General features: G+C 70.7%; 32 protein-coding genes. 24 read left to right on the forward strand and 8 right to left on the reverse strand.

Annotated features, from left to right (window positions below):
- Positions 1-18 precede the first annotated feature (18 nt).
- Entirely contained in the window at positions 19-768 is a 750-nt protein-coding gene (locus tag LV75_RS33645) for an alpha/beta fold hydrolase (protein WP_253891582.1), read from the forward strand.
- On the opposite strand, the gene LV75_RS33650 is transcribed toward LV75_RS33645, so the two are convergent.
- Positions 765-1,733 (reverse strand): pirin family protein, encoded by a 969-nt coding sequence (locus tag LV75_RS33650; protein WP_253891583.1) that lies wholly within the window; start codon positions 1,731-1,733, stop codon positions 765-767. The genes LV75_RS33645 and LV75_RS33650 overlap by 4 nt on opposite strands.
- A 164-nt stretch (positions 1,734-1,897) precedes the next feature.
- Here LV75_RS33650 and recQ point away from each other — a divergent pair, with 164 nt between their 5' ends.
- A complete protein-coding gene (gene recQ, locus LV75_RS33655) occupies positions 1,898-3,700 on the forward strand; it encodes a DNA helicase RecQ (protein WP_372504297.1) in 1,803 nt (600 codons plus the stop codon).
- Positions 3,701-3,816: 116 nt separating this feature from the next.
- Positions 3,817-5,418: a methyl-accepting chemotaxis protein gene (locus LV75_RS33660; protein ID WP_253891585.1), complete on the forward strand. Its 1,602-nt coding sequence runs from the start codon at positions 3,817-3,819 to the stop codon at positions 5,416-5,418.
- 211 nt (positions 5,419-5,629) lie between these two features.
- On the opposite strand, the gene LV75_RS33665 is transcribed toward LV75_RS33660, so the two are convergent.
- The 3 genes from LV75_RS33665 to LV75_RS33675 form a co-directional block, all read right to left on the reverse strand.
- Complete coding sequence (locus LV75_RS33665) at positions 5,630-6,550, reverse strand: mechanosensitive ion channel family protein (protein ID WP_253891586.1); 921 nt, start codon at positions 6,548-6,550, stop codon at positions 5,630-5,632.
- 1,232 nt (positions 6,551-7,782) lie between these two features.
- Positions 7,783-9,375: a phytoene desaturase family protein gene (locus LV75_RS33670; RefSeq protein ID WP_253891587.1), complete on the reverse strand. Its 1,593-nt coding sequence runs from the start codon at positions 9,373-9,375 to the stop codon at positions 7,783-7,785.
- 72 nt (positions 9,376-9,447) lie between these two features.
- Entirely contained in the window at positions 9,448-9,768 is a 321-nt protein-coding gene (locus LV75_RS33675; RefSeq protein ID WP_253891588.1) for a DUF6221 family protein, read from the reverse strand.
- Positions 9,769-9,976: 208 nt separating this feature from the next.
- Between LV75_RS33675 and LV75_RS33680 the strand changes: the two genes are divergently transcribed.
- From LV75_RS33680 to LV75_RS33745, 14 genes are all read left to right on the forward strand, one after another.
- Positions 9,977-10,831 carry an STAS domain-containing protein gene (locus LV75_RS33680; RefSeq protein ID WP_253891589.1) on the forward strand — a complete coding sequence of 285 codons (855 nt, stop codon included), beginning with the start codon at positions 9,977-9,979 and terminating at the stop codon, positions 10,829-10,831.
- On the forward strand, positions 10,828-11,205 hold the full coding sequence (locus LV75_RS33685; RefSeq protein WP_308211086.1) for an STAS domain-containing protein: 378 nt from the start codon (positions 10,828-10,830) through the stop codon (positions 11,203-11,205). Before LV75_RS33680 ends, LV75_RS33685 begins: the two co-directional genes overlap by 4 nt.
- The gene (locus LV75_RS33690) at positions 11,202-11,606 is read left to right on the forward strand and encodes an anti-sigma regulatory factor (RefSeq protein WP_253891590.1); all 405 of its coding nucleotides are present in this window, start codon (positions 11,202-11,204) and stop codon (positions 11,604-11,606) included. The genes LV75_RS33685 and LV75_RS33690 overlap by 4 nt, the downstream gene beginning before the upstream one ends.
- Positions 11,594-12,634: an ATP-binding protein gene (locus LV75_RS33695; protein ID WP_253891591.1), complete on the forward strand. Its 1,041-nt coding sequence runs from the start codon at positions 11,594-11,596 to the stop codon at positions 12,632-12,634. The genes LV75_RS33690 and LV75_RS33695 overlap by 13 nt, the downstream gene beginning before the upstream one ends.
- Positions 12,631-14,343 carry an ATP-binding protein gene (locus LV75_RS33700; RefSeq protein WP_253891592.1) on the forward strand — a complete coding sequence of 571 codons (1,713 nt, stop codon included), beginning with the start codon at positions 12,631-12,633 and terminating at the stop codon, positions 14,341-14,343. The genes LV75_RS33695 and LV75_RS33700 overlap by 4 nt, the downstream gene beginning before the upstream one ends.
- Positions 14,340-15,890: a SpoIIE family protein phosphatase gene (locus LV75_RS35745; protein WP_253891593.1), complete on the forward strand. Its 1,551-nt coding sequence runs from the start codon at positions 14,340-14,342 to the stop codon at positions 15,888-15,890. Before LV75_RS33700 ends, LV75_RS35745 begins: the two co-directional genes overlap by 4 nt.
- Positions 15,891-16,448: 558 nt before the next feature.
- Positions 16,449-17,645 carry a prenyltransferase/squalene oxidase repeat-containing protein gene (locus tag LV75_RS33710; protein ID WP_253891594.1) on the forward strand — a complete coding sequence of 399 codons (1,197 nt, stop codon included), beginning with the start codon at positions 16,449-16,451 and terminating at the stop codon, positions 17,643-17,645.
- Between the two features lie 8 nt (positions 17,646-17,653).
- A complete protein-coding gene (locus LV75_RS33715; protein ID WP_253891595.1) occupies positions 17,654-18,100 on the forward strand; it encodes an SCO2322-related protein in 447 nt (148 codons plus the stop codon).
- Positions 18,058-18,903, forward strand: coding sequence for an SCO2322-related protein (locus LV75_RS36025; protein ID WP_504923905.1), 846 nt, complete (start codon positions 18,058-18,060; stop codon positions 18,901-18,903). Before LV75_RS33715 ends, LV75_RS36025 begins: the two co-directional genes overlap by 43 nt.
- Positions 18,903-19,964 (forward strand): CbiQ family ECF transporter T component, encoded by a 1,062-nt coding sequence (locus LV75_RS33725; protein ID WP_253891597.1) that lies wholly within the window; start codon positions 18,903-18,905, stop codon positions 19,962-19,964. Before LV75_RS36025 ends, LV75_RS33725 begins: the two co-directional genes overlap by 1 nt.
- Entirely contained in the window at positions 19,961-21,562 is a 1,602-nt protein-coding gene (locus tag LV75_RS33730; protein WP_253891598.1) for an ABC transporter ATP-binding protein, read from the forward strand. Before LV75_RS33725 ends, LV75_RS33730 begins: the two co-directional genes overlap by 4 nt.
- On the forward strand, positions 21,559-22,347 hold the full coding sequence (locus LV75_RS33735; RefSeq protein WP_253891599.1) for an ECF transporter S component: 789 nt from the start codon (positions 21,559-21,561) through the stop codon (positions 22,345-22,347). Before LV75_RS33730 ends, LV75_RS33735 begins: the two co-directional genes overlap by 4 nt.
- Positions 22,344-23,357: a prenyltransferase/squalene oxidase repeat-containing protein gene (locus LV75_RS33740; protein ID WP_253891600.1), complete on the forward strand. Its 1,014-nt coding sequence runs from the start codon at positions 22,344-22,346 to the stop codon at positions 23,355-23,357. The genes LV75_RS33735 and LV75_RS33740 overlap by 4 nt, the downstream gene beginning before the upstream one ends.
- A gap of 129 nt (positions 23,358-23,486) precedes the next feature.
- A complete protein-coding gene (locus tag LV75_RS33745; protein ID WP_253891601.1) occupies positions 23,487-24,431 on the forward strand; it encodes a helix-turn-helix domain-containing protein in 945 nt (314 codons plus the stop codon).
- A 55-nt stretch (positions 24,432-24,486) separates the two neighbouring features.
- Here the strand turns inward: LV75_RS33745 and LV75_RS33750 are convergent, their stop codons facing one another.
- Positions 24,487-25,473 carry a M64 family metallopeptidase gene (locus LV75_RS33750; RefSeq protein ID WP_253891602.1) on the reverse strand — a complete coding sequence of 329 codons (987 nt, stop codon included), beginning with the start codon at positions 25,471-25,473 and terminating at the stop codon, positions 24,487-24,489.
- Between the two features lie 160 nt (positions 25,474-25,633).
- Between LV75_RS33750 and LV75_RS33755 the strand changes: the two genes are divergently transcribed.
- Positions 25,634-26,587, forward strand: a complete 954-nt coding sequence (locus LV75_RS33755; protein ID WP_253891603.1) for a LysR family transcriptional regulator — start codon at positions 25,634-25,636, stop codon at positions 26,585-26,587.
- Here LV75_RS33755 and cobF read toward each other — a convergent pair.
- Positions 26,576-27,355 carry a precorrin-6A synthase (deacetylating) gene (gene cobF, locus LV75_RS33760; protein ID WP_253891604.1) on the reverse strand — a complete coding sequence of 260 codons (780 nt, stop codon included), beginning with the start codon at positions 27,353-27,355 and terminating at the stop codon, positions 26,576-26,578. The genes LV75_RS33755 and cobF overlap by 12 nt on opposite strands.
- Positions 27,356-27,413: 58 nt before the next feature.
- Between cobF and cobU the strand changes: the two genes are divergently transcribed.
- Both cobU and cobS read left to right on the forward strand, forming a co-directional pair.
- A complete protein-coding gene (cobU, locus tag LV75_RS33765; protein ID WP_253891605.1) occupies positions 27,414-27,956 on the forward strand; it encodes a bifunctional adenosylcobinamide kinase/adenosylcobinamide-phosphate guanylyltransferase in 543 nt (180 codons plus the stop codon).
- Entirely contained in the window at positions 27,956-28,723 is a 768-nt protein-coding gene (gene cobS, locus LV75_RS33770; protein WP_253891606.1) for an adenosylcobinamide-GDP ribazoletransferase, read from the forward strand. Before cobU ends, cobS begins: the two co-directional genes overlap by 1 nt.
- Here cobS and LV75_RS33775 read toward each other — a convergent pair whose 3' ends face one another.
- Entirely contained in the window at positions 28,724-29,542 is an 819-nt protein-coding gene (locus tag LV75_RS33775; RefSeq protein ID WP_253891607.1) for an NAD(P)H-binding protein, read from the reverse strand.
- 789 nt (positions 29,543-30,331) lie between these two features.
- Between LV75_RS33775 and LV75_RS33780 the strand changes: the two genes are divergently transcribed.
- The 3 genes from LV75_RS33780 to LV75_RS33790 all read left to right on the forward strand — a co-directional run bounded on the left by LV75_RS33780 (position 30,332) and on the right by LV75_RS33790 (position 52,481).
- On the forward strand, positions 30,332-49,150 hold the full coding sequence (locus tag LV75_RS33780; RefSeq protein ID WP_253891608.1) for a DUF11 domain-containing protein: 18,819 nt from the start codon (positions 30,332-30,334) through the stop codon (positions 49,148-49,150).
- Positions 49,151-49,222: 72 nt separating this feature from the next.
- Positions 49,223-49,609, forward strand: a complete 387-nt coding sequence (locus tag LV75_RS33785; RefSeq protein WP_253891609.1) for a response regulator transcription factor — start codon at positions 49,223-49,225, stop codon at positions 49,607-49,609.
- Positions 49,610-49,619: 10 nt separating this feature from the next.
- A complete protein-coding gene (locus LV75_RS33790) occupies positions 49,620-52,481 on the forward strand; it encodes a hybrid sensor histidine kinase/response regulator (RefSeq protein ID WP_253891610.1) in 2,862 nt (953 codons plus the stop codon).
- A gap of 182 nt (positions 52,482-52,663) precedes the next feature.
- Here LV75_RS33790 and LV75_RS33795 read toward each other — a convergent pair whose 3' ends face one another.
- Positions 52,664-53,308, reverse strand: coding sequence for a response regulator transcription factor (locus LV75_RS33795; protein WP_253891611.1), 645 nt, complete (start codon positions 53,306-53,308; stop codon positions 52,664-52,666).
- A gap of 243 nt (positions 53,309-53,551) precedes the next feature.
- Here LV75_RS33795 and LV75_RS33800 point away from each other — a divergent pair, with 243 nt between their 5' ends.
- Positions 53,552-54,238: a CpaE/TadZ family protein gene (locus tag LV75_RS33800; protein ID WP_253891612.1), complete on the forward strand. Its 687-nt coding sequence runs from the start codon at positions 53,552-53,554 to the stop codon at positions 54,236-54,238.
- The last annotated feature ends 558 nt before the right edge of the window (positions 54,239-54,796 follow it).

A 54,796-nucleotide genomic window follows, 5' to 3' on the forward strand; every position in this document is an offset into this window, starting at 1 on the left:
GGGGTGAAGGGGTGTGCTGTGCCGCAGTTGCGCGTCGGACCGGACGTCGACCTGTACTACGAGGATGTCGGAGCGGGACCGCCGGTGGTCCTGGTGCCGGGCTGGCCGCTGACCCTGGACTCCTGGGAGTGCCAGGTCGGCGCGTTCGCCGAGGCGGGCCACCGGGTGGTCGGCTACGACCGGCGCGGGTTCGGCCGCTCGACCCGCGCCTGGACCGGCTACGACGCGGCGACCCTGGTCGCGGACCTCGCGGGGCTGATCGAGCACCTGGACCTGCGGTCGGCCGTGCTGGTCGGATTCTCCTCCGGCGCGGTCGAGGCCACCGGTTACCTCGCCACGCGTGGAACGGACCGGGTGCGCGGGCTGGTGCTGGGCGGCCCGCTAGCGGGCGCGGTCGAACTGGGCCGAGACCTCCAGGCAGCGGGTAGATGGCACCGGGTCGCCATGCTCGACGACGTCCTAACGCGGTTCTTCAGCGTCAACGGCGAGATCGTCCTGGATGAGGCAACACGAAGCCACCTCCTCCACTCGGCGGCAGGCTCATCAGCGCGCGGCACCCTCGCCGCGATCGACGCATGGGCGGATCCGACCGTCGACTTGGCGGTTCCTGATGTGCCCGCTCTTGTCGTAGTCGGCGACAGCGACGCGGTAGCGCCAACGCGCCAGATCAGCGCGCCCACGGTCACCATCCCCAGCGGCCCCCACGCCGCGCACGTGACACACCCTCAGCAATGGAACGAGGCCGTGCTGGCTTTCCTTGCCAGCTAAGGGTTACGCCGGGGCTTGATGGTGACAGGAGGCAAGGGCGGCGCAGGTAACCTCGCCGGGCTCCCGGTATAGCCCTCTACGCGGCCGAACTGCTCCGACTCGCTCTGCCACGCGTCCCGATAGGCGACGATCTCCTCGTGGGAGCGGGCCACGAAGTTCCACCACATCAGAATCGGCTCACCGAACGGCGGCCCACCCAGCAGCAAGACTCGGGAAGGCTCATCACCGAGGTTGGTCAGTTCCAACTGCGTCCGCCCCACCCCGAGGTAGCCGAGGTCGGCGAGCCCAAGCGGGGATCCCCCCACACAGATGCGCCCGGTATCAAGCAGAACACCGTGCTCAAAGGTCGGATCAACCTCTAGCGTCACCCTGGAATGCGGCTCCACCACTAGTTCCGCGCCAAGCAACGGCGTGAACGTGACTACGGGAGATTTGCTACCCGCTAGCGCCCCAAGGAACACCCGCGCGACCGCACCCTCTAGCTCTACCGGCTCCGGCGCGTAGTGCTCGAACGCACGCGGGGCGTGCCGGTGCTCGTCCGGTAGCGCTACCCACAGCTGCACGCCGTGCAGGATCTCGGTGGCCGCCGTGGAGACCTCCGAGTGGCAGATCCCCGCGCCGCCGGTCATCAAGTTGACCTCGCCGGGTCGGACCAACCCATGCGTGCCGAGGCTGTCGCGGTGCTCTATCTCCCCGGAGAACAACCAGCTCACCGTCTGCAACCCGGTGTGCGGGTGCGGCGCGACGTCCATCCCACCGGCTTCGGCGACCCGGTCCGGGCCGTAGTGGTCGACGAAGCACCACGCGCCGATCAGGGACCGGTGTCGCTGCGGCAGGGTGCGCCGGACCCGCATCGCGCGCGGACCGCCCAGCGGGACCTCCCGCGCGGTCAGCACCTCGACCCCGGGACCGGCCGGATCCGGCCTGCACGACAGCGTCGCGGGCGCCGCCTCGGTGTTGCTCATCGGCTCCGGCTCCAGGTCGACGTCATGGCGCCAGGGTAGTTGTGCACAGGCCGCCCGCACCGAGCCGCGGCGAAATCCGTCGAGCCCGTACTATCGCAGCCGTGTCCGGTGCCCCGCTCGAAACCAGCCCCGAGCCCGTCCCGAGTTCGGCCACGCGCGACGCGGTGACCGAGGTGCTGCGCCGGGTGTTCGGCTACGACTCCTTCCGCGGCGAGCAGGAGGACATCATCACCCACGTCGCCGACGGCGGCGACGCGCTGGTGCTGATGCCGACCGGCGGCGGCAAGTCGCTGTGCTACCAGATCCCGGCGCTGGTGCGGCCCGGTGTCGGTGTGGTCGTCTCGCCGCTGATCGCGCTCATGCAGGACCAGGTGGACGCGCTGCGCAACCTGGGCGTGCGGGCCGGGTTCCTCAACTCGACCCAGGACTCGAACAGCCGCCGCGAGGTGGAGACGGCCTTCCTCGACGGCGAGCTCGACCTGCTGTACCTGGCCCCGGAGCGGTTGCGGCTGGACTCCACGGTCCACCTGCTGGACCGGGGCAAGGTCGCCCTGTTCGCCATCGACGAGGCGCACTGCGTGTCCCAGTGGGGCCACGACTTCCGGCCGGACTACCTGGGCCTGTCCGAACTGCACGAGCGGTGGCCGGACGTGCCGCGCATCGCGCTGACCGCGACCGCCACCAAGGCGACGCACACCGAGATCGCGCAGCGGCTGAACCTGGGCGGGGCCAAGCACTTCGTCGCCAGCTTCGACCGGCCCAACATCCAGTACCGGATCGTGCCCAAGGCCAGCCCCACCAAGCAGCTGCTCGACCTGATCCGCACCGAGCACGCGGGCGAGACCGGGATCGTCTACTGCCTCTCGCGCGCGACGGTGGAGAAGACCGCGCAGTTCCTGTGCGACAACGGGATCGCCGCCGTGCCCTACCACGCGGGGCTGGACGCGCGCACCCGGACGACCAACCAGTCGCGGTTCCTGCGCGAGGACGGGCTGATCGTCGTGGCCACCATCGCTTTCGGCATGGGCATCGACAAGCCCGACGTGCGCTTCGTGGCCCACCTCGACCTACCCAAGTCCGTCGAGGGCTACTACCAGGAGACCGGCCGCGCGGGCCGCGATGGCCAGCCGTCCACCGCCTGGCTCGCCTACGGCCTCACCGACGTGATCTCGCAACGCAAGCTGATCGAGAACTCCGAGGGCGACACCGCGCACCGCCGCAAGCTCAACCTGCACCTCGACGCGATGCTCGCGCTGTGCGAGACGGTCGAGTGCAGGCGGGTGCAGCTGCTCAACTACTTCGGCCAGACCGGCGAGGCGTGCGGCAACTGCGACACCTGCATCACCCCGCCGGAGTCGTGGGACGGCACCGTCGCCGCGCAGAAGCTGCTGTCCACGGTGTACCGGCTGGACAAGGAGCGCAACCAGCACTTCGGCGCCGGTCAGGTGGTCGACATCCTGCTCGGCAAGCAAACCGAGAAGGTCACCCAGCACCGGCATGACCAACTGTCGGTGTACGGCAAGGGAACCGAGCTGAAGGAAGGCGCCTGGCGCGGGGTCGTCCGGCAGTTGCTGGCGCAGGGCCTGCTGGACGTTGGCGGCGAGTACGGCACCCTGTCGCTGACCGGTGGCAGCGACGAGGTCCTGTTCAAGGGCCGCAAGGTGATGATGCGGCGCGAACCAGAGAAGGTTGCCCGCGCCTCTTACTCCCGCCCGTCGAAGGCGCCCGCGGTGGAGATGTCGCCCGAGGCGGCGCCGGTGTTCGAGGCACTGCGCGCGTGGCGAGGGGCTTCGGCGAAGGAACAAGGTGTCCCTGCCTACGTCATCTTCCACGACGCGACACTGCGCCAGATCGCGGCTATAAGGCCGCGACAGTTGTCCGACCTGGAAGGCATTACCGGTATCGGCGAGACCAAGCTCGAAAGGTATGGGCAGCAGATCCTCGACACCTTGGCAGACCTGCCCTAGGCAGGGCTACCGCCGCAACCGAACCGCACCCCGACCGCTACCGCCAACACCGCCACTCAGGTCTGCCTGGCCCCGGCCGATAACTCGCCAGGAAGCAACCAACGAAGGGTCGGCTGATGGCGGCAGGGCGGCGTGGCGGTGTGCTGGGACGGTTCGACAATCTCCCAGTCGCCGCGAAGATCTTCAGTGCGGTGGCGGTGGTCATGGTGGCCTTCGTGACCGTCGTAGGCATCAGCCTGAACGGGTCGGGGCAACTCACCGACGGTGCGCGCGCGGTGTACGACCGCGGTGTGCACGCCACGCAGACCCTGGCCAAGGTGCGGGCGGACATCCTCACCGACCGCAACTTCATGCTCAACTACTACATGTCCGACGCCGAGTGGCGGCCGAAGAACAAGGAGTCGATGCAGGCGCTCGACGCGCAGATCGCGGCCTCCTTCAAGACCTACGCGGGCGAGACCGCCGACCCCGCGACCCTCACCGCCCTCCAGAACACCTGGAAGTCCTACCTCAGTGTCCGCGACCAGGAGATCCTGCCCGCCGCCGACACCAACAACCTGGACGCGTTCTGGGACGGGTACAACAAGGCCGACGAGCTGACCACCACCCTGGACAAGCAGTTCGACGCCCTCACCACCTCGCAGGCCAACGCCGCCGCCAACGCCGCAGCCGAGGTCGCCGACACCGGTAGCCGCACCAACGCGCTCATCCTCGGTGGCGCGGGCATCGGCCTGCTGCTTGGCCTGCTGCTGGCCTGGCGGGTCGCCGCCGCCGTCACCGGCCCGCTGCGCCGGGTCACCTCCGTGCTCGAGGCCGTCGCCGACGGTGACCTCACCCGCCGGGCCGACGTGTCCAGCACCGACGAGGTCGGCCAGATGGCGTCCGCCCTCAACCGGGCGACCGACAGCATGCTCGACACCGTGCGCACCATCAACACCAACGCCGCCGCGCTGACCGGTTCCTCGCGCGACATGGCCACCGCGAGCGACATCCTCGCCCACGGTGCCGCGCAGACCGCCGAGCGCGCCGGCGCGGTCCGCCAGGCCGCCCAGGACGTCTCGCTGCACGTGCAGACCCTGGCCACCGCCTCGGAGGAGATGGGTGCCTCCATCCGCGAGATCGCCTCCAACGCCTCCGACGCGGCCCGGGTCGCCTCGGACGCGGTCGCCTCGGCGCAGGAGACCACCGAGATCGTCGGCAAGCTGGGCGAGTCGTCCACCGAGATCGGCAACATCGTCAAGGTGATCACCTCGATCGCCGAGCAGACCAACCTGCTGGCGCTCAACGCCACCATCGAGGCTGCTCGGGCCGGTGACGCGGGCAAGGGCTTCGCCGTCGTCGCCAGCGAGGTCAAGGACCTGGCGCAGGAGACCGCCCGCGCCACCGAGAACATCGCGACCCGCGTGCAGACCATCCAGGGCGAGACGTCCTCGGCGGTCGGCGCGATCGAGCGGATCTCGCAGATCATCCACCGCATCAGCGACTACCAGAACACCATCGCCTCGGCGGTGGAGGAGCAGACCGCGACCACCAGCGAGATGAGCCGCAGCGTCTCCGAGGCCGCCGCGGGTGCCGACGCCATCGCCCAGACCGTCACCGACGTGGCGGACGCGGCGTCGTCGACCAGCGACACCGTTGGTGCTTCCCGCGAGACCGCTGACTCCCTCGCCACCATGGCGGGCGAGCTCAACAGCGCGGTGACCCGCTTCCGCGTCTAGAACTGATCTAACTCGATGGCCGGTGTCCTAGGACACCGGCCATCGGCGTTTGTGCCACTCGCTGTGGGCGGGGTGTTCGGTGACACGTGCAGGCTCGCGCTCGGTGAGGCTGCCGACTTAGGCATCCACCCTGGAGGCGGTCGGTGATTTCTACCCGTTGGTGTTGGGAATGTAAGAGGGCGCCATCCGTGGATGGCGCCCTCTTGGCCTATCAGCGACTCGGTGGTGCTTGTCCGTACGGCGGGATCTGTCCGTAAGGGTGGTACCCCTGCGGCGGTGGCATAGGCATCGGCATCTGCCCGGTATTGCCCGTCATCGGCCCCGCGTAAGGGCCGCCGGGCGGGGGCATCGGCGGGAACTGGCGCGGGTCCATGTTCTCCCAAGCCTGGGACGGTGCCCCGGCGTGCGCCGGTTCCCTGGTCACCGGGTGGGCCTCCATGTGCTCGCGCATCTTCGGGATCTCGTGCTCGGCCTTGTCCAGCCAGCCCTCCCAGCGCCGCTGCATGGGCCGGATCAACCCACCACCGACCCCGACGACCGCGATCCCGCCCGCGGTCGCCAACACGGTGATCAGCACCGGCATGGTGACCGTAGTCGCCACCCCGATCTGGTTCAACGCGGCGATGATCCCCAACCCCACGATGAAGATCGACGCCGCGTTGGCCAGGGTCCGCCCGTAGGACAGCCCGCCGAGCACCGCGGTGATGAAGTCCCGCACCCCCCGCGCGATCGCCGCCGCGACCACCACGATCAGCACCGCCACCGCCGCCCTCGGCAACCAGGCGACGACATCGCTCAGCAGCGCCGAGACCGGGTTGGTACCCCACACCGCGAAAGCGATCTGCAAGGTCACCAGCAAGATCGCGTAGTAGACCAACTTGGCGATGATGTCGGACGCCTCGAACCGGGACCGGGCCAACACCTGGCGGATCCCCCCGCGCTCAACGACCCGCTCGAACCCCACCCGCCCCAACACCCGAGCCACAGCCTTGGCGACAACCCGCGCGACCACGTAGCCCACCGCGAGGATGAGCACGAACCCGACCAACCTCGGCACAAAGGTGATCACCATCCGCCAAGCATCGGAAAACCCCGCCCCAACATCGACGGCGGCCACATCGGACACGGCCATCCGCTACTCCTCGCACTCGTTCGGTAACCCAAGTCCCTCGATAATGACCCGCCCACCCCGCCAACGCTCGCTGACCCCACACGACCGAGTGACACCATCAGCTCAGCGTGAGTTCGTCCACTTCGACCGGTCCCCCTGGCGGGCTGCTCGAAGTGCTGCCCCCTTTACTCCGACCACTGAACACGCGAAACCTGAGCCCGCGATCCCAGCCCCTCGCCCCCGACCGCCAACTCAGCCATCGCTCGCAGAACCCTTTCTGCATCACCCCGCCGATGCGACCAGCCCCAGCTCCCCAGCCAGTGGACACTCCCAGCCCAGCTTCCGTCAGGACGGGAAGCCGCTGGTGCCAGCCCGGCTGCCGTCAGGCTCGCCCCAGCTCGCAGTGCCAGCCCCTGGACACTCGGACCCCGCGGTGCCAACCCGCCCCCCCGTCAGGCGCCCCAACCCACAGTGCCAGCCCCTGGACACTCGGACCCCGCGGTGCCAACCCGCCCCCCGTCAGGTCCGCCTCAGCCCACTTTCCCAGCGCCTGGACAGTCGGAGTCGCTGGTGCCAGGTGCTCGATGGGGTGGACCTGTTTTGTGTGGGGGGACGGCAGCCGTAGCGTTTCCGCGCGGCAGGGCCAGTCTTTTGGGCCCCTGCTTTGCGGTTCTGCGTCGGGTGTCGTAGGGGCCCCGCGCAAAACAGGTCCACCGCATCGAGCAGAGCTCGAAAAGTCGCGGATCGGGCCCGATGTTGCCGCCAGGCAACGAGGCGTCCGATCCCCGGGTCGCCGAGCTCGCCGCCAGGCGACGAGGCCGACCCCATCCCTTGCCCCGCACCCCCAGCAACGGCCTACGCCAAGATCAACCTGATCGAAAGCCCCCAAATACACAGCCTACCGAAACGCACCGACACACCGGGAGCAGTAACCAACGCCCTGTGGACAGCAGAAGGCGTTGTGGAAAAACAACTAGCGCAGAGCGCGCCCGACAAGATCATCCGTCGCAAGAGCCCCCGATATACAGCCTACCGAGAGGTGCCGACAGAACGGGAGAGGCGAGAAGCAGGCTGTGGACAGTCAGACCTGTTGTGGACAAACAACCGCAGACCACACCGCCCGCAAGATCAACTATCCGAGAAGCCCCCAATGCGCAGCCTACCGGGCAGCACCGACACAACGGGAGCGGCGAACAACGCCCTGTGGACAACAGAAGACGTTGTGGATAGTCAAACCCGAGCGCACCGCGAAGTTACCGGTGCAGCATCCGGTGTGCTCCCCGCATGGCCGTCCTATAAACGCCCCCGTACCAACCCCAACTTCCCAACGCCGCTCGAGCTGCATTGGCCCCCGCCGCCCCGTGTACACCACCCCCCGGGTGCGCCGATGCCCCGGCCAAGAACAGCCTCTCCACCACCGTGTCTGCTCGTCCCAGTCCCGGCGTGGGGCGAAACACCAGTTGTTGGTGTATCCCGGCGGTTCCCGAATTGATCGCCCCGTCCACCAAGCTGGAGTTTCCCCTCTCCAAGTCGGTAGGCCCGGACACGTGCCTTCCCAGGATCAAGTCCTGGAACCCGGGCGCGTGCTTAGCGACAATCCTCTCTACCCCCTCCGCCCACGTGCGCAGCCGTTCGCGCGTCCAGTCGCCACCGCGCGGGACGTGGCTATAGAGCCATGCGGATTCGGTTCCGGTGGGGGAGCGGCTGGGGTCGGTGGTGGTCATCTGGCCCAACAGCAGGAACGGGTGCTCTGGCACCCGCCCGCGGGCAAGATCCGCGTCCACCTGTACGAGTCCGTCCGAGTCGACTCCCAAGTGGATGGTTCCGGCGGCGGCGGCCTCGGGGGCGCGCCACGGGATGGGGCCGGACAGTGCCCAGTCGATCTTGATGGTGGCGTCGTCCCAGTGGAACTTGGTGATGTCGGAGCGGAGGCTGGAGGGGAGGTGGTGTGGCTCTAGGAGGTCTCGGTAGAGCGTGGGGGCGGGGACATCTGCGAGTACGGCTTTGTGGGCGCGTATGTGGTCCCCGCCCGCGACCACCCCCATGGCCTTGCCGTTCGCCACTAGTACGCGGGTCACCCGTCGCGAGCACTCCACTCGGCCGCCGAGGGATTCCAGGCGGCGGGTGAGGGCCGCGGTGAGGGAGCCCGCTCCGCCTTCGGGGGCCGGGAAGCCCACGTCCTGGCCGAGCATCGCCAGGAGCCACCCGAACACGGCGCTTCCGGCCTGGGTGGGGCCGAGGTCGGTGTGCATCGCGTTGCCCGCGAGCAAGATCCGTGCGCCTTCGCCCGCGAAGCGCTCCTCGCCGTACCTGCGCACGGGCATCATTGCGACTCGGGCTGCCCGTAGTGCGTCGCCTACGCCGAGTGTCGTCAAGAGGCCCAGCCCGGCTCGCACTGGAGGGAACGGGCCGAGCAGCGCTCGCAACACGTCGTCGCGAACGTCTCGGTACCGGGAGTACTCGGCTCGCCACGCAGCAGCGTCGCCCGCGGCGAAGGAGCCCACTGACTCCGCTGTTTGTTCCACGTCCCGTGATAGGAGTACCGCGCGGTCGTCTGGCAGCACATGCGCAAGCACTCCCGGTGCGTGCCGCCACCGCAGCCCGAATCGGCCTAGGTCCAGCCTCTGTATTGCGGGTGAGGCGGCTGCTAGAGGGTGGAAAGCGCTATAGAGGTCGTGTTTGAAGCCCGGCACGGTCAACTCGGCAGTTCGCACTGCCCCGCCTGGTTCTGCAGCGGCCTCTAGCACTACCACTGACCAGCCTGCGTCAGCCAAGATGTTCGCTGCTACCAAGCCGTTCGGACCGCTGCCGATCACGACCGCGTCGGTCATCGCGCCGACCTCCATGCGACATAGACCCTTAGGGCACCGCGTAGTGCGAGCGTCCAGGGTGGAGGATCACGGCGCACCGGCTCCAAACTACGCCGGTGGGCTAGCCCGCCACTCTTCTTGCCAACCGTGGTGAGCGTCATAAGCGGTGGCCAAGAGGCGCAGTGTGTCCGAGTTGGCCACAACGATCTCCGCGCGCAGTAGCGGTGCTTTCTCGACGAACGGCACCGGCTCGCCCCCGTCCACCGGCCCCGCCGCCAGCAGCAGGCCACGGCCGTCGTCGGTACGCAGTACCCGCAGCCTGCCCAGCCGCTCGGCCTCGTCGAGCTGGGGGATCCGACCCGCGGCTGCTCGGTGCTCGTCCTCGGTGAGGCGTTCGAGGAGGAAGGCTCGCAGACCGTCGAGGTTCATGCGCGCTGACTACCCGCCACCGGGATCGGCCACACGTCGGGGTTAGGCTGCTCACGTATCCGAGTCGAGGTTGAGCACACAGCCCGCTCGTGGCTTCGGCGAGCCCGGACGACCAGCTTGATCGACCGTGACCGGCGCGGCCCGAACGTGAACACCGCTCCACCCCCGGCGCTAAGCTCCGCCGGTCGGGTCGACTAGGAGGCTAAGGATGACGATCGAGACGGGCCGTCCGGACAACCTCGCTGAGCTGTTGCGAGCCGGTGCCCCCGCGCTGTCAGCGCGGTGGGTGGAGTTGGTGGCCGCCCCGCTCAGGGGCCGGGTGAGTGCCCCGGAACTGGAGCGGGAGCTGACCGAGTTGTACGCCGCTGTGCTCGCTGGGGTGGAGAGCGGTAGCCGTGACGTACAGGCCGCTCCGTACGCCGAGACCAGAGCGCTGCTGTCAGACCTATCGCGTCGCCGGGCCCGGGCCGGGTTCACCCCGACCGAGACCGCGATCGGTGTCTTCGCGCTCAAGCAGGCCCTGTTCGAGTTGGTCGACCGCGCCGAGGTCGACGGTAGCCTGGGTGACGTGGCCGCGTTCTCGCTGCTGCTGGACAACCTGGGGCTGCTGACCTTCGAGACCTACGCCAAGGCCCGCGAAGAGGTCATCGACGAGCAGGCCGAGCAGTTGCTCGAACTGACCACCCCGGTCGTCAAGCTGTGGGACGGCGTCCTCGCGGTGCCGCTGGTGGGCACCCTGGACTCCGCGCGCACCCAGGTCGTGATGGAGAAGCTGCTCGAGGCGCTGGTCAGCACCGGTGCCGCGCACGCCATCATCGACATCACCGGTGTGCTCGCCGTCGACACCCAGGTCGCCCAGCACCTGCTCAAGACCGTCATGGCCGCCCGGCTGATGGGCGCCGAGTGCACCATCTCCGGCATCCGCCCGCACATCGCGCAGACCATCGTCGGGCTCGGCATCGAGTTCGGCGACATCACCACCAAGGCCTCCCTCGCCGACGCGCTGCGGCACGCGCTGCGCCGCTCCGGCGTGGACGTCGTCGCCGCCCAGCGGGGCCGGTGAGCGCGGTGGAGCGCATCCCCATCCTCAAGATCGGCGATGTCCTGCTCGCCTCCATCCAGGTCGACCTGCAGGACCGCGACGTGCTCGCGCTGCAGGAGGACCTGGCGGAGAAGATCACCGCGACCGGCGCGCACGGGGTCGTGCTGGACATCTCGGCGGTCGACATCGTCGACTCGTTCATCGGCCGGATGTTCGCCACCATCGCCTCGACCTCGCGGCTGTTCGACGCGCACACCGTCGTCGTCGGCATGCGGCCAGCGGTGGCGATCACGCTGGTGGAGCTGGGCCTCACCCTCGGTGAGGTGCGCACCGCCCTCGACCTGGAGAAGGGCCTGGCGATCCTCGCCGAACTGGGCGAGCGGGCGCCGAGGTGAGCGCCCCGCGCGAGGACATCCCCATCGGCGCCGACGAAGACGTCGTCCGAGTGCGCCAGATCGTGCGGTCCTTCGCGCAGCGCGCCAAGCTGTCGCTGGTGGACCAGACCAAACTGGTCACCGCGACCAGCGAACTGGCCCGCAACACGCTCACCTACGGCGGTGGCGGGACGGCCGTGGTCGAACTGCTCGGCGAGGGCAGGCGCCAAGGCGTGCGGGCCAGCTTCCAGGACGAGGGCCCCGGCATCCCCGACCTCACCCTCGCGCTGACCGACGGCTGGACCAGCGGCCGGGGCATGGGGCTGGGGCTCAGCGGGGCGCGCAGGCTCGTCGACGAGTTCGACCTGGACAGCGAGGTGGGTCGCGGCACGACCGTGACCGTGGTCAAGTGGTCCCGGTGACCGGGGCGGGCCCCGTGCCCACCGCCGAGGACGTCGCCTGGCTGCCGGTCGAGGACGCCAGCGCTGTCGGCGCCGCGCGCCGCGCGGTGACCGGCCTGGCCGAGCGGTTGGCGTTCCCGCCGACCAGGACCGCCGAGATCGCGCTGGTGGTGACGGAGTTGGCGACCAACCTGGCCAAGCACGCCGAGCAGGGCGTGCTGCTGCTGCGGGCGCTGCGGACCGACGCCAGGGCCGAGGTCGAGGTCGCCGCGGTCGACCGCGGGCCGGGCATGGCCGACCCCGAACTCGCCTTCCGCGACGGCCACTCCACCACCGGGACGCTGGGGATCGGCCTCGGCGCGGTCACCCGCCTGTCCGACCTGTCCGCGATCCGGTCGGCGGTCGGTAAGGGCACCATTCTCACCGCCCGTTTCGCCCCCGAGGCCAAGCGTGACCGCCCGGCGCCGGGCGAGGACTTCGCGACCGGGGTGACTCGGCCGATGGACGGCGAGGACATCTGCGGTGATGGGTATGCCATTCGCAGGCAGGACAACCGGCTGCACTTGATGCTGTGCGACGGCTCTGGCCACGGCCCGCTAGCGGCCTTGGCATCGCAAGCCGCCGTTCGAACGTTCCTCGAGACTGACCTGACCACGCCGGAAGAGATGGTCCGCAGGCTGCATGTGGGGATGAACGGCACCAGAGGTGGCGCCGTCGCGGTTGCCGAGCTGGATCCGGCAGCCTCCGTTGTGCGGTTCGCGGGAGTGGGCAACATCGCGGCCGCGGTCGTGGCTGAACGCAAGCGCGGAATGGTCTCTCTACCGGGTATCGCGGGCTACCAGGCTCGGTCGATCCGGCGATTCGACTACGAACTGCCCGATGATGCCGTAGTGGTGCTGCACTCTGACGGCCTAAATGAGCGGTGGTCGATAGACCCGTTGGATCGCTGGCGCGCGAAGCCACTGGTGATGGCTCTAGACCTGTTGCGTGAAGCAGGGGTGCGTCGCGATGACGCGAGCGTGGTGGTGGCTAAGGCAGGTGGCTGGTGACCACCGAACTGTTGGCCCTGACGCTCTCCGGTGAGCAAGGCGTGTTCCTGTTGCGGCAGCGCGGCCGAGAGGTCGCACGCGCGATAGGCATGGAAGCGCAGGACCAGATCCGGGTCGCCACGGCACTAAGCGACCTCGGGCGGTTGCTGCTAACTGGACGGTCTCCGTTGACTGTCGTGTTCGCCCTCGACGAGGAGCCGCCGCTGTCGCTGGTGGTGCGGTTGCGAACCGCACTTCCCGGTGTGCCGGTGTCCGAGCCCGGGTGGTCCACGGCGGAGCGGCTACTCGACGAGGTCAAGGTCGAACAGCACCGCGGCGGCGTCGCTGTCTTGGTGCGTAAGGCGTTGTCGGCCGGATCAGTGTTCCCCGACAAGAAGTCGGCTGATCGTCTGCGCGAGGAACTGGGCAGCCTTCAGCCGGGTAACGCTGCCGACGAACTACGGGCACAGAACGAAGAACTCCTCCTTACGCTCGACAGCTTGGAACGCAAGCAAGAGGAACTGCTGCGGCTCAACGCAGAGCTCGAGGAAACCAATCGCGGCGTGCTGGCCCTCTATGGCGAGCTGACCGAAGAACTCGACGAGACCAACCGCGGCGTAGTGGCCCTCTATGCCGAACTCGACCAGAAGAGTGTTGAGCTCAAGAGGGCGAGCGAAGCCAAGAACAGGTTCTGGTCCAACGTCAGCCATGAAGTCCGGACGCCGGTCAACTCCATCGTCGGGCTGGCCCGGCTCCTCCTCGGGCCCGGCGCCGAACCCCTCACCGACGACCAGCGCAGGCAGCTCCAACTGATCAGCACCTCCGGTGGCGGCCTGCTCACCCTGGTCAACGACCTCCTGGATGTGGCGAAAGCCGAGTCGGGCCGGTTGGAACCGCGCATCGGCGAGGTCGACCTGCGGCTGCTGTTCGCGCAACTGCGCGACGGGTTCTTGCCGGTCACCCGCGTGGGGGAGGTGGCCCTGGTGGTGGCCGAGCCGCCCGTGGAGCCACCGCTGCGCACCGACGACACGCTGCTCATGCACATCCTGCGCAACCTGGTCTCCAACGGCCTCAAGTTCACCGAGCGCGGCGAGGTCAAGGTCAGCGCCGCCGTCGAAGGCGATGTCTGGTCGTTCACCGTCAGCGACACCGGCATCGGCATCCCTGCCGACCACCTGGACAAGGTCTTCGAGGAGTTCCACCAAGTACCCAACCCGTTGCAGGCGCGCGCGGTCGGCACCGGGCTCGGCCTGCCTTACGCGCGCAGCGTGGCCGAGGTACTCGGCGGGTCACTCGATCTGCGGAGCACGCCTGGTCAGGGCACCCTGGTGACCGTGCGACTCCCTGTCTACGCGGCCGAGGCACCCGCTCGGCCGCGCTCGGTCCTCCTGGTCACCGCGGACGACACCCTGCGCGCCAGGCTGAGCACCGCGATGGACCCGCTCGTCGGCGCGGTCCGGCAGACCGCGGACGGCGCGGGCGCGGTGCTGATGGCCACCGCGGAGCCGCCGGACCTGTTGGTCCTCGACCTGGCCGCCCCGCACGCCGAGGACTGCCTCGCCGGGCTGCGCCGGGAACCCCGGCTCGCCGCGACGCCGGTGCTGGCCCTGCAGTCGGCCGAGTACCGCGACCGGGAGAGCGGTCTCGTGGTGCTGCGCACCTCCCAGCTGACCACCGAGTCGGTGCGCGACGGCATCCGCCGCGCGCTGGCCGCGGGCCAAGAGCCGTGACCGGCGCGGGATTCGCCGACCAGGACGCCCCGGCCCGCATCCTCGTCGTCGACGACACCGAGGCCAGCCGCTACGTCACCGGTGGCTGGCTGCGCCGCAACGGCCACGAGATCGTCGAGGCCGACACCGGGGCTGGCGCCCTCGCCGCGGTCCGCTCGCGCCCGTTCGACCTGGTCATCCTGGACGTGAACCTGCCGGACATGAGCGGGTTCGAGGTGTGCGAGGCGATCAAGAGCGACCCGGCGACCGCGGCGCTGCCGGTGGTGCACGTCTCGGCGAGCATGATCGAGCCGAGCGACCGGGCCGCGGGCCTCACCAGGGGCGCCGACGCCTACCTGAGCGAGCCGGTCGACCCCGGTGAGTTGCTGGCCACGGTGAAGGCCGCGCTGCGCTACTACCGGGCCAGGGCCGCCGCGGAGCGGTTGGCCGCCCGGCTGAGCAGGCTCACGGCCGTGAGCCTGGAGATCAACGCCGCGCGCAGCTTCCCCGCACTGGTCACTGCGGCCGCCCATGGGGCAGCCGCGGTGCTCGACAGCGCGGCCACCGTCCTGGTGCGACTGCGCGACGGCGGTGAGATGTGGGGTAGCACCGAGGGCGCGGGCAAGCAGGTGGCGCTATCGACCACGCACCCGCTGCGCGACCTCGCCGACGAGGTCCTCCCGGACAACACCACCTCGGCACTGCGGACCCTCCCCGATGGCCGTACCTGCGTAGTCTTGGCGCGCACTCGCTCAGACCACCCGGTCACGTGCGTGGCATTGCCCGCTGAGGCTGTCGTGGCACAGGAGGACCGCGACCTGCTCGTCCAGATAGGACTAACCACCGCAGTTGCCGCTGAGGGCCTGCGAGCGTTCACGGACGAACATGACATCGCCTTGGCGCTGCAGCGGAGCCTGCTGCCGAGCGGCCTACCGCACTGCGATGGCATCACCATGGCAGCCCGCTACGTCCCAGCCTCTACGGTCGCTCAGGTCGGTGGCGACTTCTATGAAGTGGCGGAGTTGGGCGACCACTTGCTGGTGGCCATTGGTGACGTGACCGGCCACTCGATCGAAGCTGCCAGCATCATGGGTGAGGTCCGGCACGCCCTTCGCGCGTACGCGATAGAGGGCCACCCGCCGGACCTGATCGTCGAGCGGCTCAACGCCATGCTCCGCCGGTTCCACCCGGAGGGGCTGACCACGTTGTGCGTCCTGCTGCTGGACCCCGTGGCGGGCAAGGCGACCATCGCGAACGCGGGTCACATCCCGCCGCTCATCGTCGACGCCGACGGCGCCCGCTACCTGCGCCTGCCCGGGGCGCTGCTCGGTGTTCGAACGCCACGCCCGCCCGCGACCGAGATCGACGTGCCCGCCGGGACGACGATCGTGCTGATGACCGACGGCCTCATCGAGCGCCGCACCGCCGCGTTGGACGCCGACATGGAGCACCTGCGCGCCTCGATGGGGGCCGAGGAGGACCCGGAGTCCATCTGCGAGCGGCTGCTGGGCACCTACGGGCAGAACAAGGACGACGACATCGCCCTGCTGGTGCTGCGCCGCGACTGAGCTACCGAGCTACCGAGCTACCGAGCTACTGAGCCGCTGAGCTACTGAGCTACTGGGCCGCTAAGCAACCGAACACCGGGCCACCGGGCCGGGCTGCTGCGAGTGGCCCCGGCGCGGTTGGGCTGTTCGGGTCAGGCGCCGGGCTCGGTGTGGTCACGATTTGTCCAACGGCCGTCGACCGGCGGGCGAGGTGTCGTCGCTGGTCGTGGTGCTTGCGTTGGCGCGAACGGGAAAACCGCTCGTTGGGCCGTCCGGGTGGGTGATGTTGGCGACTTGGCGCTGATCTTGCGGTGTTCGGATGCCGTTGGGCATGATCCGATGCGATACAGCATCCGCGCCCACTCAGGGGAAGTCCGGTCTAACTCCGGCGCTGGCCCGCAACGGTAGGCCGCCCGCGTGGCGGCGAGCCCGAACGCCTGTGGGGCGCGGCGTGCTCCGAACCGTCGAGGACCGCGGGTTGGGGCCCGGGTGCGCCGCTATACGCGAGTGCCCGGGTTCTGCCACGTCCTCCCCGCGCGAGAGGCGTTGGACATGGGCCTTGGCCCCAGAGCAGCAGTCTTGGCCAGTGTCGTCACCGTCGCGCTCGCCACGACCCCGGTAGGTGCGGCCGCGCAGGCAGGCGCGGCGGCGGACGACACCGCCGCGGGCTGGTTAGCCCGCCAGCTCATCAACGGCGAGCACGTCGAGAGCACGCCGACCTTCCCCGACTTCGGGCTCACCGCCGACGTCGTGTTCGCCCTCGACGCGGCCGGGGTCGCCTCGGACGCCTCGGGCAAGGCGGCGGCCTTCCTGGCCAAGCCGGACAACGTCTTGGAGTACGTCGGGGACGGTGCGGCCGAGTCCTACGCGGGTCCGCTCGCGAAGTTGGCCTTGGTCGCGGAGTCCCGCGGGGTGGACCCGAAGTCCTTCGGCGAGGTCGACCTGATCACCGAGCTCGGTGAGCTGCAGGCGCCGTCGGGCCGGTACACCGACGCCTCCACCCAGCCGGACCAGTCGAACGCGTTCAGCCAGGCCCTCGCGGTGCTCGCCCTGCACCGGGCGGGCGGCGCGCCGGTCAAGGCGGTCGAGTTCCTGGCGGGCAGCGCGTGCCAGGACGGCGGGTTCCCGATCGACTTCGACGAGGCTTGCGTATCCGATGTGGACGCAACGGCGATCACCGTGCAGGCGCTGGTGGCCGCGGGGAGCACCGACGCCGCCACCGCGGCCTTGACCTGGTTGGTGGGCAAGCAGTCCGCCGCGGGCGGGTTCAAGGCGAACCTGCCGGGCTCGGTGGACAACGCCAACTCGACCGGGTTGGCCGCACAGGCCCTGCGCGCGGGCGGTAAGACCGCCGAGGCCGACAAGGCCGCCACGTTCCTGACCGGACTTCAGCAGGGATGCACTGCTGCGGAGGCTGTGCGAGGAGCAATCTTCTACGCGCCGGGACAGAGCGAGAACGCCGTCCGGGCCACCAGCCAGGCCATCCCCGGCATCCTGGGGATCAGCTACGCCAAGGTGAGTGCGGTCGGCGCAAGCAACGCCCTGCCCACTGTGGACTGCACGACCCCGACTACCACTACGACGACGTCGAGCGCCATCAACCCGGTCGTCAACCCGGGCGGTAACAACACCAATCCGGTTCCGCAGGGTGGCAACTCACCCGCGCTCGCCGCCACCGGTACTTACCGGCCTTCCGTCACGTGGCTGGGTGTCTTGCTGCTGCTTAGCGGTGGCGCACTCGTTGTGCTCGCCCGCCGTCGCCCGTCCACGCGCTAAGGGGAAACATGAAGACCGCTGTTCGTCGTACCGCCGCTGTCTCCGCTGCCGGGCTTGCCGCGGCAGCCATCCTGGCCGGGGGAGCATCTCCCGCGCAGGCCGCCGCGTGCTCCGGCACCACAGGCGTAACTGTCATCGTTGACTTCACCGCGCTCGGCGGCTCTGTCCAGACTGCTTGCGCACTCGGTGACCCGACCTCTGGGCTCACGGCTCTTACTGGAGCGGGTTTCACCTACGCGTTCGTCCCCAGGCAGCCCGGCTTTGTCTGCCGCCTCAACTCACTGCCTAACCCGTGCAACGGCGCACCCGTCTCCGCGTACTGGTCTTACTGGCACGCGACCCCGGGCGGCACTTGGTCTTACAGCAGCAGTGGCGCGGGTAGCTACAACCCCGCGCCCGGGACCGTGGAGGGATGGTCGTTCGGCGCGGGCACTGCTCCCACGCAGGCACCGTGATCTTTCGGCTTCTCCTCACCGGGTTCCTCGCATCCGCCGCGCTCGTGGTCGGTGCCCCGACCGCGACCGCGGCGGCTTGCGAGAGCACCGGGGTGACTGTCGTCGTCGACTTCGGCTCCCTGGGCGGTGGCGTACAGACCCGCTGCGCGCCGGGCGACCCCAACAGCGGGCTCGCCGCGTTGGCCCAAGCCGGGTTTGGGTACACCTTCCCGACTCGCCAGCCCGGGTTCGTCTGCCGCATCGACAACCGGCCAGGGCCGGACATCGACGCATGCGTCAACACGCCGCCCGCGACCGCGTACTGGTCTTACTGGCACGCCGACCGTGGTGGCTCTTGGAACTACAGCTCGTTCGGCGCGGCCAATCGCGATCCAGCCTCTGGCACTGTCGAGGGCTGGTCTTATGGAGCAGGTAAGGCGCCAGGCGTTGCGCCCCCGGCTAAACCCGCGCCGATCCCGCCGGTAGTGCCGCCCCAGCCTGTGCCTGTGTCGACAACCGCTCCGCCGGTAGTCCCGCCTCGCCCGACAACGCCTGTGCCGACCACTGTTGCCCCAGGCTCGTCTGCTCTGAGTTCGTCGGTAGCGCTACCGACGACAGAGCTATCGGCCACAGCATCGGCTAGCCCAGTTCCGACGAGTTCAGTGCCTGAGTCCATCACCCCACCGCTGTCTCAGCCGGAGCCCACTGCCGCGCAGAAGGAATCCGGTGGCGGACCGACGACGCTGATCGTCGTGGGCGTTGTCGTTGTCGTGCTCGCCGGGGTCGCCGCAGTCACCGCCCGCCGCAGGGCCAGGGACGAGTAGTGCGCCCACCCCACTCCGGCGCCTGGTGGCTGTGGGCGCTCGGATTGGCGGTGGCGGCCAGCCGCACCACCAATCCGGTCTTGCTGGCCGTCATCCTCGCTGTCGCCGGGTTCGTCGCTGTGCACTGCCGGTCGAACGCGCCGTGGTCATCGGCCTACGGGATGTTCTTGAAGTTCGGGCTCCTCGTCATCGCTATCCGCTTGGTGTTCTCGATCGTCGTTGGCGGCATCACCGGCCCCACGGTGCTGTTCACGCTGCCGGAAGTCCTCTTGCCCGATTGGGCCAAGGGAATCCGCCTGGGTGGCGATGTCACCGCTGAAGGACTCGTTCACGCCCTCTATCAAGGACTTCAGCTGGCAACTCTCCTCTGCTGCATCGGTGCCGCCAACGCGCTCGCTGATCCGCGCCGCCTGCTCAAGTCCGTGCCAGCTGCGCTCTACGAAGTCAGCGCGGCGGTTGTTGTCGCGTTGACCGTGGCGCCGCAGTTGGCGGTATCAGCCAGAGCGGTGCGGCGGGCTAGAGCGTTGCGTGGTGATGCCGCCCGAGGGAGGAACGCGATACGGACCCTGCTGGTGCCGGTGTTGGAAGACGCATTGGACCGGTCGTTGCACCTTGCCGCTGCGATGGACTCTCGTGGCTATGGCCGCACCGCAGGTCTCCCGAAGCGGACTCGCGTGACGACGGCTGTACTCGTCCTTGGCGGGCTTATAGGTCTATGCGTTGGTGCTTACGGCCTCTTGGACGCTGAGGCACCTGCCTTCGTAGGTGTGCCGGTCCTGATCGTGGGTGTTGTGCTTGCCGTAGCTGGGCTCGTGCTGGGTTCGCGTCGCCTCGCCCGCACGCGCTACCGGCCTGATCGATGGACTGTGCCGTCAGTTCTGATCGCCGCCTCTGGAGCAGCAGCGGGTGCGGCAGCCGTGCTAGCCGAGGCGTTCGGGGAGCTCGCGCTGATCCCGTCCACGGTTCCGCTCACCGCGCCGGAGGTGCCCGTAGTGCCCGTCATCGGTGTGTTAGTCGCCTTGCTCCCTGTGCTGCTGGCGCGACGGGAGGCACTCTCGTGATCCGGTTCGAGCAGGTGACAATCGCCTACGCGGAGAAGCCCGTGCTGGCTGGTGTCGACTTCGAGATCCCAGAAGGCGAGCTGTGTTTGGTCGTCGGCGGTACCGGGGCCGGTAAGTCCACCTTGCTGCGTGCCATCAATGGTCTTGTCCCGCACTTCACCGGCGGCACGCTTACGGGTCGCGTTCTCGTAGATGGCCGCGACACCGCCATCAACCCGCCCAGGGAGTTGGCCGACGTGGTGGGGATGGTCGGGCAAGACCCCGTTGCCGGGTTCGTCACCGACACCGTCGAAGAGGAACTCGCCTACTCGATGGAGTCGCTCGCGATCCCCGCCGCCGTCATGCGCAAGCGCGTTGAAGAGACCGTCGACCTGCTCGGGCTGGCCGACCTGCGGGACAGGCCCCTGGCATCGCTGTCCGGCGGTCAGCAGCAGCGAGTCGCCATTGGCGCTGCTTTGACCGCGCATCCCCGGATCCTCGTGCTCGACGAACCCACGTCAGCGCTCGACCCGGGTGCCGCCGAAGACGTCCTCGCCGCGGTCCACCGGCTCGTGCACGACCTGGCCATGACCGTTGTCATCGCCGAGCACCGGCTTGAACGAGTCGCTCAGTACGCCGACCGCGTTGTCTGGCTGCCCGGCAGTGGGGTCGCTCCAGTGATAGGCGACCCCGGCCCGGTACTCGCGGACGCTCCGGTAGCCCCGCCTGTCGTGCGGTTGGGCCAGCTCGCGGGTTGGGATCCACCACCGGTGTCTATTCGCGATGCTCGCCGCCTCGCTGGTCCCTTGCGCGAACGCTTGCGCCTTCTTACGCCGCCGGTAGCGGACATTGTGCCAGCCAACGCGATCCTGACCGCGAACGCCGTTTCCGTCCGGTATGGCAAGACGCCCGCCGTGCGTGAAGTGACGTTGACTGTGTCAGCGGGGGAGCGGGTCGCGGTGATGGGCCGCAACGGCTCCGGTAAGTCGAGCCTGCTGTGGGCGCTGCAGGGCAGCGGTAAACGGGCGTCCGGCACCGTCGAGGTAGACGGGAAGGATCCCGCCTCGCTCAAGCCCCCAGCTCGCCGCACAAAGATCGGCTTGGTTCCCCAACAGCCCTCGGACCTGCTGTACCTGCACACTGTCGCCGCTGAATGCGCTCAAGCCGACGCCGAGTCCGGTCGCCCGAAGGGGACTTGCCGCGCACTCGTCGACGACTTGGCCCCAGGTATCCCCGATGACATCCACCCGCGAGACCTGTCTGAGGGGCAACGCCTCGCCCTTGTGCTCGCCATCGCGCTGACCCCGCGCCCCACGGTCTTGTTGCTCGATGAGCCGACCCGAGGCTTGGACTATCCCGCCAAGAGCCGGTTGGCGGAGAACCTGCGCGCGCTCACCCGCGCTGGACACGCCGTTGTCCTAGCCACCCACGATGTCGAGTTCGTGGCTGAAGCGGCCGAGAGGGTCGTTGTCCTCGCCGACGGCGAGGTGGTCGCGGACGGTCCGGTCGATCAGGTCGTGACAGCGTCACCGGTCTTCGCACCGCAGGTAGCCAAGGTCCTCGCGCCGCAGCCGTGGCTCACCGTTGCCGCTGTCGAGACCGCCTTGGCGGCTCTATGAACACGCCTGTGAAGATCGGACCACGATCGGCCATCGCGTTGGCGCTGTCCGCGGTGATGGGCGTGGTTGCGTTCTGCTGGCCACTAGTCGTCGACCCCGGTGTTGGTATCGCGCATGGGCGCGACGCACCGCTTGTGTTCGCGTTGCTGCTGCCTGTCGCGCTGGCGGTAGTCCTAGCTGAGCTCGCCGACGGCGGGATGGACGCGAAGGCCGTCGCGATGCTCGGGGTTCTGAGTGCGCTAGGAGCCGCGTTGCGGCCGCTCGGGGCGGGTACTGCCGGGATCGAGACGATCTTCTTCCTCATGGTGCTCGCGGGCCGGGTGTTCGGGCCCGGGTTCGGCTTCGTCCTCGGCAACACCACCCTGTTCGCCTCTGCACTGCTCACCGGCGGTGTCGGGCCGTGGCTGCCCTACCAGATGCTCGGCTCCGCGTGGGTGGCGTTAGGTGCGGGCCTGCTCCCTAAAGTCAGCGGACGGCTCGAACTGGTCATGCTCGCCTGTTACGGCGCGATCGCCGGTCTGCTCTATGGGCTACTGCTGAACCTGTCGTTCTGGCCCTTCGCGTTGGGCTCGGGAACCACGTTGTCCTTCGTGCCAGGCGACCCCATCGGTGACAACCTCACCCGCCTGTTCTTGTTCTCCCTGGCCACCTCACTCGGCTGGGACATCGGCCGTGCCATCACCACCGTTGTCCTAGTGCTCGCCACCGGACCCGTGCTGCTGCGCGTGTTCCGGCGCGCTGCCCGCCGCGCTCATTTCCACCCCATAAGAGAGGAACTCACATGAGACGCAGAACCCTGGCCCTAGTGGTCGCCTGCGCTGTCACGGTCATCGCCGCACCTAGCGCTACCGCCGCACCTACGCACATTCCGGCCCAGGCAGCGGCAGGTTGGCTCGCGCGCCAACTCGTCGACGGCGACCACATGGTCACCGAGTTCGGCGGGATCACCTACCCCGACCAAGGTCTCACCATCGACACCGTCTTCGCCCTAGCGGCCAGCGGCACCTCCGATGGCCACGGCGGAGCTGCCCTCACCTGGCTCGCCCGCCCCGAGAACCTTGGCGGCTACATCGGCACCGACGGCGAGGCCTACGCGGGCGCCACCGCCAAGACCGCCCTGGCGGTGCAGGTGCGGGGCGGCAACCCGACCGCGTTCGGCGGCGTGGACCTGATCGCCCGACTGCGCTCCCTGCAGGCGCCCAGCGGCCGGTTCTCCGACGTCTCCGCCTGGGGCGACTTCAGCAACACCATCACCCAGTCACTGGCTGTCATCACCCTCGGCCGCACGACCGCGGGCGCGCCGACCAAGGCCGTCGACTTCCTCGCCGCCGCGCAGTGCGCTGACGGTGGTTACCCGATCACCCTGGGTGCCCCGACCTGCGTCAGCGACACCGACGCCACCGGCTTCGCGGTCCAGGCCCTCGCCGCTGCCCACCGCCCCGTCCACCCGGCGGTGACCTGGCTGGTCGGTCGTCAGCAGTCCGGTGGCGGTCTGGCGTCCGGTCCGGGAACCGGCACCCCCAACGCCAACAGCACCGCGCTCGCGCTGCAGGCGTTCCAGGTGGGCGGACGGCCGCTGCCCGGGCTCCGCGCCCGCGCGTACCTGCTCGGCCTGCGCGTCACCTGCGCCGGGCCGGTCGCCGACCGCGGCGCGATCGCGTTCGACGCCAGCGGCTTCGCCACCGCCACCGCGGCCAGGGCCACCCCGCAGGCCGTCGTCGCGCTGCGCGGTCGTCCACTCGCGACCCTGAGCTCGGCGGGCTCGACCTCGGCCGTGCCCACCCTGGCCTGCTGAAACCCGGTTGCCTGGCCGTCGCGCGGCGGCGGCCAGGTCAATTCGGTGTATTGCTTCCCGGGCTCGACCCTTGAGCGGGCAACCGCGGTGCGCTCATGCTGTGCGGACACCAGCACCGAGGAGCGCACCGTGACGATGGCCGCGTCGATCACCGACGACGGGGAGCACCTGTCGGCCGAGTTGGCCGCCGCGCTGCGCGCCGGACCGTTCGACCGCGCGCTCGACCTCGCCATCCGCCGCCGCGGCTTGAGCCTGGAGGCCGTCCAGCGCCGGGTCGCCCTGCGCGGCGCCACCGTCAGCCAGGCGACCCTCAGCTACTGGCGCCGTGGTGGCCGCCGCCCGGATGGTGACCGCTCATTGCGTGCTGTGCGCGCACTAGAAGACAGCTTGGGTCTGCCTCGCGCCGCCTTAGAGCGGTTGCTCACCCCCGTCCGGCCACGCTCCCCTGAGGACACCGCCGCCGGTCTTGCCAACGCGCTGGACCTCTCCCCGGCAGCCATAGAGTCTTGCGACGGTATAGACCTAGTCGGCAACAACCGGTTGAGCCTGATGTCGCTGCACCAGCACGTCCATATCGGCCCCGACCGCACTGAGCGCTTGGTTCGCACCGAGATCGTCGCCACCGCCCGGGTCAACGGCGTCGACCGCTGGGTCAGCTTCTTCCACCCCCAAGACGGCGAAGGGCACCAGCCCACTGTCGTCGGAACACGGTGCTGCCGCCCCGCCCGGGCGCGCACCGACCCCGACAGCGAACTGCTCGCCGTCGAACTCCGCTTCGACTACCCCCTCAGGTCCGGCGAGACTTACGTCTACTCCTTCGACATCGGCTACGAAGGCCCGCCACCCGCTACCGACTACTCCCAGTACGGCTTGCGCACCCCCGCGCGCCAACTGGTCCTTCAAGTCTCGTTCGACCCCGCACAGGTCCCCGTCCGGTGCTACCGCTACTACAAGAGCCCAGCAGGGCTTTCATCCATCGACGGCGAACTGCCACTAGGCCCCAGCATGACCACCCACATAGCGATCCCGGATGCCCCACCCGGCGTTCACGGGATCAGATGGGAATGGGAGTAAGACGAGCCGCGGTGCCGGTCGCGGGCTGATGCAGTGAGCCCGCGACCGACAGCTCTTAGCGGGCAGGAGCCTTACGCGCGATAGCGGCCTTCATGACATCCAACCCGATCAGGTTGAACGGCCGTCCCAAGCTGCGCATGAGTGAGTTCTCCGTTGGCCGGTACACCCCGCGCTTGTAGTAGTAGCCGCCCTGGTAGGTACCGATGACACCGCCGTCGGGGGAAGCCTTGCCGATGTAGGAGTACCACTTGACGCGGTAGCGCGTCATCGACGAACTCGGGTAGATGGAGACGTTGACCTCACGCGGTTCCGAACCCGTGTAGAGGTCGTTGGGGTAGTCGTACTCGTCGGCGAGCCCGCCGATGGAATGCCCGAGCTCGTGCGTCGCGATCTGGCCGGACTGCGCGTTGCCGCCCGAGGAGGTCGCGACACCGCCGCCCGCACCGCCGTACTTTGTGCTGTTGGCCACCGCGAGGACCTGGTCCGCGCCGGGCGCCAAGGCGGCGTACTGCTTGGCCTTGGTCTCGTTGACGCACAGCAGCCGTTCCATGTCCCCGCACCAGAAGTACATGTCCAGCGCGGTGCTGCGGCTGACCCCCTTGCTCGGGTCGTTGTCCACACCGGACTGCGTGGACACCACGTTGACCTGCCACACGTTGAACGAGTTCTTCATCGACTTGAACGGCTCGACCTGGGTCAGCTCGTTCCAGCGGTTGAGCACGTGCTGGTGGTAGGTCGGCAGCTGCGCGGCGGTGTAGCCGTCGCCGACGAAGACGAGGTCGAACTTCGAGCTGGACGGGCCCGCGTTCTGGATGGTGACGACGTCGGCGGCCACCGCGGCGAGCGGGGCGGCGGTGGCGACCGGCGCCGCCACCCGGGCCCGGGTGATCTTGCCGTCGGGGGAGAAGACCTCCTTGACGACCGTGTTGGCGGCCGCGGGCGCCGGTGGGGGAGCCGCGGTGGCCGCGGGCTGCACCGCGACCACGACGGCGGCGGCGACACCGGCCGCCGCTGCCGCGGCGAGCAGGGATTTCGTGCGCATGATGCTCCGTTTCAGGCAGGGAAGCGCAGGGACGTGCGCAAGAGCCCGCCCACTATCGCCCGCACGCGGAGCACCCGGGTAATCACAGCTTGCATAACCCCGGTTTATAGGTGCGCTGAATCTGTTGAACGCCAAGGTGCGCCAGTCCTAGGCTCGGTAGATGGAACTGGAGCTGCGCCATCTGCGGACGATCTGCGTCATCGCCGAGACGGGCAGCCTCACCAAGGCCGCCACCGTGTTAGGGCTGTCGCAACCCGCGCTCACCGCCCGGCTCCGCCGCGTCGAAACCGAGATCGGTGCCGCGCTGTTCGCCCGCGGCCCCCGCGGTGTCGTGCCGACCGTTGTCGGGCAGTTCGTGCTGTCGCGATCGCGATCGATCCTGCACAGCGTCGCCGATCTCCACGACGGCGCCGCGCGCTACTTCGACGCGACGGCACCGGTGATCGCCCTCGGTGGCGCTGTCGGCTCGGTGTCGGTCGGGCTCGCCGAACGGATGGTCGAGAGCCTCACCGGCGTGGAGGTCCGCCTGACCATGGAGTACTCGCCCAGGCTGCTGTGGGACCTGATCGCCGCAGGCAGGCTCGACGTCGTGGCCACCGTCGACTACCCGGGCCACGAGCTCTCATCCACGGCCGACATCGAATGCGTCACCATCGCCCACGAACCCATCTTCGTGGCGCTCGCGGCATCCGACCCCTTGGCTTGCCGCGACGAGATAGCGCTACCGGAGCTGGCGAACCGCACGTGGGTGATGACGCCATCCGACGGCGCAGGCTGGCCTGACTGCTTCCACGTCGTTTGCGAGCACGCCGGGTTCACGCCTCGTGTCCGGTACACCTCACCGAGCACCGAGTCCATCCGCGATCTCGTGGCAGGCAACCGCGCGGTGACCGCATGCCAAGCCGTCTATAGAGGTGGCGACGGGGTCGTAGTCCGTCCCCTGACGGGCAGCCCTGTCGAGATGCGCCACATCTTGGCCTACCGGCGCGAGGGACCAGTGGTCGAACATATGGCGGCAGTGACCGAGTTCGCCATGCAGGCTTACTGGGCTTACGCCAAGCAGTACTCACACCACTTCGACACGTTGCGGCACCGCGCCCAACTAGTCCACTGAGGACTTCCTGCGGCGCAGCAGGTAGGTGTCCATGATCCAGCCCTTGTCCTTCCGGGCCTGCTCACGGGTCTGGCGGATCTGCTCGGCGACCTCTGTCAGCGGCCCGGACACGATGATCTCGTCAGCCGTTCCCACATAAGCGCCCCAGTGGATGTGAACGTCCGCGTCGTCCGCGTACGCCAGGTACGCGTCCCGCGCGTCGAGCATCACCACGACATCATCGACCCCGTCCGGCCACGCTTGCTCCAACCGGCGCCCGGTAGTCACCTGCACCGCCCCACCAACCTGGTTGAGCGTGGTGTGACAGCGGGCAGCGAGCGCGGAAACGCTGCTGATCCCCGCGTGTACCTCGATCTCGAACTCGATGCTTCCCCGCGCGCGGATGTCTTCCACGACGGAGATGATGCTGTCGTAGAGCGACGGGTCACCCCACACCAGGAACGCTCCGGTCTCCCCAAGCGCCAAGTTCTCCGCGATCAGCCGCTCACACACGTCGGCACGCCGCTTGCGCCAATCCTCGACGGCCTCGCCGTAGCCCGCCTCTGTGCGCAGCCGCTGGGGATCCGGCACCCGGGCGAGCCGGTAGCCACCACCCGGCACGTGTGCGTCCAGGATGGCCTGCCGCAGGTCCGACAACTCCCGAGCGGCGTCCGGCTTGTCCAGGAAGAAGAACACGTCGGCCCGGTTCAACGCGGCCACCGCGGCGACCGTCACGTGGCCGGGGTCACCCGCCCCGATCCCGATGATCTCGACCCGCCTCGTGTCCATGCCCAGACCCTAACCGGCGGTGTTCGGGCAGGCGGGCGGCGGATGACAGGATGGCGGCATGGAGACCCAGCCCCGCCGGACGCTGGTGCTCGGCGGGACCCGGTCCGGCAAGTCCGCCCACGCCGAGGGGCTGCTGCGCGGCGACACCCCCGTCGACTACCTGGCCACCGCGCGCCGCGACCCCGGTGACACCGAGTGGTCCGCGCGCATCGCCGAGCACGTCGCCCGGCGCCCGGCCCACTGGCGCACCGTCGAGGTCCCCGGCACCGCCGACCTCGCCAACCACCTGCGCGAGACCCACCCGCACAGCCCGCCGGTGCTGGTCGACGACATCGCCACCTGGCTCACCGGCGCCCTTGACGACACCGGGTGGGACCGGGCTGCCTGCCCACGGGCCGCGCGGGCCGAACTGGTCGCCGCGGTCGCCGCTTGCCGGGCTCGCTTGGTGCTGGTCTCCGCCGAGGTCGGCCTCGGCGTCGTCCCGTCGACCAGCGCGGGACGCCTGTTCCGCGACGAGTTGGGCGCGCTCAACGCCGACCTCGCCGAACAGTGCGACGAGGTGCTCCTCCTCGTCGCCGGTATCCCGCTGCGGTTGCGCTGATGTCCGGGCAGGCGGCTGCCGCCGCGTACGGCCTGCGGTTGTCCTTCCACTGGCTCACAGTCCTACCGGTGCCCGCTCAACGAACCGACCAGGACGTCCGCCGGTGGGCCATCGCCACTGCGCCCGTCGTCGGACTTGTGCTGGGCGCCATCACCGCCGGACTCTTGTTCTGCCTGCGCGAGATCGGTCTGCCATCGCTTATCGCGGGCTTACTGGCTGTCGGCGCTCTGGCGTTGGCGACCCGAGGCATGCACCTCGACGGTTTGGCGGACACCGCGGATGGCCTTGGCTGCTACGGCCCGCCTGAGCGCGCACTCGCTGTCATGAAAGAGGGCGGTGTTGGTGCCTTCGCAGCTGTGGCTCTAGTCATCGTCATCGGGGTTCAAGCCGCCGCGCTCGCAACACTTAGTGCGTCTGAGCGACTACCTGCTGTTGTTCTGGCTCTAGTAGTGGGCCGTGCCGCGTTCTCTTGGTGCTGCCGCCAGGGCGTGCCCGCAGCTCGCCCTGATGGGTTCGGCGCGCTGGTCGCCGGGACACAGCCCATCGCTGTGCCGGTCGTGTGGGCATTCGTGCTGTGCGTCGCAGGGGTGTTCGTGGTCCCCGGGAACCCACTGCTCGGCCCGGCCGCTGTCGCCGTGGCGGCGATGGTGGTGGTCTTGCTGACCCGCCACCTCCACCGCCGCCTCGGCGGGGTCACCGGCGATGTCTTCGGTGCGAACGCCGAGGCAGCCACTACGGCCTTCCTCATCGTCTGCACCATCGCCTGACTACCGGAAGTCGGCAGCGTGGTCGGTCGCCCACTCCTTCAGTGTCCGGGCGGGCCTGCCGAGCACATCGGCGACCGTGGACAGCGGTGTCTCCGGGACGTCGGCTGCTCCAGCCCAGATGCCCAACAGCCAGTCAGCCACCCAGCCAGGCACCTCGTCCGACACCTCCGCCTTCCACTGCTCCGGCGAGAGCTCCTCGAACCTGACCGGCTTGCCGATCGCCGCGCCGATCGCCTCCGCCTGTTCGACCTTGGTCAGCACCTCCGCGCTCGTCAGCGCCAACACCTGGCCAACGTGCTTGTCGGTGAGCAGCGCGGCGACCGCCACCTCGGCGATGTCGACCTCGTGGATGGCGGTCTGCGCCGCCGCCCCGTACGGCTCCCGGACCACCCCGTCGGTTCGGATCGAGGTAGCCCACTCCAGCAAGTTCGTCGCGAACATGCCAGGCCGGAGATGTGTCCACTCCAAACCGGAGTCAGCCACGGCCTCTTCGGCTACCCGGTGCGACTCGCCAACTTGCTCATCGTCGAACCCCACTGACATCGAGGACAACAGCACGACCCGGGTGGCCCCGGCGTGCTTCGCGTGCTCGAGCACCGTGGCTGTCTTGCCTGCCGTGAATAGGTAAAGCCGGTCGACACCGGCGAACACCGCGGGGTCGGGTGTCTCCAAGTCCCCGCCGACCACCTCGACACCGTCCGCGAACGCCGCCTCGGCGGGCCGCCTCGTCAGCGCCCGGACCTCGACCCCGGCCGCCACCAGCCCGTCGACCACGTGCCGCCCGACGTTCCCCGTCGCCCCGGTGACCAGTACCCGCATGGTTCTCCTCCCTCGAGGGCCGATCCCCAAGATCCGGCCCCGGTCGACGCTAGCCACGGCGGGCGCGCGCCCGCACATAGCCATTAGCTATCGCAAACACGCTGGTCGTCGGAGGTTTCCTCGCTGGAGGCGGGAGGGGGTCCAGTCTGGGGTCGGGTGGCGCCGCCCGGCCGGGCTGAGCGCTCGCGCTTGGCTGCGATGGCTCGCGGACGAGGTCTGTCCTGAGTGTCCTAAGACCTACCCATGTCTCACTAAGACCCTTGTGTCTCGGTAGGGTTAACGATTCGCGGTCCTAGTGGGACGACTGGGTAGTCCAAACGCACTAGAGCACCCGCCGGTCTTGATCCTCCAGTGTGGACACGTCGACCACTCACTGGGCGGTACGGTCGTCGCACGTCCGGTTGGTTCTAACCCGTTCGAGCGGTTTCCCGCCGGGGTATTCGTCGGAAAGTGGCGTTAAGTGATGCGCGGTGGAGATTTTGACTCATCCTTGTGGCGCTCGATTGTGGGCCTTCCGTCAAATCGAGTGAATCCCGGTTCCCGGCTCGATCACGCCTCAGGCGAGGCCCGCCAGGCCGGTCACCGACCGTCGTTGTCCCTCCTCTTCGTGACGTCGGCAAGCCGCTGATCACGGCTTTTCGGCTCGGAGGGGCGACGTCGAGGCGGCGTGTTCATCGCTGTGTGACTGAATTGAGTTATCCCCACCCGAATGGGTATGCCCCCTGCCAACTTCCGTTTCTTTGCCTAAAGTGATCTCAGTTTGTCGCGGCGAGGCCAAAGGATTCTGGTATGGGCGCGGTGTATCGGACCGGGGTCCTGCGAAACACCCGAGCGGGGGTGCTGGCGGTGACGGCCGCCCTGGTGGCGACGTTGCTGCCGGTCGTCGTGCCGACCCCGGCGCAGGCGTCGGTGCGCGACGCCTTCGACGCCGTGTACGCGGGCGAGGAGAACGGCGCGATCACGCTCATCGGTGCCAGCAGCATGGACTGCCCCACGCCGTCCTCCGGCTGCACCTCGGCGCGCGCGGGCACCGCCACCGGCACGTCGAACAACAACAACGTGTACAACATGGCGTTCGTCGACGTGGACCTCGACGCGTCCACTTCGAACTCCTCCGTCGCCACGCTGGCGATGCCGTCCGGGTCCACCGTCCTCAACGCGCGCCTGGTCTGGGGCGGCCGCACGGTCGCGGGCACCAACGGCGTCGCGCCGACGAAGGCGGTCAACACCATCAAGTTCCGCGCCCCCGGCGCGACCTCTTACTCGACCTACACCGCGAGCAACCTGATCCAGCCCGCCGCGTTGGTGACCAGTGACGGCGGTCCTTTCCAGGCGGCCGTTGACGTCACCAGCATCGTCAGGGCCGCGGGCAACGGTATCTACGCCGCCGCGGACATCGGTGCTGCCACCGGCCAGGACCGCTATGCGGGCTGGTCGCTGATCGTCGCCTATCGCAACCCCGCTCTGCCGCTGCGAAACCTGCGGGTGTTCGAAGGTTTCGCGGACATCACCTCGGCCGCCGGCAACAACAGCGTCGACATCCCCGTCTCCGGCTTCCTCACGCCGACCACCGGTAACGTCAACGCCTCCGTCGGCGTGGTCGCCTGGGAGGGCGACTACGGCACCACCGGTGACGCGTTGCGCTTGGGAAGCACCACACTCAGCGACGCGACCCGTCCCGCCTCCAACTTCTTCGACTCCCGCATCAGCGACGCGGGCGTCGACCAGACCGGCCGAAACCCTGCCAACCTCAACAACTTCGGCGTCGACATCGGCCGTATCGCCACCACCAACGTGCTCAGCAACGGCAGCACGTCGGCCACCATCAACCTCACCTCCAGCGGCGACTCCTACTACCCGGGTATCGTCACCAGCCAGATCGACCTGTTCACCCCGACCTTCAACGCGGTGAGCAAGACGGTGACCAACCTCAACGGTCACGACCCGGCACAACCAGGCGATGTCCTGGAGTACCGGCTCACCTTCACCAACACCGGTGGCGATTTCGCCGACGCCTCCGTCATGCGGGACGCCCTCCCGGTGAACCTGAGCTATGTCCCGGGCAGTCTGGTCGTCCAAACAGATCCGGGCGGCGCTACCGGGACCAAGACAGACGCAACCGGTGACGACACAGCCGACTACACTGCAGCGGACAGAACTGTCCGTTTCCGAGTGGGGACCGGCGCCAACGCCTCCGCGGGCGGCACCATCGCACCCGGTGGTTCTGTCGCCGCGCGATTCCGCGCCTCCGTCGACCGCGCCGCATCGGGTTCCACCGTCGTCAACACCCCGGTCTTGGACTACCGCGCTCGCACGCTGAACCGCACGTACTCCTTCGCGGGTAACGACGCCACCACCACGGTCGCTGCTCTGGCCGACCTCGCGGCCGCCAAGACCGTTGGCTCCACCTCGCAGAACGCGGGCCAGACCGTCACTTACACGATCTCGGCCATCAACAACGGGCCGAACGCGGGCACCGGGGTCTCCCTCACCGACACGCTGCCCACCGGCACCACATTCATCTCCGCATCCCCGCCCGCGGGTGTCCTCTGCGTCCCGGTCGGCCAGACCGTGACGTGTTCGCTCGGCACGGTCGCCAACGGCGCCACCGTGTCCATCCCGGTCGTCGCGCGGGTCAACGCCGACACCGCCGGGGGAGTGGTCATCAACTCGGTGCGCGTCGCGGCCACCACCGCCGACGACATCACGGTCAACAACACCGCCACCGTCCCGGTCACCGTCACCCAGTCCGCCGACCTCCAGGTCACCAGCGCACTCAACGGCCCGGTGGTCCCCGGCACCGAGCAGACCACCCTCACCGCCACCGTCACCAACGCCGGACCGTCCACCGCGCAAGGCGTGGTGCTGAACATCCCGCTGCCCGATGGCGCCACCGTGGTGTGGGCGACCGACGGGTGCACGGTCTCCGCGGGCACGCTCACCTGCATCGTGGGCACTCTCGCGCCGGGGCAGTCCTTCACCGCTGATGTCGTGCTCGGCATCGCCTCCAACTACGCGGCCCCCACCTTCTCGATCACCACCACCGCGTCGGCGAGCACACCGGACCCCCTCCCCACGAACAACTCCTCCACCGCCACGCAGCCCGTCACCCCGCTGGCCGACCTGCGCGTCACCAAGACCGCCTCCACGCCCACCCCGGTGGCCGGTACCCGCACCAACTACACGATCACCGTCTACAACGACGGCCCGTCCGACGCGCGTGACGTCGTGGTCAACGACCCGATCCAGAGCGGCGTCTCCGTGGTCACCGCGACCGCCCAGTCCGGTACCTGCACCACCGGCTCCACGGTCAACTGCCAGATCGGGGTCGTCCCTGCGGGCGGGTCGGTCACCGTGAACCTGCGCGTCGCGATCGCCGCCGACCGCCCGGCGGGGGAGCTGACCAACGCCGCCACGGCGACCAGCAGCACCCCGCAGGAGATCACCATCAACGACTCGGCCAGCGTGGCCACCACGGTCGGCCGGGTCAGCGACCTCGGCATCACCAAGACCGCGATCCCGCAGCCGGTCATCGCGGGCGCGCCGCTGGCCTACACGCTGACCGCCACCAACCGCGGCCCCTCCGTCGCCGACGGCGTCACGGTCACCGACACGTTGCCCGCCGGGCTCACCTTCGCGGGCCAGCAGTCCACCCAGGGCGCCTGCACCGTCGTGGGCAGCACGATCACCTGCGCCCTCGGCACCCTCGCCGTGGACGGCACGGCCACCGTCACGATCACCGCCGACACCCCGGGCACCGTTCCCGGCGCCGGTTTCAGCAACACCGCGACGGTCACCTCGACCAGCACCGACCCGAACCCCGCGGACAACACCGCCACCCACGTCTCCACCGTGACCGCGCAGTCCGACCTCTCCGTCACCCAGGTCGTCTCCGCGCCCCAGGTCACCGCGGGCACCGGTACCCGCTACACCCTCACCGTCACCAACGAGGGTCCGTCGCTCGCCCAGGCCGTCACCTCGGTCCAGACCATCCCGGCGGGCTTCACCATCGGCACCATCACGCCGACCACCGGCACCTGCCAGGTGGTGAGCGGCCAGGTTCGCTGCGCCTTCGGCAACCTGCCCGCGGCCACGGCCGCCACCGTGACCGTCGACGTGACCGTCCCGTCAGGACAGGCGACCGGTCTCGTCAGCGCCACCGGCACGGTCGCCTCGACCACGGCCGACCCGACCCAGTCGAACAACTCCGTGAGCACGCCGGTCTCCGTGCGCGCCTCGGCCGACGTCCGCATCGCCAACGTCCAGTCGCCCGGCACCTTCATGGCCGGTGAGGCCTTCACCCGCACGTTCGCCGTCGCCAACGTCGGCCCCTCGGACGCCCGCGACGTCAGCGTCATCGCCGATCTCCCCGCCGGTGTGCTCGACCTGGTCGTCACCCTCGACGGCGTCCCCTGCACCGTCACCGGTGGCCGGGTGACCTGCCCGGTCGGCACGCTCATCGCGGGCCGCACCCTCAACGGCACCGTCTCCGGCCGGATCGCGGCGTCCAGCCCGCCCGGCCCGCGCGCCTTCTCCGCCACGATCAGCACCTCCACCCCGGACCCGGTGCCGCTGAACAACTCCGTGTCGGCGGTCACCGCCGTCACCGCGTACGCGCGGCTGAGCATCGACCAGGTCGCCAACCCGACCCCGTTGATCGCGGGCGCGCGCGCCACCTACGGCATCACCGCGGTCAACAACGGACCGTCCGACGCCACCGCCGTCACGATCAACTACACCGTCCCCGAGACGCTGTCGATCGTCTCCGCGGTCAGCAACCTGGGCTCCTGCACGGTCACCGGCCGCGACGTGCTCTGCACGCTCGACCGGCTCCCGTCTGGCACGACAGCCGACGTGACCGTCGTGGTCGACGTGTCGCCGACGGCCAGCGGCTCCGTGGAAACCCACGCCCAGGTCGTCACCGCCACCCCCAGCCCGGGCGGGGAAGACCAGCTCGACATCGCCACGACCCCGGTCGTGCAGAGCGCCGACCTGGTGCTCACCGGCACCATGTCGCAGAACCCGGTTCGCGCGGGCACCGCGCAGACCTACACGCTGACCGTGTCCAACGCGGGCCCCTCGGCGGCCTCGGCCGTCGTGCTGTCCGACACGCTGCCCACCGGCCTGGTCCTGTTGCCCGGCGGCGTGTCCGCCCAGGGCGGCACCTGCACCCCGACCCCGGACAACCGGGGCGTCAACTGCACCTTCGGCACCGTCGCGCCCGGTAGCTCGGCGGTCGTCGTGCTCAACGCGCTGGTCCCGCCGGAGACCCCGGCGGGCACCGTGCTCACCAACACCGCGGCGGTCGGCTCACCCACCGCGGACCCGACGCCCGCCAACCGCGCCATCTCGCTGGCCGCCACGGTCAGCGCCGAGGCCGACCTGAGCGTCACCACCACCGCGACGGCCAGCAACGCCGAGGCGGGCAACGACACCAGCTACACCATCACCGTGGCCAACAACGGCCCGTCGGTGTCGCGCTCTGTGGTGATCTCCAACCCGCTGCCCGCTGGCCTGACCCTGGTTTCGGCCGACCCGAGCTGCGCCCTGGTCGGCTCCGAGGTCCGCTGCACCGTCGGCGACCTCGCCCAAGGCGCGATCAAGACCGTCGCCATCACCGCGCACCTCGCGCCGGACTACGCGGCGCAGACCCTGGTCACCACCGCCTCCGCGGCCGCGGCGACCACCGACCCGAACACCGCGAACAACACGAGCTCGGCCACCCAGTCGGTGAGCGCGACCGCGGACCTGCGGGCCGCAATCTCGATCACCTCCGGCCCGCTGGTCGCGGGCACCCCGGCCACCTACCGGGTCAGCGCCACCAACGTCGGTCCGTCCGTGGCGCCGCAGGTGGTGCTGGCCGACCCGCTCCCCGCGGGGACCAGCTACGCGAGCGCCATCGCGGGCAACGGCGGCAGTTGCACCTTCACCTCCGGGACCGTGCGCTGCACCTGGCCCTCGCTCCCCGTGGGCTCGTCGGTCTTCGCCGACATCACGGTGAACGTGGCCAGCTCCACGCCTGCCGGGTCCACGCTGTCCAACACAGTCACCGCGACGTCCTCGGTGCCCGACCCGCAGACCGCGGACAGCTCGGCCACCGCCAGCGGGACCGTTGGTGCTGTCGCCGACGTATCGGTCGTGCAGGTGCTCACCTCCGGTGCGCCTGTCGCGGGCGGCAAGCTCACTTGGCAGGCCGTTGTCCGCAACGACGGACCGTCCTCTGCCTACGGCGTCGCCACCAACGACCCAGCGCCGGTTGGCGTGACCTATAGCGCGGTGTCCTCCACGTTGGGCTCCTGCTCGATCAACCCCAGTGGTGCGGCCGTCTGCACTGTCGGCACGCTCGCCTCCGGTGCCACGGCCACGGTCACGCTCACCGGCTCGCTCGCCCCGGACTACGCGGGGACCGGCGTCACGAACACGGTCACCGTCAGCAGCACCTCGACCGACCCGGACCCGAGCGACAACGCCTCGTCCTCGGTGTCGGACACCACCAGCGCCGCCGACCTCGCGCTCGCGGTCACCGCGCAGCCCGAGCCGGTCGTGCCCGGCCAGCAGGTCAGCTGGACGTTCACCGTCACCAACCGCGGCCCGTCCACCTCCCGCGGTGTCGTCGTCAGCGACGAACTGCCCGCCGGGGTCAGCCCCCGGCCGTCGCCGGGCTGCACGATCACCGGGCAGCGGTTCAGCTGCCCGGTCGGTGACGTCGCCCTCGGCGCCACCACGGTCGTCACGGTGAACGGTGTCCTCGCCGCGAACTTCAGCGAGGCGAGCCTGCGCAACACCGGCACCGTCACCAGCGGGACCGCCGACCCCGACGCGAGCGACAACACCGCGACCGCGACCAGCACGCCGAACCCGCAGGCCGACGTCGCCGTGGCGGTCGTGCAGCCGACCAACGCCGTCGCGGGCCAGAGCGCGACCTGGACCATCCGGGTCAGCGACGCGGGCCCGTCCGACGCGGTCGGCACCTCGGCGACCGTGGCCGTCCCGGCCTACCTCTACAACGCCCAGGTCACCTGGCCCGCAGGCGTCTGCACCGTCTCCGGCGCCGTCGCCACCTGCCCGCTCGGCGTCATCGCCGCTGGCCAGACCACCGAGATCACCCTGACCGGGACCATCGACGCGGCCTACGCGGGCCCGCTCACCGTCGGCGCCGAGGCGGTCGCGCAGACCGCGGACCCGAGCCTGTCCAACAACTCGGCCAACACGGTGTCCTCGTCGAGCCGGTCCGCCGACCTGGTCACGACCCTCACCGGGCCCACCTCCGCCGTGCCGGGCACCCGGCTGACCTGGGTGCTCAGCGCGCGCAACCTCGGCCCGTCCTCCGCGGACGCGGTCGTGCTGACCGCCACCACCCCCGAGGGCGTCACCGGGATCGCCGCGACCACCCCGGCAGGCCCCTGCACCATCAGCGGCCGCGACATCACCTGCCCCGTTGGCGAGGTGTCGCCCGGGGTCACCGTGCTGGTGAACATCACCGGCGACCTCGGTGCCAACGTCACCGCGCCCAGCGTCACCGCCACCGGCTCGGTCACCTCGCCGACCCCGGACCCGACCCCGGCCAACGGGTCGAGCAGCTCCTCGCCGGTCGCCCCGACCGCGAACCTGCACGTGGCCAAGGCGGTCACCAGCGGGGTCCCGGTGCAGGGCGCGCCGATCACCTTCGTCATCGAGGTCAGCAACGGCGGCCCGTCGGACGCGCAGTCGGTGACCGTCACCGACACCGTGCCCGCCTCGGTCGGCCAGCTCACCGTCCAGACCCCGCGCGGCACCTGCACCGTCTCCGGCCAGGCGGTGAACTGCGCACTGGGCACCGTCGCCGCGGGCGCCGCCCCGGTCGCGATCACCGTGCGCGGTGTGCTCGCCGACGGCGCCGGGGACTCGGTGTCCAACACCGCGTCGGCGTCGAGCCCGACCCCGGAGGTCGACGGTTCCGACAACTCCGGCACGGTCAACGCCTCGGCGACCGAGTCGGCCGACGTGTCCGTCGCGGTGGCCGCCCCCGCCACCGTGGTCGCGGGCACGCCGCTGACCTACGCGGTCACCGTCACCAACGCGGGCCCGTCCACGGCGGGCGCGGTCACCCTCGACGGCGTCCTCCCGGCCGCGCTGATCGGGCTGACCAGCGACGTCCCGTCCTGCCCGAACCTGAGCTCGTGCGCGCTGGGCGACATCGCGCCGGGTGGCTCCGTCGTGGTCCGGTTCACCGGCACCGTCGACCCCGCCTACGCGGGCTCGGTGCTGGAGTCGCGGATCAACGCCGCCTCGCCGGACCCCGACCCCGACGGCCGCGGCAACTCGGCCGCCACCCGGGTCGACGTCACCACCGCGGCCGACCTGGGCGCCACGCTCACCGCCGACCCGAACCCGGCCGTGCCGGGCAGCACGCTGCTCTACACCGCCACGATCAGCAGCCAGGGCCCGTCCAACACCCAGGGCGTGGTGACCTTCTCGCCGCTGCCCGACGGCACCGACATCGGCGGGCCGATCGTGTCCAGCCAGGGCACCTGCACGATGATCGGCCGCAGCGTGGTCTGCGACCTTGGCCCGATCACGCCGACCACGGTGGTGACCGTGCGCATCCCGGTGCGCATCGCGTCCTCGTTCGCCGCGGGCAACATCGTGAAGTCGATCTCCGTGCAGAACGCCACGACCGACCCCGACCCGACCAACAACACCGCCAGCGCCGAGGCCGCCGTGGTCCCGAAGGCCGACCTGGCCGTCGACCTGGTCGGCCCGGCTTCGGTCGTGCCGGGCGACTCGGCCCGCTGGGACCTGACGGTGACCAACTCCGGCCCGTCGGACGCGCCGGTCACCGTGGTGCACACGCTGCCCGAGGGCGTCGGTGAGCTCACCGCCGTCGCCTCCGGTGGCACCTGCGCCATCGTGGACCGCACCATCCGCTGCGACCTGGGCACCATCGGCGCGGGCAACAGCGCGACCATCACCGTCCTGGGCGTGGTCGCCGCCGACACCACCGCCACCCAGCTGACCAGCGACGTCGCCCTCGAGTCGACGGTGGGCGAGCCGACCAACGACCTGCCGGACGGTCGCACCGACAGCGCCACCAGCACGGTGACCCCGCGCGCGGACATCTTCGTCGAGGTCGACTCCACCACCCCGACCGCCACCCCGGGGCAGCAGGCGAGCTGGAAGGTGACCGTGATCAACGCGGGCCCGTCCACCGCCCGCGACATCGTCCTCACCGCGGTCGCCCCGCCGGGCACCACCGGCGCCCGGTTGACCGGTCCGGCAGGCGTGGCCTGCGACAGCGCGGCCCTGCGCTGCGTGATCCCCGCGCTCACCCCGGGCAAGGAGGGCAGCGCCGAGTTCACCTTGACCGCGGACCTGCCCGCCGACCTGGCCGGGCCGGTCGTGGAGGCGGAGGCCTCGATCGCCAGCCCGATCGAGGACCCGAACCCCGGCGACAACACCGCCACCGCGAGCACCCCGGTCAGCCCCAGCGCCGACCTGCGGCTCGCCGTCGCCGTCACCCCGCAGCCGATCGTGGCGGGCGGTCCGGTGACGATCACCGCGACGGTGACCAACAACGGCCCCTCGGTCGCCCCCGGCACCACCTTCACCCTGCCGGTGCCCGCGGGCCTGGAGAACGTCACCGTCGAGGCCCCGCCCGGGGTCATCTGCGACACCCAGGTGAGCTGCGCGGTCGGCACGCTGCCGCTCGGCCAGATCCAGATCGTGATCCGCGGCCAGGTGTCCTCGACCTTCACCGACGACTCGCTGAGCGTGTCGGCGTCGGTGTCCTCCGACGCCGGTGACGCCAACCCCGCGGACAACACCGTCACCACCACGACCCAGTCCGAGGTGTCCGCCGACCTCGGGGTGAGCGCCACCATCGCGCCGTCCGCCCCGGTGGCGGGCTCGCCGGTGACGATCACCGCGACCGTGCGCGCCGGTGGCCCGTCCACCGCGACCGGCGTGACCTTCGCGCTGCCGGTGCCCGCGGAGTTGCGCGACATCCAGGTGACCGCGCCAGCCGGGGTCACCTGCGACCCGACGGTGGCCTGCGACCTGGGCACGATGCTGCCCGACGCCGAGATCACCATCCAGGTGCGCGGCGTGCTCGCGGCCGACTTCACCGGTGGCCTCTCGGTCACCGCCTCGGTCGACTCGACCAGCCCGGACGCCAACCCGGTCAACGACACGGCCACGGCCACCGCGGCCACCTCGGCCGACGCCGACCTGTCGGTCGTCACCGCGGTCGCCCCGGACCCGCTCACCGCGGGCTCGCCGGTGACGCTGACCTCCACGATCCGCAACGCGGGTCCCTCCACCGCCACCGGTGTCGTGTTCACCCTGCCGGTGCCCGCCGGGCTGCGGGACATCACCGTGGACGCCCCCGCGGGCGTCACCTGCGACACCGCTGTCCGGTGCACCGCGAACTCCGTGGCGCCCGGCCAGGACCTGGTGATCACCGTGCGCGGCCAGGTCCGCTCCGAGGTGACCGACCCGAACATCACGGTGACCTCGACGGTCACCTCCCCGGTGACCGACCCGACGCCCGCGAACAACAGCGCGACCGTGTCCACCGGTCTCGGTGTCGCCGGTGACGTGCGGGTGGCGCTCGCCGTCGACCCGCAGCCGTTCGTGGCCGGTTCGCCGGTGACCGTGACCGCCACCGTGCGCAACGAAGGCCCGTCGACCGCCACCGGTGTCGTGTTCACGCTGCCGGTGCCCAACGGCCTCGTCGGGATCGAGGTCACCGCCCCGGCCGGGGTGACCTGCGACGAGAGCGTGTCCTGCACCGTCGGCACGCTGGCACCCGGGACCGAGTCGGTGATCACCGTGCGCGGTCGGGTCGCCCCCGGCTTCACCGGCGCGGACATCACGCTGACCGGGTCCGCGGCCACCAGCAGCGCCGACCCGACGCCCGCCAACAACACCGCCACCACGACCACCGCGGTCGGCGCCAGCGCCGGGCTGTCCACGGTGCTCACCGTCGACCCGCCCACCGTCACCCCGGGTACCCCGGTCACGGCCACGGCGCGGGTCAGCAACGCGGGCCCGTCGACCGCCGCCGGTGTCAGCATCAGCATCCCGGTGCCCGCGGGCCTGACGAACGTGGTCGTCTCCGCACCGCCGGGCGTCACCTGCGACACCGCGATCACCTGCACCGTCGGGCTGCTCGAGCCGGGCGCGGACGTCGTGATCACCGTGACCGGTGTGCTCGACCCGTCCTTCGCCGGTCCGTCGCTGACGATCACCGCCAGTTCGACCTCGAGCACCCCGGACGCCGACCCGGCCGACGGGTCCGCCTCGGTGACCCGCCCGGTCGCCACCAGCGCCGACCTGGACACCCTGGTCGACATCACCCAGGACAACCCGGTCGCGGGCAGCCCGATCGAGATCGTCGCCGACGTGGTCAACCGCGGCCCGTCCACCGCGGTCGGCGCCACGCTGGCCATCCCGGTGCCCGCGGGCGTGATCACCGTGTCCGTGGTCGCCCCGGCCGGGGTCACCTGCGACAGCGGCGTGTTCTGCACCATCGGCACGCTGCTGCCCAACGCCTCGGTGCGGGTCGTGCTGACCGGCACCGTGGCACCGGACGTGACCGCCCCGGTCACCGTGACCGTCACGGCCACGTCGCAGACCGCCGACGCGAATCCGGCGAACAACTCCGCCACCGACACCGGCACGACCGCGTCCTCGGCCGACCTGGCGTTCACCGCCGTGGTCGCGCCGAACCCGATCACCGCCGGTACAGCGGTCGCGGTCACGACGACGCTGACCAACAACGGCCCGTCGACCGCCACCGGCGTCAGCTTCTCGGTGCCGGTGCCCGCGGGCGTCACGAACGCCACCGTGGAGGCGCCCGCGGGCGTCACCTGCGACACCGCGGTCACCTGCACCGTCGGCGCCATCGCGCCGGGGGCGACGGTCACCGTGGTCGTGCGCGGCGTGGTCGCCCCGCAGGTCACCGGCCCGATCACCTTCACCGGCTCGGCGAGCTCCCCGGTGGCCGACCCGAACACCGCCGACAACGCGTTCTCGGTGACCGGCACCGTGGGCACCGCCGCCGACCTGGGCGTCACGCTCGCCTACGAGCCCGGCGCCGTCGTCGCAGGCTCCCCGGTGGCGGCCAAGGTGACCGTCCGCAACGGCGGTCCGTCGACCGCCGCGGGCGCCACCCTGTCGCTGCCGATCCCGGCCGGGCTCACCGACGTCGAGGTGCTCACCCCGGCGGGCGTCAGCTGCGACACCAGCGCCGCCTGCACCCTCGGGAACCTGGCACCCGGCGCCTCGGTGGAGATCACCGTGCGCGCCCGGATCGCGCCCGACTTCAGCGCGCCGGACCTGACCGTCACCGCCACCGCGGCGACCACCGCGACCGACCCCTCGGCCGCGAACAACACCGCGAGCGCCACCACCGCGGTGGGCACGTCGGCAGGCCTGTCGGTCGTCTCGACCCTTGACCCGACCGCGCTGGTCGCCGGGTCGCCGTTCAGCTTCGTCAGCACGATCAGCAACGGTGGCCCGTCCACCGCCGCTGGCACGACCTTCACGCTGCCGGTCCCGGCCGGGATCGTCGGGGTCGAGGTCATCGCGCCCGCCGGGGTCACCTGCGACACCGCGGTCACCTGCACCGTGGGCGCGGTCGCGCCGGGCACCAACGTCCGGGTCGAGGTGCGCGGCACCGTCGACCCGGCCTACACCGGGCCGGCGATCGCCTTCACCGCCTCGGCGTCGTCGAACACCACCGACTCGAACCCGGCGGACAACTCGACCACGGTGACCGCGAACGTCACCGCGGACGCCGACCTGCGGGTGACGGTGACCCCGAACCCGTTGAGCCTCACCTCGGGCTCGCCGTTCACCGCGACCGCGAGCGTGCGCAACGACGGCCCGTCGGTCGCCACCGGCGTCACGCTGGCCGTGCCGATCCCGACCGGGGTCGGCGAGGTCGAGGTCGTCGCCCCCGCGGGCGTCACCTGCGACACCACCGTGGCCTGCACCATCGGGTCGCTCGCGCCGAACACCCAGGTCGACATCCTGGTCCGGGCGCGCGTCGACCAGGACTTCGCGGGCACCGGGCTGGTGTTCACCGGCACCACGAACTCGGCGACCGCCGACCAGGACACCGCGGACAACAGCACCACCGTCCCGGTCCAGGTCAACGCCACCGCCGACCTGAGCGCGAGCACCACCGTCGACCCGTCCTCCGGGCTGACCGCGGGCTCGCCGGTCACGATCACCACGACCATCCGCAACAACGGCCCGTCGGCCGCGGTCGGGACCACCTACTCCTTCCCGGTCCCGGCAGGGCTGATCGACGTGACCGTCGACGCGCCCGCGGGCGTCACCTGCGACACCTCGGTCACCTGCTCGGTCGGGTCGGTCGACGCAGGCGAGCAACTGGTGATCACCGTGCGCGGCCGGGTCGCCCCGGAGTTCACCGGTGGGTCGCTGACCTTCCCGACCAGCGTGTCCTCGCCGACACCGGACCCGGACACCACGGGCAACAGCAGCAGCACGACCGTGCCGGTCGCGGTCAACGCCGACCTGGCCGCGCAGCTGTCGCTCACCCCGGGCACGTTGACCGCGGGCTCGGCGTTCACCGCGACCGCCACCCTGCGCAACACCGGCCCGTCGACAGCGACGTCGGTGACCTTCTCGATCCCGCTGCCCGCCGCGGTCGGCAACGTCACCGTCGACGCGCCCGCCGGGGTCAGCTGCACCACCGCCGTGCTCTGCACCGCGGCGTCGGTCGCCCCGGGCACGGACGTGGTCGTCACCGTCCGCGGCACCGTCGCGCCGGACTTCACCGGGTCGACGCTGCCGTTCAGCGCCACCGCGTCCTCGCCGACACCGGACTTCTCGGCGGGCAACAACACCGCGAACTACGACGCCGCGACCGGGAGCAACGCCGGGCTGTCGGTGCAGACCGTCGTCGACCCGGCCGGGTTGACCGCGGGCTCGCCGTTCAGCGCGACCACCACCATCCGCAACGCCGGGCCGTCGACGGCCGCGGGCGTCACCTTCGCCCTGCCGATCCCGGCGGGCGTGCAGGACGTGGCGGTCGTCGCACCGGCCGGGGTGACCTGTGACAACTCCGTCTCCTGCACCGTCGGCGCGCTCGGAGCCACCGGCGAGGTCGTCGTGGTCGTGCGCGGTCGAGTCGCCGCGGACTTCACCGGGCCGAACCTGACCTTCACCTCGACCGCGGCGAGCAGCACGCAGGACCCGTCGCCGTCGGACAACTCGGCCACCGTGGTCGCCCCGGTCGCGGTCACCGCGGACCTCGGGGTCGTCGTCACCGCCGACCAGGCCACGCTCACCGCGGGGTCGCCGGTCGCGGTCACCGCGACGGTCAGCAACACCGGGCCGTCGACCGCCACCGGGGTCGCGGTCACCATCTCGGTGCCCGCCGGGCTGACCAACGTCGTCGTCGACGCGCCTGCCGGGGTCACCTGCGACACCGCGGTCTCCTGCACGATCACCTCGATCGCGGCAGCCGGGACCGTGGCGATCACGGTGCGCGGCACGGTGTCGCCGTCGTTCACCGGCTCGGGCCTGCCCTTCACCGGGGCTGTGTCCTCGGGCGCGGGCGACCCGGCGCCGAGCGGGAACACCAGCACGATCACCATCCCGGTCGCCGTCGCCGCCGACCTGGCCGTCGTGTCGCTCACCGGTCCGACGACCGCCGTGGCCGGCACCCCGGTCGCGGTCACCGCGACACTGCGCAACGGCGGCCCGTCGACCGCCGCGGGCGCCACGTTCAGCCTGCCGGTCCCGGCCGCGCTGACCGGCGTCCAGGTCACCGGTCCGGCGGGCGTCACCTGCGACACCGCCGCCGTCTGCACCCTCGGCGACCTCGCCCCGGGCGCGCAGATCACCATCGCGGTGACCGGCACCATCGCGCCGACCTACACCGGACCGGCGCTGGTCTTCACCGGCACGCTCGACTCGCCGAGCCCGGACCCGACCCCGGGCAACGACTCGGCCACCGCCAGCACCGCGGTGACCGTCGCCGCCGACCTGGCCGTCACCAGCGCGCTCGACGCGACCTCGGTGACCGCGGGCACCACCGTCCGGCACACCGTGACGGTCCGCAACAACGGCCCGTCCACCTCCGGCCCGGTCACCGTCGACCTGCCGGACGTCGCCGGGGTCACCGTCACCGACGTCCAGTACACCGCCCCCGGCGGCGTGAGCTGCGTGGCCAGGGCGGTCAGCTGCACCATCGACCCGCTGGCCCCCGGCGCCTCGGCGCAGATCGTGGTCGTCGCGGCCGTCGCCCCCGGGTTCACCGGGACGCAGCTGACCTTCAGCGCCGCCGCGTCGTCCCCGGCGCCGGACCCGTCGACCGCGGACAACAGCTCCTCGGCGACCGCCACCGCGTCGGCCTCGGCCAACCTCGGCCTGACCGCCGCGCTCGACCCGACCACCCTGGTCGCCGGGTCGCCGGTCCGGGTCAGCGCCACCCTGCGCAACACCGGCCCGTCCACGGCGACCGGCGTGACCTTCACCCTGCCGGTCCCGGCGGGCGTGCAGGGCGTCACCGTCACCGCCCCCGCGGGCGTCACCTGCGACAACACCGTCAGCTGCACCGCGGCGAGCCTGGCGCCGGGCGCCGCGCTGGACCTGGTGATCAACGGGACCGTCGCGCCGAACGCGACCCCGAGCACGATCACCTTCACCGCCACCGCGGACTCCGCCACGGCGGACCCGGACAGCGCCAACGACGTGGTCGTGCTCAACGCGGGCGTCACCACCTCGGCCAACCTGGGCCTGACCACCACGTTCGCCCCGGGCACGCTGACCGCCGGTGAGCCGTTCACCGCGACCACGGTGATCACCAACACCGGGCCGTCCACGGCGACCGGCGTGACCTTCACGCTGCCGATCCCGCCGGGTGTCGACGGCGTGACCGTCACCGCCCCGGCTGGTGTCACCTGCGACAACTCCGTCAGCTGCACCATCGGCGACGTCCCGCCGGGCACCGACCTGACCATCGTGGTCAACGGCAGGGTCACCCCGACTACCACGACCGCGCCGACCTTCACCGCGACCGTGGCCTCGCCGACGCCCGGACCGGACCCGGCCGACCGGACGGTCAGCACCACCCCGCCGCTGACGGTCAGCGCCGACCTGGCGACCACCGTCGTGCTCGACCCGGCGACGCCGACCGCGGGTTCGCCGCTGGCGGCCACCGTGTCGGTGCGCAACGGCGGCCCGTCCACCGCCGCGGGCGTCGTGGTCGCGGTGACCGTGCCCGCCGGGCTGACCGGCGCCACGTTCCAGACCCCGGCCGGGGTCACCTGCGACGCGAGCGGCACCTGCGTGATCGACAGCGTCGCCCCCGGCGCCACCGTCACCATCGTGGTGCGCGGCACCGTCGACCCGGCGCAGACCGCCGCCCTGGCCCTGTCGGCGTCGGCGACCTCGTCGACCACCGACCCGACGCCGACCGACAACTCCGCCACCGCCACCAGCCCGGTCACCGCCCGCGCCGACCTGGTCGCGACCGCGGTCGTCACCTCGGGCGCGCCGACCGCTGGCTCGCCGGTGACGATCACCGCGACCGTCGGCAACGACGGCCCGTCCACCGCGGCCGGGGTCACCTTCACCATCCCGCTGCCGCCCGGCCTGCAGCAGGTCCAGGTGACCGCCCCCGCCGGGGTCACCTGCGACAACACCGTGGCCTGCACCATCGGCGACCTGCCCCCCGGCGCGGACCGCACGATCGTGGTCCAGGGCGTGCTCGCCGCGGACGCGACCGGGCCGATCGAGATCACCGCGACCGCGGGCTCCAGCACCGCCGACGCGGACACCGCCGACAACTCGGTGACCGCGTCGAGCACCGTGGCCACCGTCGCCGACCTGTCCGTCACCTCGGACATCGGCCCGGACCGGGTGGTCGCGGGCTCGGCGGCGACCATCACCACCACGGTCAGCAACGCCGGACCGTCCGCGGCGACCGGGGTCACCATCACCATCCCGGTGCCCGCGGGCCTGCTCGACGTGGTGGTCACCGCCCCGGTCGGGGTCACCTGCACCACCGCGGTCACCTGCGTCGTCGACTCGCTCGCCCCGGGTGCCTCGGTGCAGGTCCTGCTCACCGGCACCGTCGCCGTCGACCAGACCGCGCCGCTGACCAGCACCGTGTCGGTCAGCTCGGCCGCGGGTGACCCGAACGGGTCGGGCAACACCGTGGCGCTCTCGGAGCCGGTCGCCGCCGACGCCGACCTTTCCATGGTGTTGGACTTCCAGGCCGACACGCTCACCGCGGGCGCCCCGGCGGTCGTCATCGCCAAGGCCCGCAACGCCGGTCCGTCCACCGCGACCGCGGTCCGGCTGGCGCTGGGTGTGCCCGGCGAGTTCGAGAACATCACGATCCTCGCGCCGAACGGGGTCACCTGTGACCTGACGATCGCCTGCGAGCTCGGCGCCCTGGCACCGGGTGCGGAGGTCGTCATCGAGGTCAGGGGCGTGTTCAGCTCCGACGTCGCCGGGGACGCCACCGTGGTCGGCGTGGTCGAGTCGCCCACCAACGACCCGGTGCCGGGCAACGAGTCGGTCATCGTCACCCAGGCCGTGTCCACCGAGACCGACGTCTCGCTGGTCAAGACCGGGCCGACCCAGGTCATCGCGGGCCAGGAGATCACCTGGAACCTGGCGGTGCACGTGGACGGACCGTCCGACGCGCGCAACGTGGTCGTGGTCGACACCCTGCCCAAGGGCGTCACCCCGGTCACCGCCGACCCGGCCTGCGTGCTCACCGACCGGACCCTGCGCTGCGCGCTGGGCACCCTCGCCCAGGGCAGCGACCGGACGCTGAGCATCACCGCCCAGGTCGACCCGGAGTTCAGCGACCCGCAGCTGGACAACGCGGCGTCGGTGACCACCACGGTGTCCGACACCGACGTCGCCAACAACACCAGCCTGGCGGTCACCCAGATCAACCAGGTCGCCGACCTGTCCATCGACAAGTCGCTGAGCCCGGACCCGGTCGTGCCCGGCCAGCAGGCGACCTTCACCATCGACGTGGTCAACTTCGGCTACTCGACGGCCACCAACGTGGTGATCACCGACCCGATCATCGCCGGGCTCACCCCGGTGTCGGCCACCGCGACCGCGGGCGGCTGCGTGATCAGCGGCCAGGTCGTGACCTGCACCCCCGGCTCGATCGGGCCGGACGGGGACGTGACGGTGACCATCGTGGTCGACGTCGACCCCGGCTTCGTGCCGAACACCGTCAGCAACACCGCGTCGGTGGTCTCCGACGTCACCGAGTCGGACCCGTCGGACAACACCGTGTCCATCGCGGGCTCGGCGGCGGCGCTGACCGACCTCGGCCTGGCGATGAGCGCCGACAAGCCCAGCTACGCGCCGGGCGACGCCATCAGCTGGCTGCTGACGGTGACCAACAACGGCAGCTCCACCGCCAGGGACGTCGTGCTCACCGACCAGCTGCCCGCCAGCGTCGGCAACATCGTCGTGCCCGCCGGGTGCGTGCTGCAGACGAACCGGTTGGTGTGCGCCCTCGGCGACATCGCCCCCGGCGACAGCGCCACGGTGTTCATCAGCGGCGCGGTGTCCGCGACCGCCACCTCGGGCACGATCGTGAACACCGCCTCGGTGGTGTCCTCGACCGCCGAACAGGCCCCGACGGACAACTTCGCGGCCACCTCGAGCACCCTCGACGCCCAGGCCGACCTGCGGATCAGCAAGGTCGTCGACGGCCAGATCGTGGCGGGCGACGACGTGGTCTGGGTGATCGCGGTCAGCAACGCTGGCACCGGCGCGGCGGCCGACGTGGTCGTCACCGACGCGCTGCCCACCGGCACGACCTACGCCTCCGCCACCGGTGCCACCTGCACGGCCACCGACGGCGTGGTCAGCTGCGGCATCGGGACCCTGGCCGCGGGCGCCACCGCGACCATCCGGCTCACCGCGGCGGTCGACCCCGAGGTGGCCGGGGACACCCTGGTCAACTCGGTGCTGGCGACCTCGTCCTCGCCGGACGCGAACACCGCCGACGACACCGCCGTGGCCAGCGAGCCGATCCGCAGGCAGACGGCCCTGTCGGTGGTCAAGACCGCCGACAAGACCTCGGCCACGGTCGGCGACCAGATCACCTGGCTGGTCGTGCTGTCCAACGCGGGCCCGTCGACCGCGCCCGCGGTGACGGTCACCGACGAGCTGCCCGGCGGGGTCTCGCTGATCTCCGCGGTGACCAGCGCGGGCACCTACGACCCGGCGTCCGGCGTGTGGCGGCTCGACGCCATCGCACCCGGCGTCCAGCAGACGCTGCGGGTCGTCGCGCGGGTCGACAAGCCCGGGTCGGTCGTCAACGTGGCCACGCTGACCGCGGGCGACGTCATCGACTCCGCCGACTCCGACGACACGGCGACGGCCACGACCGAGGTCGCCGCCGAGGACACCGACGACGACACCGGGGCTGAGGACCCGGGCACCGGGACGGACACCACCGACGACGGGACCGAGAAGCCCGCCGCCGAGGACCAGGACCTCAGCCAGACCGGGTTCGCGGTGCTGCGGTGGCTCACCATCGGCTTCCTGCTCACCGCCGCCGGTGTCGGGATGGTCTACCAGTCGCTGCGCCGGGGCAAGCGGTCATGACCCCACCCGCGGCGGACGCCGGAGTCCGGCAGGCCACGCGCCTGCCGGGCCGGGCGGAAGGAGGGGAACGCGGTGAAACGGATCGTTGTCGCCGAGGACGACCCGGATTTGCGGGATCTGCTGGTGTTCAAGCTCGGCCAGGCCGGGTACGAGGTCACCGCCGTGGCCACCGGCCAGGAGGCGCTCGATCAGGCCGAGACCGCCGCGGCGCAGCTGTTCCTGCTGGACGTGACGCTGCCGGACATGACCGGGCTGCAGGTCTGCTCGGCGTTGCGGGCGGCCGAGGCCACCCGCGACACCCCGGTGGTCCTGCTGACCGGGCGCACCCAGCAGTCCGACATCGACGCCGGGCGCTCCAGCGGGGCGAGCGACTACATCTTCAAGCCGTTCAGCCCGCGCGACCTGGTCGGTCGGATCGAGACGCTGCTGGCGGCGGCTGGCGAGTCCCCGGGACGGTGACCTCGCGTCGATGAGCATGGACACCTCGGGCCCACCCGAGACCGACGACCTGCTGGCGGTTCCCGGCCCGATACCGACGCCGGGTCCGCCACCCGAGCCACCCCGGCGCCGGGTCCCGGTGCGGCGCTGGACGGTCGGGCGGCTGCTGACCGCCGGGTACGTGTTGGCCATCGGCGGGCTGCTCGCGGTCGGCATCAGCTCCTACGTGCGGATCAGCACCCTGCTCGGCGCGCGGGCGCCGATAGAGCACAGCTACGCCGTGCTCACCCAGATCGACCAGGTGTGGCTGCAGATCCAGGCCGCCGAGCGCGGCCAGCGCGGCTTCATGATCGCCGGGGACACGCAGTACCTCGCCCCGTACACCGAGGCGGTCGACAACATCGGTGCCATCCAGAACCAGCTGCGGGACCTGGTCGCCGACGACGCCTACATGCGCCAGCTGTACGAGGCGGTGGGACCGGTCATCACCGACAAGCTCAGTGAGCTTGCCGAGACCATCCAGCTGCGCTCCACCCAGGGACCCGAGGCCGCGCTGGAGCTGGTCGCCTCCGGGCGCGGGGTGCGCGACATGGTCGCGATCGAAGGCATCCTCGCCGACATGCGCACGCACGAGCAGGAGCTGCTCGGGCTGCGCTACCAGGTGGTCACCGACAGCGGCGCCTCGACCCAGGAGGTCATCGCCTGGGTCACCCTGGGCGTCGGCGCGCTCGCGGCGATCGGCGCGATCTGGGTGACCCGCAAGGTCACCAGGCCGATCCGGCAGGTCACCGAGGCCGCCCAGCAGGTCGCCTCGGGCAACACCGCGCACCGGGCCGCGGTGGGCGGGCCGGTGGAACTGGAGCAGATGGCCCTCTCGGTCAACGACTCGATGCAGGCGATGGTCACCGCGCGCGACCAGGCGGTGGCCGCGGGCAAGGCGAAGGCGGCGTTCCTGGCCACCATGAGCCACGAGATCCGCACGCCGATGAACGCGGTGATCGGCATGACCGGGCTGCTGCTGGACACCGACCTCACCGGCGAGCAGTTGGAGCTGGTGCGGATCGTGCGCGACAGCGGCGACGCGCTGCTCGCGGTGATCAACGAGATCCTGGACTACTCCAAGATCGAGGCGGGCGAGCTGGAGCTGGAGGACGCCTCGTTCCACGTGACCGACGTCGTCGACAGCGCGCTGGCGCTGGTGGCGGTGCCCGCCGGGGACAAGGAACTGGAGCTCATCGGCTACGTCGACTCGTCCTGCCCGCCGGTGCTGCGCGGCGACGCGACCCGGCTGCGGCAGATCTTCCTCAACCTGCTCGGCAACGCGGTCAAGTTCACCCCGCGCGGCGAGGTCGCGATCAACGTGCGCGCCGACCCGCTCGCCGACGACCGGGTGCTGCTGCGCGCCGAGGTCAGCGACACCGGCATCGGCATCCCGCCCGAGCACATCAACCGGCTGTTCCAGTCCTTCAGCCAGGTCGACGCCTCCACCACGCGCCGCTTCGGCGGCACCGGGCTGGGCCTGGCGATCAGCCAGCGGCTGGCCAGGGCGATGGGCGGCGACATCACCGTGGTCAGCACGCCGGGCATCGGGTCGCGGTTCACCGTCACCGCGCAGCTGCGGGTGTCGCCGCAGACCGACCAGGACCGCGAGCCGGGGTGGTCGGCGCTGGCGGACCGGGTGGCGCTGGTGGTCGACGACAACGACACCAACCGCGAGGTGCTGCGCGCGCAGGTCGCCGAGATGGGCATGCGCTCCGTCGAGGTCGCCTCGGGCGCCGAGGCGCTGGACCTGATCCGGGCGGGGGAGCGGTTCGACGTCGGCCTGCTGGACATGCACATGCCCGGGATGGACGGCGCCGAACTGGGCGCCGAGCTGCGGTTGCTCGCGGGCAGTGCCGCGCTGCCGCTGATGCTGCTCAGCAGCGTGACCATGCCGCTGACCGAGCAGCAGCGCGCCCTGTTCGAGGCCGTGCTCACCAAACCGGTGCGGGTCAACGTCCTGCGCACCACGCTCACCCGGATCCTCGGCGGCGTGAAACCGGTCGACGACCACTCCCGGCTGCCCAGCCCGCCGGTCGACAGCGGCGCGCTGCGCATCCTGGTCGCCGAGGACAACCTGGTGAACCAGAAGGTCGCGCAGCTCATGCTGACCAAGCTCGGCTACCGCGCGGACATGGTGTCCAACGGTCGCGAGGCCGTCCAGGCGGTGCGGCAGCGCCCGTACGACGTGGTGCTGATGGACGTCCGGATGCCGATCATGGACGGGCTGGAGGCCACCCAGATCATCCGCGGCGACCTGCCGCAGGACCGGCAGCCGCACATCGTGGCGATGACCGCGAGCGTGCTGGTCGAGGACGCCAACGCGTGCATGGCCGCCGGGATGGACGACTACCTGGCCAAGCCGGTCCGCCCGACCGACCTGGCCTCGGTGCTGGGGAAGCTGACCGCGCACATCCCGCACGCCCGCACCGAGGCGGAGCCGGAGCCGCCGCCGCGCTTCGAGGGCGCCGAGCTCGACAACCGCACCGCCGCGCTGCACGCCCGGCTCGACGAGCTGACCGGGCCGGACCCGAGCGAGCCGGAGCGCGAGCTGATGGCGCGGTTGCTGACCTCGTTCGCGGAGAAGACCGGGTCCGCGGTCGACCACTTGGAGCAGGCGATGCGCGCCGGGCGGGTGGAGGACGTGGTCACCCAGGCGCACACGCTCAAGGGGTCGGCCGCCAACGTGGGCGCGGCGGTGCTGGCCGACCTGGTGATGGCCGTCGAGCACGAGGCGCGGGAGGGGGAGATCCCGGACCCGGAGGCGGCGTTGGCGCCGATCCGCCGCGAGCTGGGACTGGTCGTCCCCGCCATCGAGGGCGTCGTGTCGGCGTTGTCGGCCAGGACCTCGTGACCGGCGGCCCCGGGATCGTGCGGGCGCCGACCACCGTGGTCCCGGGTACCCGTTGCCTTGCCCGGCTGGTGGACGGCTGGATCGCGAGCAGGTAGGCGGGCGCCTGGTGCGTGCGGTTCGTGATCCGCGTGCTCCTGGGCGTGCTCGGGTTCTCCGGCCGTGCCGGACTCGGGGGTGAGCGCCTAGGCGCCGGGGGTGGCCTCGTAGTCGATGAGGCCGGTGCGCAGCGCGGTGACCAGGGCCTGGGCGCGGCTGGAGGCGCCGAGCTTGTCGTAGAGGCGGGCGACGTAGGTCTTCGCGGTGGACTTGCTGATGTGGATGCTGCCCGCGATCTCCGGGATCGACAGGCCGTCGCGCAGCAGGGTGAGGACCTGGCGCTCGCGGGGGGAGAGGGCGAAGCGGGTCTCCTGCTCGCGGCGCCGGGTGAGGGCGTCGAGCAGGCCGGTCGCGGTGAACGAGGTCGCCGCCACCGCCGCGTGCCGGATGGCGCCGAGCACCTCGACCACCGGGGCGGTCTTCACCACGAACGCCGACGCGCCGTGGTCCAGCGCCCGGAACAGCACGTCATCGGTGTCCAGCGAGGTCATCACCACGATGCCCAGCTGGGCGTAGCGGTCGCGCAGGGACCGGACCAGGTGCAGCCCGTTGCCGTCGGCCAGCTCCACATCGATCACCACGACGTCGGGCTGCCTGCGCGCCACCAGCTCGCCAGCCTCGGCCGCCGACCCGGTCTCACCGACCACCTCGACGTCCGGATGGGCGCCCGCCAGCATGGACAGCCCGTACCGCGTCAGCGTGTCGCTGTCGATCACCACGGTGCGAATCACCGGTGCCCACCTTCCCGTCACCCATATGGGCGATAACAAGGTGACTGTCGGTTTACCCCCGACCAGGGTTACAGGAACCTGAAAAATGTGTCGCAACCTGATGTCCGCGCCGGGGCCATAACAGAAACTGCAGGTAAGGACGTTATGTCGGACGGCGGCCCGACGCGGGTCGACCGGTCGACCGCTGCCGCGCACCGGGTCAGCTAGGCAACGCTCTGTGACAACACGAGCGGAGGTTCACCGGTGGACGCACAGATAGTGACCGTGGTCGCGGCCCGAGCGGGCGCGGGCACCTCCACGGTCGCCGCCAACCTGGCGGTCACCCTCGCCCGCGGCGGCCGGGGCCCGGTCTGCCTGGTCGACCTCGACTTCTCCGCGGGCGACATCGCCACCATGTTCGACGCCGAAGCAGACGAAGACGGCGTCCCAGAAGCCCACGTCGCCACCCGCCTCGGCAAGGGCCTCTACGCGATCCTCGCCCCCACCGTGCTCGGCGACCCCGGCCGAGTCCCCGAGCGGGTGGTCAGCGAACTCATCGCCTCCCTGTCCACCATGTACGCCCACATAGTCATCGACGCCCCCGCCGCGGTGAACAAACACGTCGTGACGGCGCTCGAGTACTCCCACCGCCAGATCCTGGTCACCACCCCGGAGCGCCCGGCATTGCGCGCGCTGGGTCGGTACCACGACATGCTCGACACGCTTGGGTATGACCGGAGGTTGCGGTCGGTGGTGGTGAATCGGAGTTATACGGACAACGGGATGCCGGTGGGGGAGGTTGAGCGAGCCGCTCGGATGCCAGTGGCGGCTTGGTTACCGGCTAGTGGGGACGTGCCGGTGAGCGTCAACACGGGACAACCGTTGGCTGCTGTTGATCCGGAGCATGAGTTTTGCGTGGCGTTGCGGGGGGTGGTGGAGGGTTCGGCTTAGGTTGGGCCGATCGCTCTGGCGGCGCTGCTGGGGCGACGGCGCTGCTGTGGGCGACGGTTCTGGTTGTTCGTGGCGAGGGTTGGCTGTCGGTGATGGGGCGCGGTGGGCTGTGGGAGTTTCGTTTGTCCACAATGGGTTTGGGTGTCCACAGGGTGCTGTTCGCTGGTCCCGTTCTGTCGGTGGTTCTCGGTAGGCTGATATCGGGGGCTCTTGTGGCAGATGATCTTGTGGGCTGGTTGTTGTTTGTCCACAACGGTTGTGGTTGTCCACAGGGCGCTGGTTGCTGCTGCCGGTTTGTCGGGGTGCGGCGGTAAGCTGTGTATTTGGGGGCTTTCGATCAGGTCGATCTTGGCGTAGGCCGTGGTTGGGGATGCGGGGCAAGGGATTCGGGCCTCCGCCTTCGGCTCCGGTGGACGGCCTCGTCGCCTGGCGGCGACCTCGGCGCCCGATCCGCGACAATGCGTAAAAGCTCGATGGGGTGGACCTGTTTTGTGCGGGGCCCCTACGACACCCGACGCAGAACCGCAAAGCAGGGGCCCAAAAGCAGGCCCTGCCGCG

It is taken from the genome of Actinokineospora diospyrosa, assembly GCF_024171925.1.
Taxonomy (GTDB): Bacteria; Actinomycetota; Actinomycetes; order Mycobacteriales; family Pseudonocardiaceae; genus Actinokineospora; species Actinokineospora diospyrosa.

Coding starts and splice junctions, on each gene's coding strand:
- LV75_RS33650 (WP_253891583.1), bottom strand. CDS start 1,733: ATGAGCAACACCGAGGCGGCGCCCGCGACGCTGTCGTGCAGGCCGGAT.
- LV75_RS33660 (WP_253891585.1), top strand. CDS start 3,817: ATGGCGGCAGGGCGGCGTGGCGGTGTGCTGGGACGGTTCGACAATCTC.
- LV75_RS33665 (WP_253891586.1), bottom strand. CDS start 6,550: ATGGCCGTGTCCGATGTGGCCGCCGTCGATGTTGGGGCGGGGTTTTCC.
- LV75_RS33670 (WP_253891587.1), bottom strand. CDS start 9,375: ATGGAGGTCGGCGCGATGACCGACGCGGTCGTGATCGGCAGCGGTCCG.
- LV75_RS33675 (WP_253891588.1), bottom strand. CDS start 9,768: ATGAACCTCGACGGTCTGCGAGCCTTCCTCCTCGAACGCCTCACCGAG.
- LV75_RS33680 (WP_253891589.1), top strand. CDS start 9,977: ATGACGATCGAGACGGGCCGTCCGGACAACCTCGCTGAGCTGTTGCGA.
- LV75_RS33715 (WP_253891595.1), top strand. CDS start 17,654: ATGAAGACCGCTGTTCGTCGTACCGCCGCTGTCTCCGCTGCCGGGCTT.
- LV75_RS36025 (WP_504923905.1), top strand. CDS start 18,058: ATGGTCGTTCGGCGCGGGCACTGCTCCCACGCAGGCACCGTGATCTTT.
- LV75_RS33735 (WP_253891599.1), top strand. CDS start 21,559: ATGAACACGCCTGTGAAGATCGGACCACGATCGGCCATCGCGTTGGCG.
- LV75_RS33740 (WP_253891600.1), top strand. CDS start 22,344: ATGAGACGCAGAACCCTGGCCCTAGTGGTCGCCTGCGCTGTCACGGTC.
- LV75_RS33750 (WP_253891602.1), bottom strand. CDS start 25,473: ATGCGCACGAAATCCCTGCTCGCCGCGGCAGCGGCGGCCGGTGTCGCC.
- LV75_RS33755 (WP_253891603.1), top strand. CDS start 25,634: ATGGAACTGGAGCTGCGCCATCTGCGGACGATCTGCGTCATCGCCGAG.
- cobF (WP_253891604.1), bottom strand. CDS start 27,355: ATGGACACGAGGCGGGTCGAGATCATCGGGATCGGGGCGGGTGACCCC.
- cobU (WP_253891605.1), top strand. CDS start 27,414: ATGGAGACCCAGCCCCGCCGGACGCTGGTGCTCGGCGGGACCCGGTCC.
- cobS (WP_253891606.1), top strand. CDS start 27,956: ATGTCCGGGCAGGCGGCTGCCGCCGCGTACGGCCTGCGGTTGTCCTTC.
- LV75_RS33775 (WP_253891607.1), bottom strand. CDS start 29,542: ATGCGGGTACTGGTCACCGGGGCGACGGGGAACGTCGGGCGGCACGTG.
- LV75_RS33780 (WP_253891608.1), top strand. CDS start 30,332: ATGGGCGCGGTGTATCGGACCGGGGTCCTGCGAAACACCCGAGCGGGG.
- LV75_RS33790 (WP_253891610.1), top strand. CDS start 49,620: ATGAGCATGGACACCTCGGGCCCACCCGAGACCGACGACCTGCTGGCG.